At 64.2% G+C, this 56785-nt stretch carries 49 protein-coding genes, 2 pseudogenes and 2 riboswitches (1 of these 53 only partly in view); of the genes and pseudogenes, 33 read left to right on the top strand and 18 right to left on the bottom strand.

Going from position 1 to position 56785, the window contains the following annotated elements; translation table 11 throughout:
• The 5 genes and pseudogenes from QZ294_RS00145 to QZ294_RS00165 form a co-directional block, all read left to right on the top strand.
• The coding region (locus QZ294_RS00145) for an NAD(P)(+) transhydrogenase (Re/Si-specific) subunit beta (RefSeq protein WP_297044913.1) at positions 1 to 472 on the top strand (472 nt) is incomplete at its 5' end.
• A 321-nt stretch (positions 473 to 793) separates the two neighbouring features.
• Positions 794 to 1735, top strand: a pseudogene (locus QZ294_RS00150) (TRAP transporter substrate-binding protein).
• A gap of 122 nt (positions 1736 to 1857) precedes the next feature.
• The gene (locus QZ294_RS00155; RefSeq protein WP_297044916.1) at positions 1858 to 2415 is read left to right on the top strand and encodes a TRAP transporter small permease; all 558 of its coding nucleotides are present in this window, start codon (positions 1858 to 1860) and stop codon (positions 2413 to 2415) included.
• Entirely contained in the window at positions 2415 to 3719 is a 1305-nt protein-coding gene (locus QZ294_RS00160) for a TRAP transporter large permease (protein ID WP_297044919.1), read from the top strand. Before QZ294_RS00155 ends, QZ294_RS00160 begins: the two co-directional genes overlap by 1 nt.
• 81 nt (positions 3720 to 3800) lie before the next feature.
• A complete protein-coding gene (locus QZ294_RS00165; RefSeq protein ID WP_297044922.1) occupies positions 3801 to 4871 on the top strand; it encodes a TRAP transporter substrate-binding protein in 1071 nt (356 codons plus the stop codon).
• A gap of 110 nt (positions 4872 to 4981) precedes the next feature.
• On the opposite strand, the gene QZ294_RS00170 is transcribed toward QZ294_RS00165, so the two are convergent.
• From QZ294_RS00170 to QZ294_RS00180, 3 genes are read right to left on the bottom strand one after another with little or no spacing between them, the layout of a single operon-like run.
• Positions 4982 to 6220 (bottom strand): glycosyltransferase family 2 protein, encoded by a 1239-nt coding sequence (locus tag QZ294_RS00170; RefSeq protein ID WP_297044925.1) that lies wholly within the window; start codon positions 6218 to 6220, stop codon positions 4982 to 4984.
• Between the two features lie 12 nt (positions 6221 to 6232).
• Positions 6233 to 7924 carry a cobyrinate a,c-diamide synthase gene (locus QZ294_RS00175; RefSeq protein WP_297044928.1) on the bottom strand — a complete coding sequence of 564 codons (1692 nt, stop codon included), beginning with the start codon at positions 7922 to 7924 and terminating at the stop codon, positions 6233 to 6235.
• Positions 7925 to 7934: 10 nt separating this feature from the next.
• The gene (locus QZ294_RS00180; protein ID WP_297044931.1) at positions 7935 to 9221 is read right to left on the bottom strand and encodes an IMP cyclohydrolase; all 1287 of its coding nucleotides are present in this window, start codon (positions 9219 to 9221) and stop codon (positions 7935 to 7937) included.
• 164 nt (positions 9222 to 9385) lie between these two features.
• Between QZ294_RS00180 and QZ294_RS00185 the strand changes: the two genes are divergently transcribed.
• From QZ294_RS00185 to QZ294_RS00210, 6 genes are all read left to right on the top strand, one after another.
• Positions 9386 to 9760, top strand: a complete 375-nt coding sequence (locus QZ294_RS00185; protein ID WP_297044934.1) for a hypothetical protein — start codon at positions 9386 to 9388, stop codon at positions 9758 to 9760.
• 151 nt (positions 9761 to 9911) lie between these two features.
• Complete coding sequence (locus tag QZ294_RS00190; RefSeq protein WP_297044937.1) at positions 9912 to 11039, top strand: HD domain-containing phosphohydrolase; 1128 nt, start codon at positions 9912 to 9914, stop codon at positions 11037 to 11039.
• Between the two features lie 6 nt (positions 11040 to 11045).
• Positions 11046 to 11396, top strand: coding sequence for an Hpt domain-containing protein (locus tag QZ294_RS00195; protein WP_297044940.1), 351 nt, complete (start codon positions 11046 to 11048; stop codon positions 11394 to 11396).
• A 33-nt stretch (positions 11397 to 11429) separates the two neighbouring features.
• The gene (locus tag QZ294_RS00200; protein ID WP_297044942.1) at positions 11430 to 14213 is read left to right on the top strand and encodes a response regulator; all 2784 of its coding nucleotides are present in this window, start codon (positions 11430 to 11432) and stop codon (positions 14211 to 14213) included.
• Positions 14210 to 14608, top strand: a complete 399-nt coding sequence (gene cutA, locus QZ294_RS00205; RefSeq protein ID WP_297044944.1) for a divalent-cation tolerance protein CutA — start codon at positions 14210 to 14212, stop codon at positions 14606 to 14608. Before QZ294_RS00200 ends, cutA begins: the two co-directional genes overlap by 4 nt.
• Positions 14609 to 14655: 47 nt before the next feature.
• Positions 14656 to 15615 (top strand): carbohydrate kinase family protein, encoded by a 960-nt coding sequence (locus tag QZ294_RS00210; RefSeq protein ID WP_297044947.1) that lies wholly within the window; start codon positions 14656 to 14658, stop codon positions 15613 to 15615.
• A 79-nt stretch (positions 15616 to 15694) separates the two neighbouring features.
• On the opposite strand, the gene QZ294_RS00215 is transcribed toward QZ294_RS00210, so the two are convergent.
• Positions 15695 to 17338: an NFACT RNA binding domain-containing protein gene (locus QZ294_RS00215; protein ID WP_297044950.1), complete on the bottom strand. Its 1644-nt coding sequence runs from the start codon at positions 17336 to 17338 to the stop codon at positions 15695 to 15697.
• A 101-nt stretch (positions 17339 to 17439) separates the two neighbouring features.
• Here QZ294_RS00215 and QZ294_RS00220 point away from each other — a divergent pair, with 101 nt between their 5' ends.
• Positions 17440 to 18405 (top strand): DUF362 domain-containing protein, encoded by a 966-nt coding sequence (locus tag QZ294_RS00220; RefSeq protein ID WP_297044952.1) that lies wholly within the window; start codon positions 17440 to 17442, stop codon positions 18403 to 18405.
• 154 nt (positions 18406 to 18559) lie between these two features.
• On the opposite strand, the gene QZ294_RS00225 is transcribed toward QZ294_RS00220, so the two are convergent.
• Both QZ294_RS00225 and QZ294_RS00230 read right to left on the bottom strand, forming a co-directional pair.
• Positions 18560 to 18784 (bottom strand): hypothetical protein, encoded by a 225-nt coding sequence (locus QZ294_RS00225; RefSeq protein WP_297044955.1) that lies wholly within the window; start codon positions 18782 to 18784, stop codon positions 18560 to 18562.
• Between the two features lie 53 nt (positions 18785 to 18837).
• Positions 18838 to 19785 carry a sirohydrochlorin cobaltochelatase gene (locus QZ294_RS00230; RefSeq protein WP_297044958.1) on the bottom strand — a complete coding sequence of 316 codons (948 nt, stop codon included), beginning with the start codon at positions 19783 to 19785 and terminating at the stop codon, positions 18838 to 18840.
• Positions 19786 to 19828: 43 nt separating this feature from the next.
• A riboswitch (cobalamin riboswitch) is annotated at positions 19829 to 20074 on the bottom strand.
• A gap of 111 nt (positions 20075 to 20185) precedes the next feature.
• Here QZ294_RS00230 and QZ294_RS00235 point away from each other — a divergent pair.
• On the top strand, positions 20186 to 21904 hold the full coding sequence (locus QZ294_RS00235) for a 30S ribosomal protein S1 (RefSeq protein WP_297044961.1): 1719 nt from the start codon (positions 20186 to 20188) through the stop codon (positions 21902 to 21904).
• Positions 21905 to 22024: 120 nt separating this feature from the next.
• Here QZ294_RS00235 and QZ294_RS00240 read toward each other — a convergent pair whose 3' ends face one another.
• Positions 22025 to 22702, bottom strand: a complete 678-nt coding sequence (locus QZ294_RS00240; RefSeq protein WP_366140542.1) for a flavodoxin family protein — start codon at positions 22700 to 22702, stop codon at positions 22025 to 22027.
• Between the two features lie 320 nt (positions 22703 to 23022).
• On the opposite strand from QZ294_RS00240, the gene QZ294_RS00245 reads away from it, so the two are divergent.
• Positions 23023 to 23487, top strand: a complete 465-nt coding sequence (locus QZ294_RS00245) for a helix-turn-helix domain-containing protein (RefSeq protein ID WP_297044964.1) — start codon at positions 23023 to 23025, stop codon at positions 23485 to 23487.
• Here the strand turns inward: QZ294_RS00245 and purN are convergent.
• From purN to QZ294_RS00260, 3 genes are read right to left on the bottom strand one after another with little or no spacing between them, the layout of a single operon-like run.
• A complete protein-coding gene (purN, locus tag QZ294_RS00250; RefSeq protein WP_297044966.1) occupies positions 23435 to 24109 on the bottom strand; it encodes a phosphoribosylglycinamide formyltransferase in 675 nt (224 codons plus the stop codon). The two genes, QZ294_RS00245 and purN, sit on opposite strands and share 53 nt — an antisense overlap.
• A gap of 7 nt (positions 24110 to 24116) precedes the next feature.
• Positions 24117 to 25649, bottom strand: coding sequence for a uroporphyrinogen-III C-methyltransferase (gene cobA, locus QZ294_RS00255; RefSeq protein ID WP_297044969.1), 1533 nt, complete (start codon positions 25647 to 25649; stop codon positions 24117 to 24119).
• Positions 25646 to 27151, bottom strand: a complete 1506-nt coding sequence (locus QZ294_RS00260) for a leucyl aminopeptidase (RefSeq protein WP_297044973.1) — start codon at positions 27149 to 27151, stop codon at positions 25646 to 25648. Before QZ294_RS00260 ends, cobA begins: the two co-directional genes overlap by 4 nt.
• Positions 27152 to 27344: 193 nt before the next feature.
• Here QZ294_RS00260 and QZ294_RS00265 point away from each other — a divergent pair, with 193 nt between their 5' ends.
• Positions 27345 to 28187, top strand: coding sequence for a neutral zinc metallopeptidase (locus tag QZ294_RS00265; protein WP_297044974.1), 843 nt, complete (start codon positions 27345 to 27347; stop codon positions 28185 to 28187).
• A 100-nt stretch (positions 28188 to 28287) separates the two neighbouring features.
• Here the strand turns inward: QZ294_RS00265 and rbr are convergent, their stop codons facing one another.
• Together rbr and QZ294_RS00275 are read right to left on the bottom strand one after the other, a co-directional pair.
• Positions 28288 to 28863, bottom strand: a complete 576-nt coding sequence (gene rbr, locus QZ294_RS00270; RefSeq protein ID WP_297044977.1) for a rubrerythrin — start codon at positions 28861 to 28863, stop codon at positions 28288 to 28290.
• Positions 28864 to 29039: 176 nt separating this feature from the next.
• Positions 29040 to 29519 (bottom strand): FlxA-like family protein, encoded by a 480-nt coding sequence (locus tag QZ294_RS00275; RefSeq protein WP_297044982.1) that lies wholly within the window; start codon positions 29517 to 29519, stop codon positions 29040 to 29042.
• A gap of 141 nt (positions 29520 to 29660) precedes the next feature.
• On the opposite strand from QZ294_RS00275, the gene QZ294_RS00280 reads away from it, so the two are divergent.
• Together QZ294_RS00280 and thiC are read left to right on the top strand one after the other, a co-directional pair.
• Positions 29661 to 30509 carry a M48 family metallopeptidase gene (locus tag QZ294_RS00280; protein ID WP_297044984.1) on the top strand — a complete coding sequence of 283 codons (849 nt, stop codon included), beginning with the start codon at positions 29661 to 29663 and terminating at the stop codon, positions 30507 to 30509.
• A 69-nt stretch (positions 30510 to 30578) separates the two neighbouring features.
• Positions 30579 to 30709: riboswitch (TPP riboswitch) on the top strand.
• A gap of 51 nt (positions 30710 to 30760) precedes the next feature.
• Positions 30761 to 32056 (top strand): phosphomethylpyrimidine synthase ThiC, encoded by a 1296-nt coding sequence (thiC, locus tag QZ294_RS00285; protein ID WP_297044987.1) that lies wholly within the window; start codon positions 30761 to 30763, stop codon positions 32054 to 32056.
• Between the two features lie 593 nt (positions 32057 to 32649).
• Here the strand turns inward: thiC and QZ294_RS00290 are convergent.
• Positions 32650 to 33195, bottom strand: a complete 546-nt coding sequence (locus QZ294_RS00290; protein WP_297044990.1) for a protoporphyrinogen oxidase — start codon at positions 33193 to 33195, stop codon at positions 32650 to 32652.
• A gap of 17 nt (positions 33196 to 33212) precedes the next feature.
• The gene (locus QZ294_RS00295) at positions 33213 to 34172 is read right to left on the bottom strand and encodes a spidroin-2 (RefSeq protein ID WP_297044993.1); all 960 of its coding nucleotides are present in this window, start codon (positions 34170 to 34172) and stop codon (positions 33213 to 33215) included.
• 385 nt (positions 34173 to 34557) lie between these two features.
• On the opposite strand from QZ294_RS00295, the gene QZ294_RS00300 reads away from it, so the two are divergent.
• Positions 34558 to 34824: an RNA-binding protein gene (locus QZ294_RS00300; RefSeq protein WP_297044997.1), complete on the top strand. Its 267-nt coding sequence runs from the start codon at positions 34558 to 34560 to the stop codon at positions 34822 to 34824.
• Between the two features lie 236 nt (positions 34825 to 35060).
• On the opposite strand, the gene eno is transcribed toward QZ294_RS00300, so the two are convergent.
• The 3 genes from eno to QZ294_RS00315 form a co-directional block, all read right to left on the bottom strand.
• Positions 35061 to 36362: a phosphopyruvate hydratase gene (gene eno / locus QZ294_RS00305; protein WP_297045000.1), complete on the bottom strand. Its 1302-nt coding sequence runs from the start codon at positions 36360 to 36362 to the stop codon at positions 35061 to 35063.
• Complete coding sequence (locus tag QZ294_RS00310) at positions 36359 to 37189, bottom strand: type III pantothenate kinase (RefSeq protein WP_297045002.1); 831 nt, start codon at positions 37187 to 37189, stop codon at positions 36359 to 36361. Before QZ294_RS00310 ends, eno begins: the two co-directional genes overlap by 4 nt.
• A 108-nt stretch (positions 37190 to 37297) precedes the next feature.
• Positions 37298 to 38602 carry an RsmB/NOP family class I SAM-dependent RNA methyltransferase gene (locus QZ294_RS00315; RefSeq protein WP_297045005.1) on the bottom strand — a complete coding sequence of 435 codons (1305 nt, stop codon included), beginning with the start codon at positions 38600 to 38602 and terminating at the stop codon, positions 37298 to 37300.
• A 461-nt stretch (positions 38603 to 39063) separates the two neighbouring features.
• On the opposite strand from QZ294_RS00315, the gene QZ294_RS00320 reads away from it, so the two are divergent.
• From QZ294_RS00320 to QZ294_RS00330, 3 genes are all read left to right on the top strand, one after another.
• Positions 39064 to 40194, top strand: a complete 1131-nt coding sequence (locus QZ294_RS00320; protein WP_366140541.1) for a tRNA(5-methylaminomethyl-2-thiouridylate) methyltransferase — start codon at positions 39064 to 39066, stop codon at positions 40192 to 40194.
• A gap of 97 nt (positions 40195 to 40291) precedes the next feature.
• Positions 40292 to 40654 carry an RNA polymerase-binding protein DksA gene (gene dksA / locus QZ294_RS00325; protein ID WP_165078588.1) on the top strand — a complete coding sequence of 121 codons (363 nt, stop codon included), beginning with the start codon at positions 40292 to 40294 and terminating at the stop codon, positions 40652 to 40654.
• Between the two features lie 8 nt (positions 40655 to 40662).
• Entirely contained in the window at positions 40663 to 43404 is a 2742-nt protein-coding gene (locus QZ294_RS00330) for a mechanosensitive ion channel domain-containing protein (RefSeq protein WP_297045011.1), read from the top strand.
• 152 nt (positions 43405 to 43556) lie between these two features.
• Here QZ294_RS00330 and mutL read toward each other — a convergent pair whose 3' ends face one another.
• Positions 43557 to 45500: a DNA mismatch repair endonuclease MutL gene (mutL, locus tag QZ294_RS00335; protein ID WP_297045014.1), complete on the bottom strand. Its 1944-nt coding sequence runs from the start codon at positions 45498 to 45500 to the stop codon at positions 43557 to 43559.
• Here mutL and QZ294_RS00340 point away from each other — a divergent pair.
• The 12 genes and pseudogenes from QZ294_RS00340 to QZ294_RS00390 all read left to right on the top strand — a co-directional run.
• Complete coding sequence (locus QZ294_RS00340) at positions 45480 to 45983, top strand: hypothetical protein (protein WP_297045017.1); 504 nt, start codon at positions 45480 to 45482, stop codon at positions 45981 to 45983. The genes mutL and QZ294_RS00340 overlap by 21 nt on opposite strands.
• Positions 45984 to 46142: 159 nt before the next feature.
• Positions 46143 to 47165 carry an NAD-dependent epimerase/dehydratase family protein gene (locus QZ294_RS00345; RefSeq protein ID WP_297045020.1) on the top strand — a complete coding sequence of 341 codons (1023 nt, stop codon included), beginning with the start codon at positions 46143 to 46145 and terminating at the stop codon, positions 47163 to 47165.
• Positions 47166 to 47316: 151 nt separating this feature from the next.
• Positions 47317 to 48444: a nucleotidyltransferase family protein gene (locus tag QZ294_RS00350; RefSeq protein WP_297045023.1), complete on the top strand. Its 1128-nt coding sequence runs from the start codon at positions 47317 to 47319 to the stop codon at positions 48442 to 48444.
• Complete coding sequence (locus tag QZ294_RS00355) at positions 48434 to 49561, top strand: hypothetical protein (RefSeq protein ID WP_297045026.1); 1128 nt, start codon at positions 48434 to 48436, stop codon at positions 49559 to 49561. Before QZ294_RS00350 ends, QZ294_RS00355 begins: the two co-directional genes overlap by 11 nt.
• Before the next feature lie 176 nt (positions 49562 to 49737).
• Entirely contained in the window at positions 49738 to 50571 is an 834-nt protein-coding gene (locus QZ294_RS00360) for a class I SAM-dependent methyltransferase (RefSeq protein ID WP_297045028.1), read from the top strand.
• A gap of 228 nt (positions 50572 to 50799) precedes the next feature.
• Complete coding sequence (locus QZ294_RS00365) at positions 50800 to 51273, top strand: PqqD family protein (RefSeq protein WP_297045031.1); 474 nt, start codon at positions 50800 to 50802, stop codon at positions 51271 to 51273.
• Positions 51274 to 51293: 20 nt separating this feature from the next.
• Positions 51294 to 52364, top strand: coding sequence for a glycosyltransferase family 2 protein (locus tag QZ294_RS00370; protein WP_297045034.1), 1071 nt, complete (start codon positions 51294 to 51296; stop codon positions 52362 to 52364).
• A 1-nt stretch (position 52365) separates the two neighbouring features.
• On the top strand, positions 52366 to 54171 hold the full coding sequence (locus QZ294_RS00375) for a rhamnan synthesis F family protein (RefSeq protein WP_297045037.1): 1806 nt from the start codon (positions 52366 to 52368) through the stop codon (positions 54169 to 54171).
• Positions 54172 to 54408: 237 nt separating this feature from the next.
• Positions 54409 to 54717: pseudogene (locus QZ294_RS10980) on the top strand (methyltransferase domain-containing protein); the annotation flags it as partial.
• A 30-nt stretch (positions 54718 to 54747) separates the two neighbouring features.
• On the top strand, positions 54748 to 55281 hold the full coding sequence (locus QZ294_RS00380; RefSeq protein ID WP_297045041.1) for a hypothetical protein: 534 nt from the start codon (positions 54748 to 54750) through the stop codon (positions 55279 to 55281).
• 300 nt (positions 55282 to 55581) lie between these two features.
• The gene (locus QZ294_RS00385; RefSeq protein WP_297045046.1) at positions 55582 to 56553 is read left to right on the top strand and encodes a radical SAM protein; all 972 of its coding nucleotides are present in this window, start codon (positions 55582 to 55584) and stop codon (positions 56551 to 56553) included.
• Between the two features lie 56 nt (positions 56554 to 56609).
• Positions 56610 to 56785, top strand: the 5' end (the start) of a protein-coding gene (locus QZ294_RS00390) for a glycosyltransferase family A protein (protein ID WP_297045049.1). 502 nt of this gene lie beyond the right edge of the window; only the first 176 of its 678 coding nucleotides appear in the window; its start codon is at positions 56610 to 56612; its stop codon lies beyond the right edge, outside the window.

A 56785-nucleotide genomic window follows, 5' to 3' on the forward strand; every position in this document is an offset into this window, starting at 1 on the left:
ACGGGTGATCATCGTGCCGGGCTACGGCATGGCGCTGGCGCAGGCGCAGCACAAGGTCAAGCAGCTTGCCGACGCGCTGGAGTCCAACGGCGCCACGGTGGACTACGCCATCCATCCGGTGGCGGGGCGCATGCCCGGGCACATGAACGTGCTCCTGGCCGAGGCCAATGTGGAGTACGAGCATCTGCTCGAGATGGATGTGGTGAATCCGCTCTTTCCCGAGGCCGACCTTGTGCTCATCGTGGGCGCCAACGACGTGGTGAACCCGGCGGCCAACACGGCGGAGGGCACGCCCATCTATGGCATGCCCATTCTGGACGTGGACAAGGCCAGGGGCGTCATCATCTGCAACTATGACGAAAAGCCGGGCTACGCGGGCGTGGAGAATCCGCTCTACCGCAAGCCGGGCGTGGTGATGCTGCTCGGCGACGCCGCCGCGAGCCTGGACAGGCTTCTCGGTATGCTGCGCTGAAGGGGGGAGCGCGCGAAGGGGAGATGCCTTTTCACGGATGCGCGCTTGTAAGTTGTGAAAAAAAATGCTAGTGGGGAGCTAAAGAAATAGAAGGCTTCCACACATTGATCGAGTGTCTGCCTGCAAGCGCGGACACTGCAAAACCCGGAGGGGTCTTGCGGCGGCGGCGCCGTGAATGAGCGAAAAACCACGTTTTTTCGCGAATGATCCCGCAAGGATCCTTTGCAGGATCTTTGCAATCAGAAACCAGGAGGGTTTATGAGCCTCAAAAAGCTGTGTGTCCTGACGCTGGCGTTCCTGTTCATGCTCAACGTGTCCGCCATGGCGGCGGTAAACTACAAGGTCGCCGTGGGCGATCCCGAGGATTCCGAGCAGGGTGTGGCCGCGCTGGCCTTCAAGAAGTATGTGGAGGAAAAAACCAACGGCGAAGTGAAGATCGACCTTTTCTTTGCCGGCGCCCTCGGTGACGAGAGCGAAGCCTTCCGCAACGTGCAGAAAGGCACGCTGCCCTTTGCCGTGGGCGGCATCGCCAACCTCGTTCCCTTTGAGAAGAAGCTGGGCCTTCTGACCCTGCCCTACCTCTTCGAGAACCTCGACGAGGTCGTGGCCGGCACCAACGGCAAGCCCGCCGAGCTGCTCAACGGCTATGCCGTCAAGGCCGGGTTCCGCATCCTCTGCTGGACCTACACGGACTTCCGCTACATTTCCAACTCCAAGCATCCCATCAAGAAGCTCGCGGACATCAAGGACCTCAAGTTCCGCGTGCCGCAGAGCGCCGTGCTCATCGCCGCCTACAAGGCCTTCGGCGGCAGCCCGACCCCCATCTCCTGGGCGGAGACCTTCACCGCCCTCCAGTAGGGCGTTGTGGACGGCCAGTGCTACGGCTACATCGGCTTCAAGGCCATGAAGTTCAACGAGGCCAACCAGAAGTACCTCACCGAGGTGCATTACACCTATCAGCTCCAGCCGCTGGTCATGAGCGAGCGCGTGTACAAGAAGACCAAGCCCGAGCTGCAGAAGATCTTTGTGGACGGCGGCCACTACGCGCAGGAAGCCGTGCTCAAGTACCAGAAGGAATACGCCCAGGCCGCCAAGGACGCGCTCATCGCGGCCGGCCTTGTGGTGGACGTGCTTGAGGACGAGGACCAGTGGAAGAAGGCCGCCCTTGAAAAGGTCTGGCCGGAAATGGCCGACTTTGTGGGCGGCAAGGACGCCATCAACGCATACCTCAAGGCCATGGGCAAGCAGCCCTGGAACAACTAGGCTCCCGATCTGCGGCGGCCGGGACCCTGGCGGGACCTGGCCGCCTTGCGGCTTTGCCGCCGTTCACGCGCACATTGGCAACCATGCCGGGGCCGCCCGGCTGACAGCCTGGGGGGTTCGGCGTGAAGAAGTTCGTCCTGGCTTTCATGGATCACTTTGAAAGCTATCTTTGTCAATTCCTGCTGGTCTTTTTTGTCGTCGTCGTCTTCATCCAGATCATCCTCCGCTTTCTGGACGCCTCCCTGCCCTGGACGGAGGAGATCGCGCGCTTCGCCTTCATCTGGTTCATCCTTTTCGGCGCCTGCTACGCCACCCGGCTCTGCGCGCTCAACCGCGTCACGCTCCAGTTCGCCAGGGCGCCCAAATGGGTCGCCAACCTGCTGCTCTTCATCAGCGACATGATCTGGCTGGCCTTCAGCCTCATCATGGCCTGGGAGGGCTGGCTCGCCGTCCTCGACCTGCGCGAATTTCCCTACGCCACCCCGGCGCTCGACTGGGACATGGGCTACATTTACCTGGTCTTTCCGCTGAGCTTCACGCTCATGGCTATCCGCATCCTTCAGGTGAATTACATCAAGTTCGTGCTCAAGCAGGAGATCGCCGACCCGGATCAGGAGGCCGTCAAGCAGAGCCAGAGCGCCCTGCTTGAGGAAGGCGGCAAGGAAGGAGGGGCTGCCTGATGGAAGCGCTTACCCCCATGGGCATCGGCGGCCTGCTCTTTGCGGTCTTCTTTGTCCTTTTGCTGATCGGCTGTCCCATCATGGTTGCCCTGGGCGTGGGCACCATGGTCTGTTTCCTCATTCTCGACATCGACCTTTCCATGATGATCGAGCGCGCCTTCGCCTCGCTCACGGCCTTTCCGCTCATGGCGCTCCCGGCATTCGTGCTGGCCGGGGCGCTCATGGAGGCGTCGGGCATATCGCGAAGGCTCGTGGCCGTGGCCGAGGCCTTCGTCGGGCCGATCCCCGGCGGCCTCGCCATCTCCACGGTGCTCTCCTGCGTCTTTTTCGGCGCCATTTCCGGCTCCGGCCCGGCCACCACGGCCGCCGTGGGCATGCTCATGATCCCGGCCATGACCAAGCGCGGCTACAACACGGCCTACGCGGCGGCCACCACGGCCACGGCGGGCGGCATCGGCATCATCATCCCGCCGAGCATCCCCATGGTCATCTACGGCGTCACCGGTCAGGTGAGCATCTCCAAGATGTTCATGGCCGGCTTCATCCCCGGCTTCCTCATCGCGCTTGCGCTCTGCATCCTGCACTTTCTCAAGTGCCGCAGACTCAATCTGGGCGGCGATTCCTGGTCGCTCAGGCATCTGCTCCATTCCCTCAGGGACGGCTTCTGGTCCATCCTCGCGCCGCTCATCATCCTCGGCGGCATCTACGCGGGCCTGTTCACCCCCACGGAAGCCGCCATCGTGGCTATTTTCTACACGCTCTTTGTGGGCATCTTCATCCATCGCGAACTCAAGTTCAGGGCCTTCATGGCCTCGCTGAACACCACCTCGTGGCTCACGGGCCGCGTGCTCGTCCTGGTGTTCACGGCAACGGCCTTCGGCTACCTGCTCACCTCGTACCGCATCCCGGTGGAACTCGCCAACTGGGTGCTCGGCTTCACCACCAACGTGTACATGGTCTGGCTCTTCGTGGTCGTCCTGCTCATCTTCCTGGGCATGTTCATGGAGACGCTCGCCATCATCATGCTGGTCACGCCGGTGCTTCTGCCCATCATGACGGCCTACGGGGTGGACCCCATCCACTTCGGACTCATCCTCATCTGCTGCTGCGGCATCGGCTTCTCCACGCCGCCGCTGGGCGAGAACATGTTCATCGCCTCGGGCATCTCCAACCAGTCGCTGGAGAGCATCTCCTTCATGGCGCTGCCCATGGTCTTCGCCAACCTGCTGGCTATCGTCGTTCTGGTGGCCTTCCCCGGGCTTGTCATGTTCCTGCCGAACATGATGAGCGTGGCCGCGCCCTAGCACGCTTTCCGCGGGCGGCGGGACCGTTCCCGCCGCCCGGGATCGCCTGAACTCACCCGCAAGAGGTCCCACGAGGTTTCCATGCGTACGAAAGTCCTTCTGCTGGCCCTGTTCCTCCTGGCCGCGCCCGCCCTCCTTCACGCAGCCGCTCCGGCGGGCAAGTCCGCCGGCGCCTCCACGCAGCCGGTGAAGCTCTCCTTCGCCATCGGCGACCCGGAAGATTCGGAAATGGGCATGCTGGCCCTTGCCTTCAAGAACTATGTGACCTCGGCCGCCAAGGGCAGGCTGGACATCACTCTGTCGTACAGCGGCGGCCTGGATGCGGACGAGACCTTCCAGTTCCATCGCGTCCAGACGGGCAAGCTGGGCATGATGCTGGGCGGCGTGGGCAATCTCGTGCCCATGGTGCGCGGCCTGGGCGTGGTGACGCTGCCCTATCTCTTCCCCGATGAAGCGGCCGTGGTTCGCGGCACCACGGGCAAGGCCGCGGAGCTGCTCGACAGCTACGCGGAAAAGGCGGGCCTGCGTATCCTTGCCTGGACGTACTACGGCTACCGCTTCCCGTCCAACAGCAGGCATCCCGTGGCGAACCTCGAGGACATCCAGGGCCTGCGCTTCCGCGTGCCGCAGAGCCTGGTCATGATCAAGACCTACCGCGCGTTCGGCGCCATCCCCATGCCGCTGGCCTGGCCCATGACGCGCAACGCGCTCAAGAACGGCCTGGTGGACGGCCAGTGCTACGACTACAGCGGCTTCCGGGCCATGAAATTTCCTGATGCCGGCCAGAAGTACATCACCGAACTCCACTATCTCTACAATCTCCAGCCGCTGGTCATCAGCACGCGCATCTTCAACGCGCTGAGCGAGGCGGACAGGAAGATCCTGGTGGAAGCCGGGCGGCATGTGCAGGAGCTTTCGCTCCAGTATCAGAAGGAAATGAACGCCATTGCCAGAAAGGCGCTCCTGGCCGAAGGCGTGAAGATCACCACGGTGGAGGACGAAAGCCCGTGGCGTGACGTGGCCCTGCGCGAAGTCTGGCCGGAAACGGCCGAGAGCGTGGGCGGCAGGGAGGCCATCAACGCCTATCTGCGGGCCTGCGGACTGCCGCTCTGGGAGCCGGAGGCCGAAACGGCGGCCAGGCCCGGCAAATAGAGCGGTTTTTGGTACGGGAAGTATCCAACCGGATCCGTTTCAGGGAGCTGCCGTGCGGGCGCGCTCATGGCTTGCAAAAGGCCGGGGCGCGCCCGCGGCATTGTTGCGCTTCAGGCGCGCTCCCGGGTGTCCGTTGCGGTCAGCGCGTCCGCAAGCAGTTCCGCAAGGGCGGCGTCGCCGCGCGTGGCGGCGGCCCGGCGCGCGGCCTCGAGCCGGGCACGGTTGGCCGCGTGTGTGGCCGCATCGGCGGGCGCCGTCACGTCGGCGGCTATGGCCGTTGCGGTGGGCGCAAGCTCCGCAAGGACGGCATGGCGGCTCACCAGCCGCTGCATGCGGGCCGCCAGTTCCGGCGCCGGGAAAAAGCGCAGGCCCCGCATGCCCGCCGCGAGCGCTTCGCGCGGGTGTCCCTCCGCCTCCCGCAGGGTCATGAGCCGCAGCCAGCCCGCGCGCCAGAGGGGTTCGCGCTCCAGGGCTTCCGCCACGCCGTCGGACCCGCTCCCCTCCGTTGCCGCCGCCAGGTTTCGGGCGGCTTCTTCCGGCAGCTCCAGCCAGCAGGAAAGATCGGCGCCCACGCGCATTCCATAGCCGTCAAGGCGCCCAAGCATGTGCAGGTCTGGCCGCAGGCGGCCGCCCTGCCGTCGCATGAGCAGCCGCCCGTTGGCGGTGTCGTGGACGAAGCGGCCCGGCGTGGCGCTGGTGTGGTGGATGATGCGGCTCGCGGGCGCCAGCGCGAGCCTGTGGCCGGCGGCGGTGAGGGCGAGGCAGAGGTCCATGTCCTCATAGCCGTTGAGGTAGCCCTCGTGGAAGCCGCCAGCCTCCTGAAACAGGCGGGCGGGCAGCATGAGGGCGGCGCCGGTGATGGCCTGGAGCGGCCGGTGGCGCGCGACTGCCGGATGGTCGCCGGGAAAGAACTCATAGAGATGCCCGACGTCGAAAAACGGAGAAAACGCAATGCCGCAATGCTGGAGCCTGCCGTCGGGATAGAGCAGGCGCGGCCCCGCGGCGCCCACGCGGCTGTCCGCGAAGGCCTCCAGCAGGGGTGGCAGCCAGCCGGGCGTGCACAGGGTATCGTTGTTGAGGAAAAAGAGCAGGTCGCCGCGGGCAGCGGCCGCCCCCGCATTGCAGGCGCGGGCGAAACCCAGGTTGTCCGGCAGGCGGAGCTGCTGAAAGCGCGGGCCGAACAGGCGGCGCCCCAGGGGGGGGAGGACTTCCGGCGTCGTGTCTGTGGAACCGTTGTCCACCACGAGGACGTCAAGGTCCGCGTCCGCGCTGTGCGCTGCCAGCGAGCGCAGGCAGGCGGCCGTGAGTTCCTGGAGGTTCCAGGCCGGGATGATGACGGACACGCGCATGGCGTCCTCCTGTCAGCGCAGGGCGCGGGCGGCGCGCCGGGCGCGCGCCGCGGCCACGAAATTGGGCGCCCAGCAGGGAACGGCCGGCGCGAAGATATGGCAGTAGGCGCCCCAGGTGCGTCCGCAGACGATGCCGTCTCCGGCGCGGGCGCGGCCGTCCCCTTCGGAAAACCGCCCCATGCCGGTGCCGCGCGTGAGCGCCAGTGCCGCCGGCGGGGCGCCCGCCTCCCGGATGCAGCGCGAATAGTGGAATTCATGGGCGCGCACGCGCAGCCCCACCGGCAGGAAGGGATTGGGGAGCATGACCTCCCCCTCCACATAGCCAAGGCCCTGGGGCCGCGCCGTCCAGACGGCGCGCAGCGGCAGGGCGCCGGCAAGCGGCCAGAAGACGCCGTCCCGTTCCATGCCGCGCGAAAGCGCGAGCAGGCCGCCGCACTCCGCATAGATGGGAAGCCCGGCGCGCGACAGGGCCGCCAGCCGCGCAAGCCCGGGCGAACCGGAGAGCCGGGGCAGAAAATCCTCGGGGAAGCCGCCGCCAAGGTAGAGTCCGTCCAGTGTCTCCCACACGTCATCCTCTGCCCCGGGCGCATCCACCAGCGCCAGCGGGACAGGCTCCGCGCCCGCGTCTTCCAGGGCGGCGAGATTTTCGGGATAATAGAACCAGAACGCGGCATCGCGGACATAGCCGATGCGCGGGCGGGGCGCGGCAGGGACGCCTCCCGCCGGGGCGCCGCCGGGCGCCGGGCAGACGCGTTGCTCCGGCCTGTCCGCAACAGACGGCGGGGCATGCGGTCCCGGGGCTGATGATGACGGCGGGGGGCGCAGTTCCTCCGCGAGAGTGCGGCGGGGTCCGTCGTCGCCAGAGCCGTCGCGCGGCGCTGTTTCCCCCCCCGGCAGGGGAGGGGCGTTTCCGGCCGCCTCCAGGACGCGCTCCACATCCACATGGTCACGCACGAGCTGCGCCAGCGCGTCCAGAAGTGCGTCGGCTTCCGCGCGAAGCCCGGCGCCGCTGCTGGCGATGCCCATGTGCCGTTCGGGGAGGGGATTGCGCGCCAGGCGCGGCAGGGCGCCGAGGACGGGCAGGGGCAGGCGCGCCTCCACGGCCCGCCGCAGGGCGGTCTCGTGCCGGGGCGAGCCGACGCGGTTGAAGACCACGCCGCATATGCGTACCCCCGGTTCAAAATCCATGAGTCCGGCCAGCAGGGCGGCCGCGGTGCGCGTCATCTTGGTGGCGTCGAGACTCAGCAGGACAGGGCAGGCCAGGGCGCGCGCCAGCCCGGCCGTGGAGCACGAGCCTTGGGCATCAAGCCCGTCATACAGCCCCCGGTTGCCCTCCACCAGGCCCAGGCGGCCCCTGCCCTGCGCTGCCCGGTCCGGGGCGGCCGCACCGGCCGCATCCCTCGTGACCGCCGCGTCCACTGCATCCACTGCGTTCAGGGCGCGGGCGAAGAGCGCGGCCAGGGCCGCCGGGGGAAGGAAGAACGGGTCGAGATTGGTGGCGGCCATGCCCGCCGCCCGCCCGAGCCACGCCGCGTCGATATAGTCCGGTCCCTTCTTGAAGGGCTTGACCGCAAGGCCCGCCTTCCGGGCGGCCCGCGCCAGCCCGAGGGCGAGCAGGGTCTTTCCGCCGCCGCCGGACGCGGCGCTCACGCACAGGCGCGGGTAGCGCGTGGGTCCGGGAGTCCTGTCCGGCGTGGTCCCCATGTGTGGCCGCCTAGTGCCGGAACGAGCGCTGGCCCGTGAAGACCATGGCTACCTGGGGCACGGCCTCGTTGCAGGCCATGATGACCTCGGCGTCGCGCAGGGAGCCGCCGGGCTGGGCGATGGCGGTCACCCCCTGGGCCACGGCCACGTCCACGCCGTCGCGGAAGGGGAAAAAGCCGTCCGACACCAGGCGCGACCCGGGCAGCCCCCCGCGCGCCTCGCGGGTGCGCGCGCGGATGTCCTCAAGCCTGGCGGCGAGGGCGGCGTCGCCTTCGGCCCGCTGCTCCAGTTCGTACAGCGAGAGACCGCATTCGCGGAAGGCCAGGCTGTCGGCATATTTGGTATAGGCCTTGTGGATGGTGAGTTCCGCGCAGCCCACGCGGTCCTGCTCGCCGGTGCCGATGGCAACCGTGGCGCCGTTGCGGACGAAAATGACCGAATTGGAGGTAACGCCCGCCTCCACGGCCCAGGCGAAGCGCAGGTCGGAAAGCTCGTCGCGGTCGGGAGCGCGGGCGACGACTTCCACGCCGTCCTTTGTCCTGGCCGTTGCCGGGAGAAAGTCCGCGTCCGCGAGGATGCGGTTCTGGAACGATTTCTGGACGATGATGCCGCCGTCCGCCAGGCTCTTGATGTCCAGCCAGGCCGAGCCGACCAGTTCCTCAAGCCGGCCGAGTCCGGGAAGCTCCATGATGCGGAGGTTCTTGCGGCCCTTGAGGATATCCACCACGCCCGGCTCAAAGGCGGGCGCGGCCACCACCTCGAAGTAGCTGGCGGCGATGGTCTCCGCCGCCGCGCGGCACAGGGTCCGGTTGACCACCACGGCGCCCCCGAAGGCCGCGATGCGGTCGCTCCAGAAGGCGCGGCTGAGCGCCTCGGCGATGCCGCCCTCCGCCTCGGGGACCCAGGCGGCGCCGCAGGGATTGTTGTGCTTGAGGATGACGGCGGCCGGCCGTTCGGTGAGGTACTGGAGGATATTGGCGCCGTTGTCCACATCCGTGAGGTTGGTCTTGCCGGGATGCTTGCCCGCCTGGATCATCTGCGCCTCGTCCAGGCGCGAGACGATGCCGTGCCCCGGTCCGCGCCAGGCCAGGCCGCCGAGGCTGAGCGAGCCTTCCTTCAGGGCATAGAGGGCGGCGGGCTGGTCGGGGTTTTCGCCGTAGCGCAGGCCCTTTTCCTCGCCGTCCAGCGTCCAGACGCGCTTTTCATAGACCAGCCGCTCGTCGCCGAGGAGGATGGTCATGGTCTCGGGGAAGGCATCCTTGCGAATGGTGGAATACATGGCTTTGAGATCCGGCATGATATGTCTCCGTGCGGTGGGGCGCGGCGCGGACAGGCGGCCGCGCCAGGAGGCGCCACCCTAGCATGAAAGTCCGGCCAACGCCAGCGCGGAACGGCACGCGTTGACGTGGCGGGCGCGAACCTCTACAAGAGGGCAACGCTACCCCGGAGGTTCCCCGGCGCATGGAAAAACTTCTGCTCAGGCTCGCGCGGCAGCTGGACGCCCTGGATGAGGCGTCGCTCATGGCGCTCTGGAGCAAGTACGCCACCCTGACGAGTCGCTTTGAGCCTACCCGCCGCTGGGAGGAGGGGGCGCTGGTCTTCTCCCTCATCCAGGCCAAGCACTGGAAAAACCAGCTTTTCAACTACTGCTGGCGCGAGCAGCGGCGGCCGCCCGACGCCCCCGCCGGGGCGCCCGTCGATGCTTCCCCCCGGGATGCCGCTCCCGCCCCGGATTTTGCCCTGGAGCGCGCGCCGGAACCCCCGGCGGTCCCCTGCCGGGTGCTGAGTTTCCGGCCTTCGCGGACGGATGCCGGGACCGGCCCGAAAGACGGGTAGCGCCGCCGGGCCGCATGCGGGTGTGGCCGGCCGGGGCGCGTGGTTGATGGCGGCGGGAAAATCCGGTAGTATCCTGCCCTGGTTCGCTGAAGGGGGTTCTCTCGCCGGAACCGACGGCGTCAGGCCGTCGCCAACCCCGCACGGGGCTGTCATGCAAACGTCCTTCAAGCGCCACAAAGGCGCTCCCAATACCATGCTCATCGTGGATGACGATGAGCTGAACCGCGATATTCTCGCCATGCTGTTCGAGGCGGATCACGCCATCCTCCAGGCGGCCAACGGCCTGGAGGGGCTGAAGGCCTTTTCCGAGCGAAGCGAGGATATCTGCGCCATCCTCCTGGATGTGATGATGCCGGTCATGGGCGGCATGGAAATGCTGGAGGCGCTCGCGCGCACGCATGTGCCCGAACGCGTGCCGGTGTTCCTCATCACGGGCGAGAGCGGCGGCGAGGTCATCAAGCAGGCGTACGACCTTGGCGTCATGGACGTCATTTCCAAGCCCATCACGCCGCATATCGTCCTGCGGCGGGTGAACTCGGTCATGGAACTCTTCGCGGCCCGCAACCACCTTGCGGACGTGGTGGCCGAGCAGACAGAGGAACTGCGCGAGCAGAACAAGCAGCTCCAGAGCTTCAACATGGGCATGATCGAGGCGCTCGCCACGGCCACGGAATTTCGCAGCGGCGAATCCGGCGAGCATGTGCGCCGCATCCATGACATCACGCGGCTGCTCCTGGTGAGTTCCCCGTTGCGCGAACAGTTTTCCGAGGAGGATATCCGCCAGATCTCGCTGGCGGCCATCCTGCATGACGTGGGCAAGATCTCCGTGCCGGACGCCATCCTCAACAAGCCGGGCAAGCTCACGCCCGAAGAGTTCGCCATCATGCAGCGGCACACCGTGAGCGGCGACGAGATGCTCACGAGGATCCCGCAGCTCAAGGGCCTGCCCTTTTACGACTATGCGCGGCTCATCGCCCGGCACCATCACGAGCGCTGGGACGGCAAGGGCTATCCCGACGGACTCGCCGGGGACGCCATCCCCCTCTGCGCCCAGATCGTGGGCGTGGCCGACGTGTACGACGCCCTGGTCAGCTTGCGCGTGTACAAGCCGCCGTTCGGCCACATGGACGCGGTGGACATGATCGTCAACGGCCGCTGCGGGGTGTTCAACCCCCTGCTCATGGAATATTTCCGCGATATTGCGCCGTCCATCCGCGAACTGTACGCGCGCAGCGCGCAGACGGAAATGCAGACGGAAACACAGACGGAAACAAGGTGAACTGTCATGGACGCGACACGCAAGGCGCGGCTGGAGGCCGCGGGCATCAATGTGGACGGCGCGCTGGAACGCTTCATGGGCAATGCGTCCATGCTGGAGCGCTACCTTGGCCGCTTTCTTGAAGAAAAAAGCTATGCGGCCCTGAGCGACGCCGTGGCGGCCGACGATGCCGCGGCCGCGGCGGCCGCCGTGCATACGCTCAAGAGCGTCTGCGGCACCATCGGCTGCGAACGCATGCGCGAGCTGGCCCTTGCCCAGGAGGCGAAAATGCGCGCCGGCGACTGGCCGGGCGCCAAGGCCATGATGCCCGAACTGGCGGCGGAGTACGCCGGCATCTGCGCGGCGCTGCGGGGTTGAGGACCCCGCGCGCAAACGATCCCAGAGGTTCGCATGGCCCTGAAAAAGTACCTCCTGTTCTTTCTGTACATCGTCACCGTGGCCTATGTGGCCTTTATCGCCTTTTCCCTGCACAGGCTGGGCGATACCACGGACCTGCTCTACCAGTATCCGTTCATCGTCTCGCGCGAGGCCACGGAGATGCGCACGCGCCTTGGCGAGATCAGCCGGACGCTGCCGCTTTATGTGGGCCGCCCCGGTGTCCGGCATGAGGAGGTCTATGCCTTTCTCCGCGAGCAGGAGCAGTACCAGGACGCCGCCCTTGCCCGCCTGCGCGGCAAGTTCCGCGGCCGCGAGAGCGAGATCAACGCCCTGACCGACAAGCTTGCGGAACTGCGCAAGATGCGCCGCGACTTCATTGCCGACAACGTCGCCAACGATGACCTCTCCGAGGTGGAAAAGAGCTACAGCAAACAGGTGCTGCCCGAGTTCCGCGATGTGGACGCCCTGCTCGAGGAGATCAGCGCGGGCGCGGACGCGCGCGCCCTCGATCTTGTGGAGGAGATGAACGGCATCCGCAGGACGTCTGTCGTGCTCACCCTTCTGGTGGGCGTCATCATCCTCCTGCTCATCATGTACACCCACAGGCTCGAACGCTCGCGCATCGCCGAGGTGGTCTACAGGGAGCGACTGTTCCGCCTGCTCGGCGAGAATATCGACGAGGTGTTCCTCATCGCCGGGGCGGACGGCTCCCTTGAGTATGTGAGCTTCAACAGCGGGCGCATCCTCGGGATCGATGCCGGGAAGCTGCACGAGGACCCCCGCCGCTTCACCGCCCTGTTCGACGCGCCCGTGGCCGAATGGCTCAGGGAGCTTGTGCTGCGCCAGCACGGGCGGCACCCCTCGGAACGTGATGTCACGCTCTATCCCGGCGACGGCAGCGCGCCGCCGGAAACGCGCCTGCCGTCGGGCGGCCGGTTTTTCAAGGTGCGCGTCTATCCCATCTGGGTGGGGGGCGTTTTCCAGCGGACCATCATGGTGCTCAACGACCAGACCGACGCCATCCGCAGCCAGCAGGCCCTCAACGACGCCCTGCAGAACGCGCGCACGGCCAATTCCGCCAAGAGCAACTTCCTCTCGCACATGAGCCACGAGATCCGCACGCCCATGAACGCCATCATCGGCATGACCACCATCGCGCTCAGCCATATGAGCAATCCCGGCCGCGTGGAGGACTGCCTGGGCAAGATCGCGCTCTCGTCACGCCACCTGCTCGGCCTGATCAACGACATCCTCGACATGGCAAAGATCGAGGAGGGCAAGCTGAACATCAACCGCGAGCCGTTCGACCTCAAGGATTCCCTCCAGTCGCTTGCCACGCTCGTCATGCCGCAGATCGAGGAGCGCGGCCTGAATTTCGATATCCTCGTGCACAGCGAGGGGATCGAGAACCTGGAGGGGGACGCGCTCAGGCTCAACCAGATTTTGCTCAACCTGCTCTCCAACTCCATCAAGTTCACGCCCCGGGGCGGCTCCGTGGTGCTCGAGGTGCGCCAGGTCATGGCGCGGCACAACAATGTGCGCCTGGAGTTCCGCATCCGCGACACGGGCATCGGCATGAGCCGCGAGGCGCTGGAGCGCCTCTACCGTCCCTTTGAACAGGCCTCGGCCAGCACCGCGGCCAAGTTCGGCGGCACGGGCCTGGGCATGGCTATCACCCAGAACCTCATCACCCTGCTTGGCGGCACCATCCAGGTGGAGAGCGAAGAGGGCAAGGGCACGACCTTTACCGTGGAACTGCCCTTCAAGCTGGAGGAAAACGGCGAACCGCTCGAGTGCGACGGAGAACTCGGCCCGCTCAGGATCCTGGTGGTCGATGACGATCAGGGCACCTGCGAGCATGCGGACCTGCTCCTGGACAAGATGGGCATGAGCGTGCGCTGGACCCTCAACGGCCGAGACGCCCTGCAGCTGCTCCATGAGGCCCATGACGGCGGTCAGGACTTCGATATCTGCGTCATTGACTGGAAAATGCCGGACATGGACGGCAAGGAGCTTGCCCGGCGCATCCGGCTGGAGATCGGCGCCTCGAACATCATCCTCATCCTTGCCAGCGCCTATGACTACAGCGTCATCGAGGAGGAGGCCCGCGCCGTGGGCGTGGACGCCTTCATCCCCAAGCCGTTCTTTGCATCCAGCCTCTACAACACGCTGTGCACGGTGACGCGCCGCGCGGCCAGGGCCAATCAGGCGCGCGCGGCGGCCGCCGTCGCGGCGGAAGTGGCCGGGAACACGGAGGAAACGGCGGCGCACGCCGGACCCGACGCCCTCGATGCGCCCGCCGCGCCTGTCGCGGACGCTCCCGCCGGAAAAACCAAAGGCGATCTGGGTCGCTTTGACTTCAGCGGCTGCCGGGTGCTTCTGGCCGAGGACAACGAGTTCAATCAGGAGATCGCCTGCGAGTTTCTGGACATGGTGGGCGCCACGGTGGATGTGGCGGCCAACGGCCGCGAGGCGCTGGAGAAATTCACCGCCTCGGCGCCGGGGACCTATGCCTGCGTCCTCATGGACGTGCAGATGCCGGAAATGGACGGCCACGCCGCCACCCGCGCCATCCGCGCCCTGGAACGGGAGGACGCGCGCGCCGTGCCCATCATCGCCATGACGGCCAATGCCTTTGACGAGGACGTCACCGCCGCCCTGGCCGCGGGCATGGACGGGCACCTCGCCAAGCCCCTGGATGTCCAGACCATGTACCGGCTCATGGACGAGAAGATCCATGGCGGCAGGGACGAACAGGCGCATGCGGCGGAGACCGGCGCGGGTCCGGAAGCGTGAAGGCCCCTGGCGCGGCGCCCCCCGGGGGGGACGAAGCCGGAAGCCCGGAAGTCCTGCTCGTCTATGTGACCATGCCGGATGAGGCGGGGGACGGCGTTGCGGCGCGCACGTTGGCGCGCGCTCTTGTGGAGCAGGGGCTGGCCGCGGGGGTCAATGTGCTTTGCGGCGCGCGCTCCGTGTACCGCTGGCGCGGCGAGATCCGCGAGGCGGGGGAGTGCCTGCTTCTGGCGCAGGTGGCCGCGCCCGCGTTCGCGGCGTTCCGCGCCGCCGTGGTGGCGCGGCATCCGCATGTGACGCCCTGCATCCTGGGGCTTGCCGTGGCGGCGGGCCATGCGCCCTTTGTGCGCTGGATCAGGGAAAACAGCGCGGCGGAAAACAGCGCGGAGAACTCCTGAGGCGTTCCGCGTCCGCGCCGGTGGATCACAACAGCAGCGAGGCGTCCATGTCCATCTATGTTTCCGGTTCCCTTGCCTTTGACCGCATCATGACCTTCCCCGGCAATTTTCAGGACCACATCCTCATGGACAAGCTCCACATGCTCAATGTGAGCTTCATGGTGGACCGCATGGAGGAACGCAACGGCGGCTGCGCCGGGAACATCGCCTATTCCCTGGCTCTGCTCGGGGAAAAGCCCGTCATCGTTTCCTCGGCCGGGCGCGACTTTGATGGCTACGCCGCCCGCCTGCAGGCCCTGGGCCTGCCCCTGGACGGCATCCGCCGCGACGCCTCGGTGTTCACGGCGCTCTGCTACATCACCACGGACATGAACAGCAACCAGATCACGGGCTTTTATCCCGGCGCCATGAACGTGCCGGCGGACTACGCGTTCCCCGCGCTGGACGCGGACACGGACCTCGCCATCGTCTCGCCGGGCAATGTGGAGGACATGCGCCGCCTGCCCGCGCTCTTCCGCAGCCAGGGCGTGCCGTATATCTTTGACCCCGGCCAGCAGCTCCCCGTGCTCTCCGGCGAGGACCTGCGCCGGGCCATTGAAGGCGCGTTCGCCTGCATCACCAACGATTATGAGCTGAATATGATCTGCAAGGCCACGGGCATGAGCGAGGACGAACTCTTGGGCCGCGCGCTCTGGCTCGTGACCACCCTCGGCGCCGAGGGTTGCCATGTGCGCGGCGCGGACGGCACGGACGTGCGCGTGCCCGCCGTTCCGGTGGAGCGCGTCGCCGATCCCACAGGCGCGGGCGACGCCCAGCGCGCGGGCCTTATCAAGGGGCTGGCGGCGGGGCTTTCCATGCCCGAGGCGGCCCGCCTCGGTTCGGTGAGCGCCAGCTTTGCCATCGAGCGCATGGGCACGCAGGAACACAGCTATACGCCCCGCCAGTTCCGCGCCCGGTATGAGGCGGCCTTCGGCCCCTGGCCGGCGGAACTCGTCGCCTGGAAATAGCGCGGTCCGGCCTTGAGGCGCGCGGCGGCGACCGCGCGGACGCGGAACAGTCGCGTTGCCGGTCAGGCCACGGGTCCGTTCAGGAGAGCGCCAGACGCGCCTCCAGCGCCGGGTCCACCGGAACCTCCCGCGTGGTCAGCACCCTGTCCACGCGCACCGTGCCCGTGGCGGCGCCGCGCAGGGGCCGCACATGCCGCGCCTCGGCATAGAGGATGCGCGCACTGGCGGCGTCACGCCGCCAGCTCTTGCAGGCCGCGAGGCATCCGGCCTGCTCCAGCGTGCGCTCAGGGACCTCCTGGCCGGCATGGGCGCGGCGGATGAGCACATGCGCGCCCGGGCCGCCCTCGGCATGCAGCCAGATGTCCCCGGGCGCGGCCTTGCGCAGCAGGGCCGCATTGCCTCTGGCGTCGCGGCCGCGCAGGAGCTGAAAACCGTCATCGCTGAGAAACGCCTGGACATGCGGCGGGATGTCGCGCGGCAGGGCGGCGCCTGAAGCGGGCCTGCGCGTCGGCCGCGCCCCGCCGGCAGGCGCGGCGGGCAGCGGCGCGTTCCCGGCAAGCGCCCGCCGCAGCAGCGCCGCCTCCTCCAGAAGCGCGGCGCGCCGCGGCTCCAGCAGCTCTAGCCCGCGTCTGCCCCGTTTGGCGGCATGGAACATGCGCTCCATATTGGTCCGCAGGCTGTGACGCGGGTCAAGGCGGACGCGGCGTCCGTCCCCCCCGTCGCCATGCGGCGGGGCATCGCCCTCTCCGTCCGGGGGGAGCGTCACGAAGGGCGCCCGGACATCCGCGTCCCAGCGCCAGAGATGGGCGCGCAGGGCCAGGGCGTCCGCCTGTCTGGCCGTCATGGCCCGGAGCCGGTCCTCTTCCTCGTCCAGCTTTTTCAGCAGGCGTTCCGTCTGGCGCAGGCGCCGCTGCGCGGGTCTCGCGCGTTGCGCCGTTTCCGCCTCGGCCTGCCGCGCGAGGACCAGGCTTCGGGCCGCCTGTTCCACAAGCGCCACCGCATCGCTGCCGGAGTGTTCGCAAAGGTCGCCCCGCAGGGCCGGGGGCAGGGGCCAGGCCGAAATGACGCGCACGGGCGGCGCCGCGCCGTCCTCCCGGGCCGCCTCCGCAGAATACAGGAAAAGATCACCGCCGCCCGCGCGCAGGTCCTCCAGCAATGCCCACTGTTCGGGCGCTTCCAGATGGGCCAGGCTGCGCCGCAGGGCCGGGGTGAGCACCGGCCAGTCGCGCCAGTGCGCCAGCGCGTCGGGCAGGGCCTCGGGCAGGGGCCAGTGCGGTATGTCCGGCTCGGGCGGCGGGCATGCCTGTTCCGTCCCCGGCGTCTGGAAATGCAGGCTCGCGCCCTCGCGCAGGTCCAGCAGGAGCCAGAGGGCGACGCCCGCGGGCAGGGCGCCCCCTTCCCGTTCCGCGTTCCCGCTCAGGAGGAGCCAGAGCCTGCGCTGCCAGAATTGCGGCACGCAGGCGGCGATGCGCCGCCCCACCGCGTATTTCCGCAGACGCATGACGGCGGCGTCGGGCGGCGCCGCAGCCGTGAGGCGCGTGCGGGAGAGAAAGCAGAAGGGCTCCTTGCGGTCGTGGCGCAGGCAGAACTGGCGCTTTTCGCCCTTGCCGTAGAGGGTGACGGCCAGCAGGGCCGGGCCTGCCTCCTGGAGTTTCTCGATGCGGCTGCCTTCGATCAGCGGGAGCGCAGCCTCGCAAAAGCGGCGGAAAAGATGGGCATCCATGCCGGGAGTTTAGCCTCCGGGGGCGCAGGGAACAAGTGCGCCCTCCCGGGCCTGCGTGATGCTGCTTTACAGCCTGCGGCGGCTCGGCATAGTCTGTGGTCATGGATGCCGCATCCGTCCCTTCCGGCGCCGTTGCCGCGCCTGTTCCGGTGGCCCTGCTCCGTTGCGGGTGCTATGAGGCGCCGCTGGTGCGCGAGGCCGTGGCGCGGGCGCTGGAGGCGTCGGGGCTTGCGGTGGGCCGCGGCCTGCGTGTGCTCGTCAAGCCCAATCTGCTCATGCCCAAACTTCTGGCCTGCACGCATCCGCAGGTGGTGGCCGCCGCCTGCGCCTGGCTGCTGGAGCGCGGGGCGCGGGTGGAAGTGGCGGATTCGCCGGGTTTTGGCCGCGCCGCCGCCGTGGCGCGGGCCATCGGACTCGAGGACGCCCTGCGCCCGCTGGGCCTGGCCGTGGCGTCTTCGGACAGGCCGGAGCGCGTGGAGCTTGCCCTGCCCGGCGGCGGCAGGCCGCGCCTTCTGGTCTCGCGCCGCGCCCTGGAGTGCGATCTTGTGCTTTCGGCGGCCAGGGTCAAGGCGCACAGCCAGATGGCGCTCACCCTGACGGTCAAGAACTGTTTCGGCTGTGTGCAGGGCCTGCGCAAGGCACTGGTGCATGCGCGGGAGGGACGGGAACCGGAGCTTTTTGCGGACTGCCTGGCCGCGCTCTGGGCCGTCCTGCCCCCTGTGGCTGCCCTGGCCGACGGCATCACGGCCATGCATGTCACCGGGCCGGGCCGGGGCGAACCCTTCGCCCTGGGCCTTGTGGGCGCGAGCTGTTCGGCCCCGGCGCTGGATACGGCCCTGCGCGAGCTTCTGGGCGCGCCGCCAACGCCGCTGGAAGCCGCCCTGGCCCGCAGGGCGGCCGCCGGCGACGCCCGGGCGCGGCCGGAAGCCGTCTATCCGCTGCTCAGGCTCGAACAATGCCGGGCGCAGGGCTTTGTGGTTCCGGCGGAACTCATGCACACCTCGTTCCGGCCCGGACGGCTCGTGCGGAGCCTGCTGCGGCGGGTATGGGCCGCCGTGCGAGGCTAGAGCGTTTTCGCAAGGAAATTGCGGAAACGCTCTGGTGGATGCGGGAGCAGACATCCGCGCCGTAATATGACGGAAAACCACGCTTTTCCGCCGCTTGTTCCGCGCTGCGGAGAAATGCAGGCAGCGAAACCCGAGGAAAATGCTCTCTGTTTTTTCATGTGCCGAAGGAAAAGAGACGTTTTCCGCTCGCCGCCCGGAGCGGAGCGAAGGGCGGGGGCTGTCGCCGCAAGAATCCTAAAAAATAAGAATTTTCCGGGCTGGCAAGGAAGAGAAAAATTTTCGCGGGGAGTGTACTTAAGTCCTCGACCAAGAAAATTTTTTTCTGACGCAGCCAGCCCGGAAAAAGCTGTTTTTGACGGATAATTGTGGCAGTATACATCCTGCCATCCCAAACCATCCTCGGAATCTGCCTGCCCGGAGCTTTTTCCCCCGCTATTCCTTGCGCGGCTCGGCGGTGAGGTCGTCCCGGCTCGCGCGGGCGTGCTCCACAAAGCGCGCGGCAATGCCCGGCACCTGCCCCAGGCCCGTGAGATTGGTCTCCACCGTAAAGCCGGCCGCCCGCAGCCGTGAGGCCCAGGAATCCTCCTCTTCGCCCGCGAGGTCGTTACGGGCGTGATCCCCGGCCACCAGCATGAGCGGCTGGAGCCACACGCGGCGCACCTTGCGCGCCCGCAGCTCGGCCAGAAGTTCCTCAAAACCGCGCGCGCCCTCAACGGTGGCGATGAAGGCAAGGGGATCGGCGCTCTGGAAGGCCGCGCGGGTGCCCTCCAGCACGAGGTCGGCGCGGCCGTGTTCCTGGCCGTGGCCCATGAGCACCAGCGCGTCGCCGGGGCTGCGGCGTCCGTCGAGCGCGCGGAGGACGGACCCGGCCACGGCCTGCGCGTCCGCGCGGGATTCAAGCAGCGGGCGCCCGAGATAGACGGCCCGGAACCTGCCCGGATGCTTCTGAATGTCGATGAGCACCGCGCGCGCCAGAGCCGCGAACTCTTCCCCGGCCATGATGTGCAGCGACTGGACGCGCACCACCTGGACGCCGTCCTTTGCCAGCCGGGCCAGACCGGCGGCGATGCCGCCCACGGGGCGGCCCTCTCTGGCGAGTTTTTTGCGGATGATCTGCGAGGTATAGGCCCAGACCACCGGGCTGTGCGGCCATGCGGCCCTGAAGGCCGCGTCCATGGCCGTGAAGGAGGCCTCGGCCTCGGGCACGCTGGTGCCGAAGGCCACGAGCAGGATGCCCTCGCGGGGCGGCGTTGGCGCGGCGTCGGCGGCCGGAGCGGCCGCGGCGCAGACAAGGAGCAGGACAAGGAACGTGAGCGCGGCCAGGGGCGCGGCCGGGAAACGGGGAACAGCGGGGGCGCGGAAAGCGCGGGCACGGGTCATGACGGCCTCCAATCGTGCGTTGCAAGGACGTGAAGGCGCGCCGGAAATCTCCGGCGGCCGGGGCGGGTTTCGGACTTGAGGGATGTGGGGCGTGGCCCCGCCATTGCTTCGCCTTCACCGGCATCCGGCGGGCGCGTGCCCGCATGTCCGCCGACTGGCTGTCGCGCCGTCCGGAACCTTCCGGACGGCGAAGAAGCGCCGTGCCCTCTTACCGCAGCGCGACTGTTTCCGAGTTTCACGGAATTCCCCGCAATCTGGCACGCTTATCGCTTCGGAGGGGAAAAGTCAATGGCTTTTGCCGATTTTCGCGGAATTTCCTTGCGCTTCCCGGCGCTTTCATCTATGCTCCCACTCCCTCGCATGCGAGGAAATACACTGGTCGTTTGGAGGCAAGGCAACTATGGCTGACAAGGAAACCGGGCACGACGAAATCGATTTCGGAAGCGCCCTTGAGGACTACCTCAACCCCGATTTTGGCGATCTTGAAGAAGGCTCCATCACCAAGGGCGAAATCGTCCGCGTCAATGACGACAATGTGCTCGTTGACGTGGGCTTCAAGTCCGAAGGCCAGATCCCCACGGCCGAATTCCGCGACGCGGCGGGCAATGTGGGCGTCAAGGTGGGCGACAGGGTGGATGTCTATGTGGTCCGCAAGAACGAGCAGGACGGTACCATCACGCTCTCCTTTGAAAAGGCCAAGCGCATGCAGGTCTTCGACCAGCTCGAGGACGTGCAGGAGAACAACAAGGTCATCAAGGGGCATATCGTGCGCCGCATCAAGGGCGGCTACACGGTGAACATCGGGGGTGTGGAGGCATTTCTGCCCGGTTCCCATGTGGACCTGCGCCCTGTGCCGGACATGGACGCCCTGGTCAATCAGGAGTTCGAGTTCCGTGTGCTCAAGATCAACCGCCGGCGCAGCAACGTCATCGTGTCGCGCCGCGTCCTGCTTGAGGAGGAGCGCGACGCCAAGCGCGCCGAGCTGCTCAAGACCCTTGAGGAGGGCCAGATCGTCCAGGGCAAGGCCAAGAACATCACCGAATACGGCGTCTTCGTCGACCTCGGCGGTCTGGACGGCCTGCTCCACATCACGGACATGAGCTGGAAGCGCATCCGCCATCCCAAGGAAATGATCACCATGGGCCAGGACCTCACGCTCAAGGTGCTCTCCTTTGACCGCGAGACCAACAAGGTCTCCCTCGGACTCAAGCAGCTTGTGCCCGACCCGTGGCAGGACATTTCCGCCCGCCTCCCGCAGGGCGCCCGCATCACCGGCAAGGTCACCAATCTGGTGGACTACGGCGCCTTTGTGGAGCTGGAGCCGGGCGTCGAGGGCCTGGTGCACATTTCGGAAATGTCCTGGACGCGCAAGCTCCGGCATCCTTCCCAGATGGTGCACACCGGCGACGAGGTGGAAGTGGTCATCCTCGGCGTGGACGGCGAGAAGAAGCGCATCAGCCTCGGCATGAAGCAGGTGCGGCCCAATCCCTGGGAACTGGTGGCCGAGCGCTACCCCGAAGGCACGGTGCTTGAGGGCGTCATCAAGAACATCACCGAATTCGGCATGTTCATCGGCATTGAGGACGGCATCGACGGACTCATCCATGTGTCGGACATCTCGTGGACCAAGAAGGTGCGCCACCCCAACGAGCTGTACAAGGTGGGCGACGTGGTCCAGGCCAAGGTGCTCGTGGTGGATCAGGCCAACGAGAAGTTCACCCTGGGCATCAAGCAGCTGGCCGACGACCCGTGGGCCCATGTGCCGGAAACCTATCCCGTGGGCTGCACCGTCAAGGGCACGGTGACCAATATCACGGACTTCGGCCTCTTTGTGGAGGTTGAGGAGGGCATCGAGGGCCTCGTGCATGTGTCCGAGCTTTCGGGCAAGAAGCTCAAGACCCCGGCAGAAGCCTTCCAGGAAGGCCAGGAGATCCAGGCCAAGGTCATCCATGTGAGCGCGGAGGAGCGGCGCCTTGGCCTCTCCATCAAGCAGATCAAGGATGACGAGGAGCGCCGCAAGCCCAAGGAATTCCACGCCGGCCCGCAGGAGAGCGGCCAGAGCCTGGGCGACCTGCTCAAGGCCGCCGCTGAAAACAGCGAGAACAGCGGCGAGGAATAGCCGCTGCCACGCCATCCGGTTTTCAAGGGAGAAACGGCCAACCCCGCGGGGCTGGCCGTTTCTCTGTTTCAGGGGTACGGAAACCGGCGCTTGAGGGAAAACCCCGGCCCGGGGCGGCCGTCACTTCCCCGGGTGCGCTATGGCGGCGGCGACTTGGGACCCAAGCTCCCGCGCATGGGCGCAGTCCTGGGGAAACTGGGTTTCGCGCCGGGCGGTTTTTTCCGCTCCCGAGAAGAGTTCCATTTTGTACTTGCTGTAGTCGCTGAACTGACAGGTGTCAGTGACATACTGCACCAGTGTCGTTGCGCCGAAAATGTGGCCCAGGAATGCCTCCATGGCATGCAGGCGTTCCGGGTACCGATTGGCAAGCATTTGTTCGTGGGAAACGTTCATGGTATAGAGAAATGCTGTCGGCAGTTTTTTGGGCGCCAGTGATGAATAGTCCTTGTCATAGACGAAACAGGGAAAGAGCAGCCGCTCCAGAAAGCATTTGAGCATGCCGGTAATGTCCGAGAAATAGATGGGGGAGCCGAAAATCAGGGCATCCGCGTGGAGCGCTTCTTCCAGAAGGGGTGTGATGCCGTCGTGGATGGCGCATGCGCCGTAGGAGGAACCGCCCAGTTTTTTGCACTGGAAGCAGCTTGTGCAGCCCTTATAGGTATGCTCATAGAGGTTGACAAGTTCCGTGGAAGCGTCGGGAAGGCAGCCTCTTACCCCTTCAAGGGCATGTTGCAGCAATGTTGCGGTATTCCAGTTTTTGCGCGGGCTGCCGTTGATGGCATAGATTTTCATGGTCATGGCCTCTTCGGTTTTCGGTCGGCATGTCGCCGGTTCGTGGGCGGTTTGCGGCAGAAAGACATAGATGCCGCGGCTTTTTCAGGCTTGGCGCACGGCGTTTCCCTCATGGACTTGAGGGGTTGGGCCGCGGATCGTTGAAGCCACGGACAGGGCGCCCTTTCGCTTTCGTGTCCTGCATGATGCTGTTCTCCTCTGTGAGATGCGTATATAACAACTATCTATGCAAAAAATTCTTTTTTGCAAGAACTGTAATTTTTTCTACATAGTTCTTTTTTTGCCACCTGGGCGGCGTTGAGCGCGGGACGGCGGGGAGGAGCAGAATGGCTGAAAACAAGTTCAGTTCTGAAGAGGCACTGGCAAGATGCTTGCCAATGAGCAGATTGCAATCTGTTTTGAGCGGAAAGTGGAAAATCCTTATCCTGTGGTATATTGCGTTTTATAAGGTACAGAGATTCAACGAGCTTCAGCGGCGTCTGGAAGGCATCACGCAATCAACGTTGGCAAAACAGTTGAAAGAACTTGAAAGTGATATGTTCATTCACAAGGAAATCTTCAAGGAAGTTCCCTTGCGTGTCGAATATACGCTGACAGAAGTCGGGATGAGCTTTGTGCCCGTAATGATGCATATGGTGCGCTGGAGCACGGAACATCTCTGCCCGAAAGGCTATGAGGTTCCGTTTCTGAAGGAACTGTCGGCAACTATCCCGGAGAGCGTTCAGGCGCCGAAATGCGCTAAAATCCCCGTTCCAGAGGCGGCCAGACGAACCAGTCGCCGTCGGGCCTGACGGTCTCGCAGGCGGCCGGGGCGAGGTGGACCTGGCGCCCTTCCACCCGGAGGCGTCCCTGGGCCAGCCATTGCAGGGCCTGCGGGTAGATGCGGTGCTCCATGGCGTGGATGCGCGGCATGAGCGCTTCCAGCGGTTCCCCGGCAGTGACCGGCACCGCGGCCTGGATGATGAGCGGGCCGCCGTCCATTTCTTCTTCCACAAAGTGGACGCTGCACCCCGAGAGTTTGACGCCGTAGGCCAGAGCGTCGGCGCCGCCGTGCGTTCCCGGAAAGCTCGGCAGGAGCGCGGGGTGGATATTGAGCACCCTGCCCGGAAACGCGCCCAGAAAGAGCGGCGTCAGAAGGCGCATATAGCCCGCCAGCACGATGAACTCGGCGTCGCTTTCGCGGATGCGCTCCACCATGGCCGCTTCATGGGCCGCGCGGTCGGCAAAGGCCGCGTGGTCCAGCACGGCGCGGGGCACGCCGGCCTTGCGGGCGCGTTCAAGGACGCCCGCGCCGGGACGGTTGCTGAGCACGAGCCGGATGTCCACGTCCAGGACCCCGGCGGCGGCCTTGTCCATCATGGCCTGGGCATTGGTGCCGCTGCCGGAGGCGAGGATGGCGATCTTCAGGGGCATGCGGACCTCACTGGTGAGAGGGCGAAAAGTGCGCGGCAATGGCGTCCGCCAGCGCGGGGATGGTATAGTCCCGCGGGGTGACGGCCGCTTCCAGCCCGTGCTCGCGCAGGGTGGCGGCGGTGACGGGTCCGATGGCCGCCAGCGCGGTTTCGGGGTGTCGCCGCAGCAGTTCCGCGGGGACGAGGGCCAGAAAGTTCTCCACCGTGGAGGAGGAACCGAAGCTGACGCAATCCAGCTCCCCGTTTTCCAGCAGGCGCAGGACTTCGTCCTTGCGGGCCGCCGCGGGCACGGTCACATAGGCGGGCACGACATCCACGCGGGCGCCCGCCGCGCGCAGCGTTTCCGGGAGCACGTCCCTGGCCTTGAGCGCGCGCGGCAGCAGAAAGCGCATGCCGGAAAGCGCCGCGCCCGTCAGGGCCTTGAGACCTTCGGCCACGTCCTCGGCCTGGTATCTGGGCGGCAGGAAGTCCGCCGTGATGCCGCGTTGCGCCAGCGCTTCCGCCGTGGCCGGGCCGATGGCAGCCACGCGCGCGCCGGCCAGCGCCCGGCTGTCCTTTCCGGCCACGGCCAGCCTGCGCCAGAAATGGCGCACGCCGTTGACCGAGGTGAAGATGAGCCAGTCATAGGCGTCCAGCCCGGCAATGGCCGCGTCCAGCGGCGCGTGGTCTTCCATTTCGCAGATCTCGATGGTCGGGAACTGGATGACCTCCGCGCCCAGCCGCGCGAGCCTGTCCGCCAGGCCGCTGGCCTGTTCCCGCGCACGCGTGACCACCACGCGTCGCCCGAGGAGCGGTTTTTTGCCGAACCAGTCCAGACTGGCATGCAGGCGCGTTACCTCGCCCACCACGATAATCGAGGGATTGCTGAACCCCTGGGCCACGGCCGCCGCGGGCAGTTCTTCCAGCGGGGCCACCAGGCAGCGCTGGCGCGGCGTGGTGCCGCGATAAACGAGCGCCGCCGGGGTGGCCGGGTCCATTCCCGCGCTGATGAGCCTGGACGCGATGTCGGGCAGGTTTTTCATGCCCATGACAAAGACCAGGGTGGAGGCGCTGGCCGCAAGCGCGGGCCAGTTGTGGACCGAGCCTGGCTTGTCCGGGCTTTCGTGGCCCGTGATGATGGTCACCGAGGAGGCGAAGTCGCGGTGCGTGAGCGGGATGCCCGCATAGGCCGGGGCCGCGATGGCGCTGCTCACGCCGGGCACTTCCTCAAAGGGCACGCCCGCCGCCACGAGGGCTTCGGCCTCTTCGCCGCCGCGTCCGAAAATATAGGGGTCGCCGCCCTTGAGGCGCGCCACCACCTTGCCCCCGTCCTCCCGCGCCTTGCGGACGAGGAGGGCATTGATCTCGTCCTGGGGCAGGGCGTGCCTGTCCGCGATCTTGCCCACATAGATGCGTTCGGCGTCCGGACGCGCATGGTCCAGCAGGGAGGGATTGGCGAGCGCGTCATAGACGACCGCGTCCGCGGCGGCCAGGACGTCGCGGGCCTTGAGCGTGAGAAGGCCGGGGTCGCCTGGCCCGGCGCCGAGCAGATAGACCTTCACTGGATGCCCCCCCGCGCCAGTTCAAGCAGGGTGCGCGCGCCGAAGCCCGAGGCCCCTTCAGGACAGAGGGGCGTCGCCTTGGCGTTCCAGTCCACGCCGGCGATGTCGAGATGCGCCCAAAGCTCGCCCTCGCGCACGAAATGGCGCAGGAAGAGCGCCGCCGTGATGGCGCCGCCCTCGCGGCCGGCCGTGTGCCTGATGTCCGCCACTTCGCTCTTGAGCTGGTCGGCATAGGGCCGCCAGAGCGGCAGGCGCCAGAAATGTTCCCCCCCGGTGGCGCCCGCGGCGGCGAGGCGCTCCGCAAGGCCGTCATCGTCGCAGAACAGGCCCGCAAGCCCGGTGCCCAGGGCCACGGCGCACGCGCCGGTGAGCGTGGCGATGTCCACGATGGCGGCGGGCGTCCAGCGTTTTTGCGCCCAGGCCAGGGCGTCGCACAGGGCGAGACGGCCCTCGGCGTCGGTATTGATGACTTCCACGCTGTCGCCGTTGGCGGCGGTCAGCACATCGCCGGGGCGGTACGCGCCGCCGTCGGGCATGTTTTCAGCGCAGGCGAGCAGGCCGACGACGCGGCGCGGCGCGCCTTCGCGGGCAAGCGCAGTCAGAGCCGCCAGCACCGCCGCCGCCCCGCTCATGTCGCATTTCATCTGGTGCATGTTGGCCGCGGGCTTGAGGCAGATGCCGCCGGAATCGAAGGTGATGCCCTTGCCCACGAGGATGAGCGGCTTTTCCTGTTCATGCCCTGTGGGCGCGTATTCGAGGACCACCAGGCGCGGCGGCCGGGCGGAACCCTGGCCCACGGCGCGCAGGCAGTCCAGGCCCTCGCGGGCCAGGGCGTCCTCGTCGAGGATCTCGCAGGCGAGTCCGGAGTCTTCCGCCAGCGCTGCGGCGCGTTCGGCCAGAAGCGCCGGGGAAAGGAGATTGCCCGGCATGTTGGCGAGGTCGCGCGCAAGGCTCACGGCCCAGGCCGCGCTTTCGCCCCGGCGGGCGGCGGCATGGCCGCCGTCGGGCACGCTTTCGCCGTCAAAGCCGAGGGCCAGCCATTCCGGGGCGGGAGGCTCCTCCGCTGAGGGTTTTTTCAGCGCGTCGAAGCGGTAGAGCGCCAGCTGGGCCGCGTACACGCATTCCTCCACCAGGCGCTCGCGGCCGCCCGGCAGGCGCGAGAGCTGCGGCTCGGGCAGGAGGAGGGAGCGCACGCCCAGGGCGCGGCAGCGCTGGACGCCGGCGGCCACGGCCGCGCGCACGCGGTCGGGCGTGACCTCGTCGCGCGCGCCTAGGCCGATGGCGAGCACGCGCGGGATGTCCAGCTCCGGGTGCCCGTGCAGCAGGGCGAGCGAACCCTCGCGGGGCCTGAAGTCCCGCAGGGCCGGCGCCACGGCGAGCCAGGGGGCGGCCTTGTCCAGCTCCGGATTCTGGAGCAGAAGGTCCTCGCCATCGCAGGCGAAGGCCAGCATGACGTCGCCCTTCCAGTGCTCGGGGCCGAGATTCTGAAAACGCACTTCCATGGCATGCTCTCCTTGGGCGCGGTTTGCCGCGCCGGCAGATGACTCTACACAAAACAGGGGGGGGTGCCAAGCAAGAGGCGCGGCGCCGCCTTGCGCTTTTTCCGGCCGCTGGCTAGGATTTTTCCGCCGGAACGGGACCGTCCGGCGCGGAACTTCGCCGGGAGTCCGGCGTGATGCTTCGGGAGGAACGCGCATGCGCTGGCAGGATCAGCAGCAAAGCTCACATGTGGAAGACCGGCGCGGAAGGTCGCCCATGGCCTTCCGGGGGCTGCCCATCGGCGGCAAGGCGGGGGCCATCCTTCTGCTCGTCGTTCTTGTGGCCGGATATTACGGCTATGACCTCACGCCGCTCCTGGGGGGCGGTTCGGCGCCCGTCACCTCGTCGCGTCCGGCCGGGGAGGACACGCTGGCCCGTTTCGCCTCCGTGGCGCTCAAGACCACGGAGGACACTTGGGACGAGATCTTCCGCGCTTCAGGCCGCGCCTATGCGCCCCCGACCCTGGTGCTCTTCAGCGGCAGCACGGACACGGCCTGCGGCTACGGCCAGAGCGCCATGGGACCGTTCTACTGCCCGGCGGACGGCAACGTCTATATCGACCTCGCCTTTTACGGCGACATGGAGCGCAAACTCGGCGGGGGCGGCGATTTCGCCCTGGGCTATGTGCTGGCGCATGAGGTGGGCCACCATGTCCAGAACCAGATGGGCATCGCCCAGGAAGTGCGGCGCCGCCAGTCCGCGGCCTCGCGGGCCGAGGCCAACCGCCTTTCCGTCATGCTGGAGCTTCAGGCGGACTGTTTCGCGGGCGTCTGGGGGCAGCGCATGGCCGCGCGGGGCATCCTGGAGGCCGGGGACCTTGAGGAGGCCCTGAACACGGCCAGCGCCATCGGCGATGACCGGCTCCAGCGCCGGAGCACGGGCCGCGTGGTGCCGGACAGCTTTACCCACGGCACCTCGGCGCAGCGCCTGCGCTGGTTCCGGCGCGGTTTTGACAGCGGCGACCCCGGCCAGTGCAACACCTTCAAGGGCGTTGACTGAGCGGGCGCCCGGCGGCGCGCCCGCGCGGGCGCGGCCCGGCACGAAAAGCCCCCGCAGCTCCGGAGAGCGGCGGGGGCTTTCGGTCAAAAAACGCTGACGATCAGAACTTGATGTCCAGACGCACGAAGTAGGCCTGGGGATGGAGGCAGGCCGGGCAGACGTCCGGCGCCTCGGGACCGTCCACCAGACAGCCGCAGTTGAGGCAGCGCCACACCGTGGGCTTGGGGTCCTTGAACATGGTGTTGTTCTTGATCTTCTCGGCAAGGTCGAGGAAGCGCCGTTCGTGATAGTTTTCCGCGATGAGGATATTGCGCATGGCCGTGGCGACCTCGTAGAAGCCCTCCTTCTCAGCGGTTTCCGCAAAGGCGGGATACATGTGCGTGTATTCCTCATGCTCGCCGGCGGCGGCTTCCAGCAGGTTGGAGCGCGTGTCGGCGATGACGCCGGCCGGGAAGGTGCCGCTGATTTCCAGCGGGCCGCCTTCAAGGAACTTGAAGAGGCGCTTGGCGTGCTCTTTTTCCTGGTCGGCCGTCTCCTCGAAGATCTTGCTCACAAAGACGAAGCCGTCCTTCTTGGCCTGGCCGGCGTAATAGGTGTAGCGGTTGCGGGCCTGGGACTCGCCGGAAAAGGCGATGAGAATATTTTTTTCGGTCTGGGAACCCTTGAGGGATTTCATGGCAGCAAACCTCCGGCCGGACGGGACCGGCCCTGTTGGGGGGGCTTTGAAGGCGGCGGAACGTTTCCGCGCCAGGAAAAATCTAGCCCAGCCCCAGCCCCCTGTCAAGCAGGTCCCATCCCCGACGGGCAGCCGCGTCCGGGGGCGCCCCTTGCAACGCCCTCTTGCGCGCCTGGCTATGCCTGCTCCATTTCGTTGAGCTGGGCCTCAAGGGCCGCGATCTGCGACTGGAGCGCGTCCATCTTGCCGGTCACGGCCGCGTCCGCCGCGCCGCCCGTAAGCTGGGAAGCCATGCTCATGAGCTGGCTTTTCAGGGACTGGATCTGCTTGCGGATGCTCTCGGCGTCATTGCCGGAAGAGGAAGAAGAGGAAGACGCGCCGCCCGCGCCGCCGCCCGAGGGCGCGCCTTGGCCGGACGCCCCGCCGTCGGACCCGGCGTCTTCATTGCCGCTGTCCCGCGTGGTGCCGCCGGAGGAGGGCCGGTCATATTTGTGGATCATTTCGGAGTAGAGGCGCCGCGCCTCGTCGGAGATCTCCGCCGTGTCGCCGGAGCCGGAGCCGGACTGCGCGCTGGTGGACGTTTTTTCCCCGTTGATGGCGCTTGCGGGATCGAGATCCCAGAGGCCGTTTGCGCTGTATGCTCCGCTGATTTCCATGTTTTCGCTCCCGCGTTGAAAGGACGGCAGAATTTTCCCGTCGTTCATGTGCGGAACGGAATGAAGCAGGATCCGTGCCGGACCGTATCCGGGAACTTTCTGCCGCTTTACCGGCGCCCCGGGCTGTGGCAGCATGCCGCCATGTCCTCTCCCGCTCCGACGCCGGAAGAAACCGTGCCCTTTCCGCTTTCCGGGGGCGAAACGCTTGTCGCCGCCGTCCGCCGGTCCGCCCGCTGCCGGCGCCCCCGGCTCCGCGTGTCGCCCAGGGGCGCCCTTGTCCTTGTCATTCCCCGGGACTGGCCGCCGGCCCGCGCGCGCCGGGCGGCGCCGTTCTTCCTCCCCTGGCTGGAGCGCATGTGGCCGCGCTTTGCGGCCGCCCGCCCGGCGCCGTCCCTGCCGGAACAGGTCGCGCTGCCGCTGGCCGGGCGTGTGCTGGCCGTGGAGACCGCCGGGGATCTCGCCGCCGGACGCCGGCAAAGCCGGGGGGCGGCCGCCGTTGTCCGTCTGGGCGCGGGCAGTCGCCGGCTCGTGCTTCTGGAGGGGCGGGAGACGTTGCGCCTGTTCGGCGCTGTCGGGGATCTCGCCCTCTGCGCCGGAGCGCTGGGGCGCTGGTGCCGGGGGGAAGCGGCGCGGCTTCTACCGCCGCATGTGCGGGAACTGGCGCTGGCGCATGGCTTTTTGCCGCCGCGCGTCAGCGTGCGCGACCAGCGCTCCCGCTGGGGCAGTTGTTCGCGGCCGTCGGCCGCCGTGACCGCCGCGCAGCCGGGGCATATCCACCTGAACTGGCGGGCGCTGCTCCTTGAACGTCCGCTTCTGGATCATCTGTGCCGGCACGAGCTGTGCCACCTGCGCCGGATGGACCATTCCGCCGCTTACCGCGCCGAGCTGGCGCGGCTCTCGCCGGACTGGGCCATGCTGGAGCGGGGCCTTTCCCGCGCGTGGCGGGAGCTTCCGTGGTGGGCCTTGCCGCCGGACAGCCCCGGCGCATGAGGCGGTGCCCGGGTCCGTCCCGCATCCGCGGCGGTATGCCTTTACAGCGCAGGGCGGAATCGCTATAACCACGACAGCTAGGGGAGCCGGACAGGCCCGGGCCAGAGGCGCGGGCAAGGCGGCTGAGAGTGGGGATGCGCCCCAGACCCTGTGAACCTGACGCAGTTCGCACTGCCGGAGGGAAGCGTTGACCGGATCCCCCCAGGTTCCGGTTTTTTTTGTGCCCTGCGTCGTACCTGCCGGAGGCATTCATGGCTCATTCGCTCTGTTCCAAAAACGCGGCGCTGACCGGGCTGTGCGAGCGGCATCTCGCGGAGCTTGCCCGCCAGGAGGCGCTGGACGAGGCTGTCATTCTGGAAGCGCTGGACGCGGGCACCATGGCGCTGTTGGGCAATCCCGCCCATCCGGGGCTGCGGCCGCTGCTGGTGGGGCAGCCCTCGCGCGTCAAGGTCAACGCCAACCTGGGCACGTCGCCCCTCAGCTCCTGCATGGAGACCGAGCGCCGCAAGATCGCGGCCGCCGCCAGGGCCGGGGCCGACACCATCATGGATCTTTCCATCGCGGGCGATCTGGACGCCATCCGCCGCGAAATGCTCGCCGCCTGGCAGCTCCCCCTGGGCACGGTGCCCATGTACGCCGTGGGCCAGCGCCTGCTGGACGCCGGGGAGGACATCGCCTCCATGCGGCCCGACGACCTTTTCGCGGAGATCGAGAAGCAGGCCCGGCAGGGCGTGGATTTCGTCACCGTGCATTGCGGTCTCTCACGGCGCGGGGCCGAGCTGGCCGTGAGCGGCGGCCGCCAGATGGGCATCGTCTCGCGCGGCGGCTCCATGCTTGCGCGCTGGATGCTGGAAAATGACCGTGAAAATCCGCTGCTTGAGGAATTTGACCGCCTGCTGGACATCAGCCTCGGGCACAATCTCGTTCTCTCCCTGGGCGACGGCCTGCGCCCCGGCGCGGGAGCGGACGCGGGCGACGCGGCCCAGTGGGAGGAGGTCATCAATCTTGGCGTGCTGGCGCGGCGCGCGCTGGAGCGCGGCGTGCAGTGCATGATCGAGGGTCCGGGCCATGTGCCGCTCAATGAGGTGCGCGCGCAGATCCAGGGCATCAAGCGCCTGACGCACGGGGCGCCGCTCTATGTGCTCGGCCCGCTCTGCTGCGACAGCGCGCCCGGCTATGACCACATTGCCGGGGCCATTGGCGGCGCGCTCGGCGTGGAGGCCGGGGTGGACTTTCTCTGCTATCTCACGCCGGCCGAGCACCTCACCCTGCCCGATGCCGAGGATGTGGCCGCCGGGGTCATGGCCTCGCGCGTGGCCGCCCAGGTGGGCGAGGTGGCGCTGGGGCGCCCCGGCGCCCTGGCGCGCGAGGCGGCCATGAACGCGGCGCGCAAGGCGCTGGACTGGGACGGCATGGAACGGGCGGCGCTTGACCCCGACCAGCTCGCCAAACGGCGCGAGCCGCACAAGGGCGAAGAGGTCTGCGCCATGTGCGGCAAGTTCTGCGCGGTCAAGATGCTGCGCGAGACCAGGGCCGCCGCGAAGTGAACCGCTGCCGACGCGGCGGCGGAAAGCCCGGGCACGAAACTCCCGGGAACCCGGATCTCAGCGGGCGTTTCGTCCTCCCCCCCGGGGAGCGGACGGAGCGCCCGCCGCGCTTTGTCTAGGGTCTGGACCTATTAATAATTGCTGGCTTGGGATGTAGCAGCTTGTGCAATGCCACAATCATCCGTCAAAAACAGCCTTTTTTGCGCTGACGGCGTCACTGGGCGATTTTTGTCGGTCATGTACTTGAGTACACTCCCTCCAAAAATCACCCACTTCCTTGCCAGCGCAAAAAAATCTTATTTTTTAGGATTCTTGCGGCGACAGCCCCCGCCCTTCGCTCCGCTTCGGGCGGCCAGCGGAAAAACCTTTTTCCCTCGCTGAAAAAATCATAACGGAGTTTAATGAGATCTGAGTCCAGAGCATTTTGCTGAGGAAAATATCTGTCCTACAGATATTTTCCTCAGGTTTCGCTGCCTTCATTTCCCCGCAGAGCGGGACAAGCGGCGAAAAAGCGTGGTTTTTCGCCTTATTACGGCGCGGGCGTCTGCTCTCGCAGCCGCCAGAGCGTTTCCGCAATTTCATTGCGAAAACGTTCAGCGGCCCAGAAGTTCGCGCGTTTCGGGCGTCAGCCCACGCAGGCCGGCCGCCACCTCCGCGCCCCCCAGCGCTTCCGGGTCCTGGACGATGATGATGAGCAGGCGTTCGGGCGTGGCGCTGACCATGGTGGTGGCCCGGCCGCGCAGGGCCTGGGTGCGCGGCTCGCCCGAAAAGACCTGGAAATTCCCCTCCCCGCGCGGCGCCGTGGCGTCCCCCTGAAGTTCGGCCATCTGCCGCGCGAAGTCCTCAGCCGTGCTTCCCTTGCTGTTGGGCAGCACGAAAACGCTCACCTGGGCGAGAAAACGTTCGCCCGCGGCGTCCTGGACGCCGAGGACGAGCATGTATTCCTCGTCGGCGCCGGTGCTGAAGCCGGTGCGTTCCTCGCCGTCCCAGCCGGGGGGCAGGGTGGCGGCAAAGCGGCTGAACTCCCGTTCGTGGGTCTGGGGCGTTTCAGGGGCGGCCGCGGCGAACGTGTCCGCGGACGTTGGGCCGGAGCAGAGCAGGGCGGCAAGCAGGACGATGACGCGGGAAATTCCGGGCATGACCTCTCCGTGGGTTGTCAGCGGAACACAAGGGCAAACGCCCAGGGGGCGCTTGCGGCAAGAAACAGGAGCGCGGCGCCCGCCCAGGCAAGCGGGAGGCGCCGCAACGGGTCGCGCGCAAAGAGCAGGAGCATCCACGCGGCCATAGCCAGGGTGAGCAGGGCAAGCGTCGTGAACTGGAGGAGGATGAGCGGCCAGTGACCGCCATGGAGCAGTGGCCCGGCGTCCCCGCGCAGGAGGAGGCCCAGGGCCAGGCCCCAGTGCTCCAGGCAGGAAGGCAGATAGCCCACGGCCGCCCAGAGCGCGCACCAGCGCACCGCGCCTGCGGACTCCGCAACGCTCGGGGGCGCGGGACGGCGCCGCGCGGCGCGGGCCGCCAGCAGAAGGCCGAGGGCGCCCCCCGAAGCGAAGGCCATGAAATAGCTGCGGCAGGCATGCTTGCCCACAGCCGCCGCCGCCCGCCAGAGGTCCATGCCGGGGGGCAGGCCCGCGAACGGCCAGTCGCGGAGGGCAAATGCCGCCAGCGCGCAAAAGGACCCCGCCAGCAGGGCGGCCAGAGGCATGCCGACGGCCGGAACGCGGTAGCTGTCCGCGCCGGGGGGGAGCGCCGCCCGCGCCGCGGCGCAGGCCCGGCGGCCGGACCAGACGAGGGCCGTACCGGCGAGCCACGCCGCCACGCTTGCGCTGATGCCAAGCCCCGCCGGCTCGAGAAGCGCCATGAGGCGCGTCATCAGCGGCGCATCACCCGTCAGGGAGAGCCGGACCAGGGCATCGCCGAGCACAAGGACCGGCCACGCGGCCGCAAGCCACAGGGCCAGCCCGGCCAGCGCCCCTGCGCCGCGCAGGCAGAAGGCCGCATGGCCGCGCCGCCCGAGAATGAGGGTCAGGGCCGCCATGAACGGCAGGGTGGCGGCCGCGTTGGCCGCAGTGCCGAGCAGGGCGGCGCACCAGTACCAGAGTGTCAGCTCGGGAGCCATGGCGTCTTGTAGCCTGCGTCACCGGCGCGCGCAAGGGGAAGCGCGCTTTCGGCGCGCGGACGGAAACGCCCGCCGCTCCCCCTGCGGCGCGCGGCATGCGGATCCGGCGTTGAAAGCGCAAGATTTTTTCCCTTTTGCGGCGTGGTTGCCGTTTGCGCGTTCTTATCAAGAAGCTATATCAATAACTTATTGAATTTCCTCTGCTTATAACCTGACTCTTTTCGTAGGGAAACAAAACTGAAAAGGCATAAAATATCAACTTGTTGGCGGCATAGCGTTGACAATCCCCGCAAAGCGTGGTCTTGTCGGGGCACGGGCCGCGTTCCGGTGAAATGTTTTGCCGGGGGGTAACGCGGGGAAATTTTGGTTTTTGAGAGGGTGTTTCATGTCCAAGTCTATTTATGTGGGGAATCTTCCCTGGTCGGCAACTGAGGAACAGGTTCAGGATCTTTTTGCCGAATACGGCAACGTCCTGAGCGTGAAGCTCGTCAGCGACAGGGAAACCGGTCGCGCCCGCGGCTTTGGTTTTGTGGAAATGGAAGACAGTGATGCCGATGCCGCCATCGAAGCGCTGGACAACGTCAGCTTCGGCGGGCGTACCCTGCGCGTCAACGAAGCGAAACCCCGGGCCCCCCGCCCGCCCCGCTACTAGAGCTGTCGGCGGCGCATGCGCCGCGCCTCTGGCGCTGCGGAGTCTCGCAGGAGTTTTTGCCCCGGATGCTGATGCGCCGGGGCTTTTTGCGCGCGCGGGCGGAAGAGGCTCCGCCAAAAAATGCTCTGCTGCCCCCTGACCCGGAAATGCGGGATGCTCTCCACACGCCCGCGCGGCGGAACGGCATGCGTCGTTCCGCCGCGCGGCGTTGTGTCAGGGTATGTGCGGCGTGCGGATCAGTTGTCGCCGTCGCCCAGGGCGTAGTATTCGGCGAGCATGGGTCCGAAGAACTCGGCATCGTCGCCCAGTTCCTCCTCGATACGCAGGAGCTGGTTGTACTTGCTCATGCGGTCGGAGCGGGAGAGCGAGCCTGTCTTGATCTGGCCGGCGTTGACGCCCACGGCGAGGTCCGCGATGAAGCTGTCCTCGGTTTCGCCGGACCGGTGGGAGACAACGGTGGTGTACGCCGCTTCCTTCGCCATCTCGATGGTGTCCAGGGTCTCGGTGACGGTGCCGATCTGGTTGAGCTTGATGAGGATGGAGTTCGCCACGCCCGCGGAGATGCCCTCGGCCAGGATGGAGGGATTGGTGACGAACAGGTCGTCGCCCACGAGCTGGACGTTCTCGCCCAGGCTGGCGGTGAGCATGCTCCAGCCGTCCCAGTCGTTTTCGGCCATGCCGTCCTCGATGGAAATGAGCGGATACTTGCGCGTGAATTCGGCGAGCCATTCGGTCATCTCGGCGCTGGTGAAGCTTTTGCCCTCGCTGGCGAGCACGTACTTGCCGTCCTTGTAGAATTCGGACGATGCCGCATCGATAGCCAGAGCCACCTCGCCGCCGGGATTGTAGCCCGCCTCCTCGATGGCGCGGATGATGTAGGCAAAGGCCTCGTCGTGGTTCTTGAGGTTGGGGGCGAAGCCGCCCTCGTCGCCCACGCTGGTCACATGGCCGTCGGCCTTGAGGATGGCCGCCAGGGTATGGAAGATCTCCGCGCCCATACGCAGCGAGTCGCGGAAGGTCATGGCGCCCAGCGGCATGATCATGAATTCCTGGATGTCCAGATTGTTGGGGGCGTGCGCGCCGCCGTTGATGATGTTCATCATGGGCGCGGGCAGCACCTTGGCGTTGATGCCGCCGATATACTTGTACAGCGGCAGCCCGAGGAAGGTGGCCGAGGCGCGCGCGCAGGCCATGGAGGCGCCCAGCATGGCGTTGGCGCCCAGGCGGGACTTGTTGTCCGTGCCGTCCAGGTCGATGAGCGTGTTGTCGATCTGCACCTGGCGCAGGGCGTCCATGCCCTTGAGGGCCTGGGCGATCTCGGTGTTCACATGCTCCACGGCGCGGGTGACGCCCTTGCCGCCGTAGCGTTTCTTGTCGCCGTCGCGCATTTCCAGGGCCTCGCGGCTGCCGGTGGACGCGCCCGAGGGCACGGCCGCGCGGGCGCTGATGCCCGATTCAAGGGTGACTTCCACCTCCACGGTGGGGTTGCCGCGCGAGTCCAGAATCTCGCGGCCGTAAACGGAGGCAATGCTGCTCATGTCCGCTCCTTTTTCCCGGTGGCGCCGGGTTTGCTGGCGTCAGTCGCCGGATCTTCAAAATAGAGCCGCCTCAGCCCCTCAAGGAGGAGCGCGGGCATAACCGCATCAAAAACCGCGCTCACGCGCGAGATGGACGCCGCGAAGCCGCCGGTGGCGAGCGTTTTGACCGGCCCGGCCAGCTGCCGGCGCAAACGCCCGCACAGGCCCTCGCTGAGGCTCACATAGCCGAAGAAAAGGCCATGCTGGATGCTCGTCACGGTGTCGCGTCCGGGCGTCGGCTCCTGGGCGCGGACTTCCATGTTCACATGCGGCAGCTTGGCGGCATGCGACGACAGGGCGGCCAGGGCCGTGCCCGGGCCGGGAAAGATGAGTCCGCCCAGATAGGCATCGCCGCTCACGCAGTCCAGGGTGAGGGCCGTGCCGAAATCCGCCACCACGAGCGAGGCCGCATCGGGAAACTGGCGCCTGGCCGCATAGGCGGCCACCAGCCGGTCGGCCCCCACTTCGGCGGGGCGCTCGTAGCGGTTCTCCAGCGGCACGGGCAGGTCATCCACGGCGCGCAGGAGCGGGCAGCCCACAAAACGGGCCACGGCCTCGCGCAGGAGCGGATCGATGCCCGGCACCACGGACGAGGCCACGCAGGCGGAAAGCGCCCCCGCCTCCACGCCCGCATGGCCGAGGATGGAGAGCAGGATAAGCCCGAGGCTGTCCGCGGTCTGGGCCACATTGGCGGGGAGGGTGTAGGAGGTGAGGACATGGTTTTTGTCGGCCATGCCCACCTTGATGGACGTATTGCCCACGTCGAAGAGGAGAAGTTCCGGCTGCATGGATGCCTCCGCCATTTGCCGCCCCGCCGTTCCAGTATGCCGGATTCTCCCGGCGCAGGCAAGCGGGGCGCGGCGCGGGCATCGGCCGCGCAACGCGCCAGGCCGGCGCTACCGGAAGGCGGCCAGCGCCCGCCCCCGCCGCAGGCCGAGACAGCCGAGCGGCAGGTCCCGCCACCAGAGCGCCGCCTCGCGTCCCGCAAGGCCGGTATCGCGCGAGCGGCCTTCCAGAAGGGCCGTCACGTCGGCCACGTCCTCCAGCACCAGGGCGGGAGCCTCCGGGCCGCCGTCCCTGTTCCGCGGCGCAAGGCAGCGCAGGCGCGGGGCCGGAACAAAGGCGCCCGCGCCGTCCGTGCGGCCCAGAAGGGCGGCCTGCCAGCCGAAGCCGGGGGGAAGACACGCCGACGCCGCTTCCGGCACAAAGCGCACCTTGTCGCCAAAGCGCAGGACCGTGCCCGGGGGCAGGCGCTCCGGGTCGCAGCAGGGTCCGGCAAGGGCATCGGGGGCAAGCGGCGAGCCTGGTGCCGCCCGGGCCGGCCGCCGGGTCCTGGCGGGGTGTTCGCCGGCGTCGGGGGGCGCACTGGCCGCGGGCGCGCGCAGGAGGGCCAGATAAAAGCCCTGGGCCTGGGAACGGGCGCCGTCCACCCGCAGGGTGCCCCGGCCGCCGGCGCGTTCCTCCCAGGCAAAACCGGGAAAGGGCGCGAGCGGCACGCGCGCGAGGCCCAGCTCCTCTTCGGCGAAGCGCACCTGGGCCTCGTTTTCCGCCTCGTTGGTGGTGCAGGTGGAATAGAGCAGGTGCCCGCCCGGCGCCAGCAGCAGGGCCGCATGGCGCAGCAGCCGCTGCTGGAGGCCGACCAGCGGCGCCACCTTGTCCTCGCGCCAGAGCGTGAGCGTGCGCGGGTGCTTGGCCGCCGTGCCCCAGCCCGAGCAGGGCGGATCGAGCAGGATGCGGCGCCACGAGGCGGGGCGCAAAGGCAGGCGTTCGCCCGGGCAGGCGCAGGTGGCGGCCTGAAGGAGATTGCAGGCATGCAGATTGGCGCGCAGGGTGGCGAGCCGCGCGGGATTTGGCTCATTGGCGAGAACGAAGCCCCCCGTTCCCACGAGCTGCGCGAGGAAGCCGCTCTTGCTGCCCGGACTCGCGCAGATGTCGAGCACCGCGCCGCCCGGTTCCGGGGCAAGGGCCAGGGGCGGCAGCATGGAGGAACGGTCCTGGATGTAGATATAGCCGAAGAACGCGGCCAGGGAACGGCCCAGCGGGACCGGCTCGGCCACGAGGCGACGGCAGAAAGGGGAAAACGGCTCAGGCTCGAATTCGTAGCCCTGGGCGCGCAGGAGCGCCTCCACCCGCGGGATGCTCCCCGGCTCGCAGACAAGGCGGAAGGAACGGAACGCGGCCTCTGGATGCGGAGCGGTCATGGCCGCAGCATAGCCCGGAAGCGGCGGAAAGTCAGCAGCGGCGCTCCGCGCGGGCGCGGCTGGGAAATGGCGGATTTCCCGACGCGGGGGGCCGCCCCGCGCCCCGTTGGGGGCCGATGGCCCCCAAACCCCCGTTCGCGTTGCTCTCAATGCAACGCATTGAGAGCAACGGATGGTGAGAAACGGGACAATTGTCTCTTCTTGAAAATTCCCGAAACCGCGAGAGACGACTCTTCCACTGTCCGCCCGGAGCGAAGCGCAGGGCGGGGCTGTCGTCGGAGGGATCCGAAAAAAGACTGTTTTTGACGGATGACTTCGACATGGCGGAAAGCTGTCATTCCTCACGCCGGAGATACCCGCCAACCGAAGGGCATGTGTTCGCGGCGTCCCGCATCCCGAAAGCGGCTCTTTCCAATGGCATCCCGCCGCGCGGGGTTCCGGCCTTGCCTTGGCGGCCGTCCTTGCGTACACCATCCGCCATGATGGCGACTCCTGATGTGGTTCTGCTTTTTTCCGGCGGTCTGGACAGCATCCTCGCGGCCAGGGTGCTGGCGGCCCAGGGGCTTACGGTGCGCTGCCTGCACTGCGCCTCGCCCTTTTTCGGCGAGCCTGGCGCCGTGCCGCGCTGGCGGCGGCTCCACGGGCTTGACATCGACGTGGCCGACGTGGGCGAGGCGTTCGCCGCCCTGCTCCGCGAGCGGCCGGAACACGGTTTCGGCAAGGCGCTCAACCCCTGCGTGGACTGCAAGATCCTGCTCCTGCGCGCGGCGCGCCGCCACATGGAATCCGTCGGCGCGAAATTTCTCGCCAGCGGCGAGGTGCTGGGGCAGCGGCCCATGTCGCAGCGGCTGGATACCCTCCATCTCATCCCGCGCGAGGCCGGGGTGCGCGGGCTGCTCCTGCGGCCGCTCTGCGCCAGGCATCTGCCGCCCACAGAGGCCGAGGAGTCCGGCCTGGTGGACCGGGAACGCCTGCTCGGCATCTCCGGGCGCGGCCGGGGCGACCAGCTGGCGCTTGCCCGGGAATTCGGCCTTGCGGAGATCCCCACCCCCGGTGGCGGCTGCCGCCTCACCGAGCGGGAGAATGCCCGCCGGTACTGGTGCGTGCTGACGCGGCCGCCGGCGGGAGCGCCCGCGGGCGGCCCCGCGGCCCGGGACTTCCGGCTGGCCGGGACCGGACGCCAGTACTGGCGCGAAGCCGGGGGACGCTGGCACTGGCTGTGCGTGGGGCGCAACAACCGGGACAACGAACGCCTTGCCCAAGCCGCCGGGCCGGAGGACGCGCTGCTGCGCCTGGTGGGACTGCCGGGACCGCTGGCCCTGGCGCGGGGGGGACTCGGCTGGGAGCGCCCGGTGCTCCGGGAGGCGGCGGCCCTCATGGCGGCCTGCGCGCCCAGGGCCAGAGACGCGGCGCGCCACGGCGCCCGCGTGAGCGTGGCCGTGGGGGCGCTGCGTCTGGACGTGACGCCCGGCGAAGCGCCGGGCTGGGGGCTTCCCGCCTGGGAAGACGCGCGCGGGGAGATCCGGGCGGAGATGCGGGACAGGGCGGCCACCCCCGCGCTCCCTTTACAAGCACAGAGGGAACAGCTATAGGCTTCTCTCCTGACCGGGCACGGACCGTGCCGCGGCGGGACATGGCCTTTCCGCCATCTTCACCAATCCCCCCCGCGCCATGTGACCGGAGGTTCGTATGGATCACAATGATATCGAATATTTCCGCAAGCTGCTTTCCGGGATGCTGGAAGAAGCCCAGCAGAACGGCGACAGCACCATCGAGGAACTGACGGACAGCAACGAGGTCTTCGCCGATCCGGCGGACAGGGCCACGGCCGAGTCCGACCGCGCGTTCACCCTGCGCCTCCGCGACAGGGAGCGGCGCCTCATCCGCAAGATCCAGGCGGCCCTCCAGCGTATCGAGGACGGCACCTACGGCATCTGCGAGGAATGCGGCGAGGAGATCAGCATCCCCCGCCTCAAGGCCCGGCCTGTCACGCGCCTGTGCATCAACTGCAAGGCCCGGCAGGAAGAAGACGAGCATCTGCGCGGAGACTAGCGGCGCCCATGTCCCGATCTTCCCTGTTCCACGTCCGGCGGCCGGGGCGCGCGTTGTCCTGCCTGTCCCCGTTGTTTCGCGCCCTGTTGTCGGCCGCCCTTGTCCTGGGCGGCCTTTTGCTGCCCTGCGCTCCGGCGTCCGTTCCGGCCGCCACCGGCGGGATGGCCGCTGCCGCTGCCCGGGAAACGCCGGGCGGCAAGACGGCGGCGGAAAGCGCGGCTGCCCCCGGCGCCGCGCATACTGCCGGAGAGGCAGGCGGCGCCGCGGAGGACACGGCGCCGTCCGGACCCGCCGAGCCAGCGGGAAACGCCGCCTGGGAGGCCGTGTGGACCGGACAGCGCGCCATGCTCGACGAGGTGCGCCAGACCGCGCTCAAGCTCAGCGACAGTTTCGGCGCCCAGACGGAGAATCTTTCGCGCCAGCTCCAGCCGTTTGAGGAAGAGGGGCGCCGCCTGCTCGTCTTTGCCAATACCTTCAAGGGCCACCCCAATGCCATGGAGGCCGTGAGCCGCCGCATCGCCGCCACCATCGGCGATCTCCACCTGGTGCTGGAACCCGTGACCGTGGCCCGCTCCGAAGCCGAGAGCCTGCTCGAGCGCGTCAACTACATGGCCGCGAGCCTGCCGGATGAAGTCCAGCAGGGGCATATCAGTCCCGAAATGCAGGCCTATGTGGAGGGAGTCACCCGCGCGCGTCTGCGGCTCACCGCGGTGCTCGCCCAGTATGGCTCCCTGGCGCCGTCCCTGCGGCTGCTCACGCGCCTGGAGGAGACGCGCGCCGCCATCACGGCGCAGCTGCCGGGCCTCTGGAAGGAGTATTATCTCCGGGGTCCGCTGCCCTGGCTCAGCCCCGACGCCTGGGCCGACTTTTCGCAGAAGATGTTCTATTCCTGGCAGGCCATGCTCCTGCGCCTGCCCGTGGAAATGCCCACCACGCCGCCGCAGTGGGGCATAGCGGCCCTGCGTTTTTTCATCTGCCTGCTCTTTACCGGCGCGCTCGCCGCTCTGCTCCAGCGGCGCTGGCTTTCGCCCGGCGCCCCGCCCGCGGCGCGGCATCTCTTCCGCCGGAGCCTGCCCTGGCTCTGTCTGGGCCTGGCCCTGCTGGGAAGCGCCCTTACCGCCTACGGCGACTTTTTCCGCCTCTTCCTTGCCGTGGGCAATCTCTGCCTCATCCTGGGGCAGGTCTTCCTCGCCTGGGATCTGCGCCGTCTCCAGTATCCCGATGCGCCGGCGGCCGCCTCGCCCCTGCTCCGGCTCCTGCCGCTCACGCTCGGCGCCTACGCCCTGCTCTACCTGCCGCTCATCCAGCCGCTGGTGCTTGTCATCTGGGCGGGCTTCGTCACCTTTTCGCTCTGGCGCCGCAGAAAGACGCCCCTGCCCGACCTGGGTCCGTTCAAGCTGGAGCGGGGCGTTCTGGAATCCGAGCCGGCCATCCTCTGGATCTGCCTCTTCCTTGCGCTCACCGGGCTGCATATCTACAGCATGGCCCTCTACCTGCTCTTTGTCTCCCTGTCGCTGGCGCTGGAACTGTGCCGGGGCGGCATGGCGCTGGTGAGCAGCTTCAACGAGCATCTCCCGCGCGAGGGCGCGGGCGCCGCCCTGGCCCGGCTGGCCGTGGCCCTGGCCGCGCCGGTGGTCCTTGTGGTGGCGGTGGTGGGCGTGCTCCTCTGGGTGGGGACCCTGCCGGGCGGCACCTATCTGCTGAGCGAGTACGCCCTCAAGGGCGTGAGCGTGGGCCAGACCCAGTTCAACATCATCCAGGCCCTGCTCATCATCAGCGTGTTCTTTCTCACGCGCACGGTGGTCTCCATGGGCACGCGCTTTCTCGCGCGTCTGCCCGCCAAGGGGCTGCGCTTCGACGCCACGCTCATCCCGCCGCTCCAGACCGCGCTGACCTATGCCGCATGGGCCGTTTTCGGCCTCTTCGTGCTGCGGGCGCTGGGCCTTGAACTGAGCAGCCTCGCCATGGTGGCCGGCGGCCTTTCGGTGGGCATCGGCTTTGGCATGCAGACCATCGTCAACAACTTCCTTTCCGGCCTGATCCTCATTTTCAGCCGCACCCTCCAGGCCGGGGACGTGGTGGAGGTGGGGGGCGTCACCGGCAAGGTCCGCAAGATCAGCGTGCGCGCCACCATGGTGGAGACCTATGACAACGCCCTCATCTATGTGCCCAACAGCGAGTTCATGTCCAACCGTCTGATCAACTGGACGCGCTTCAGCCGCAGCGCGCGCCGGGAAGTCCGGGTGGGGGTGGCCTACGGCTCGGATACCGCCGAAGTGGGCCGGTTGCTCATCTCCGTAGCCAAGGCGCATGAGAATGTGCTCAAATATCCCGTGCCCAGTGTCGTCTTCATGGATTTCGGGGCCAGTTCGCTGGATTTCGCGCTGCGCTTCTGGGTCAAGGATTTCGAGCTGGGCGCGGGCACGGCCTCGGACATCCGCCTGGGGATCGAAAAGCTCTTCCGCGAGGCGCATATCGAGATCGCCTTCCCGCAGCTCGATGTCCACGTCAAGGATCTGCCGCCCCGCGCCGGCGGCCGGGCACCGTCCGGCGCCGTCCCGCGGGCGCCGCGGGCGGGGATGGACCGGGAGAGCGCCGGAACGTCCGCGCGGCCTGGCGGACGCCGCGCCCGGCCGAGACCTGTGCGGCGCCGGACGCCCGAACCCGCGCCCGCGCGGGAGGGCCGGGATGCCGGTGGCACGGACACGCCGGCGCCGGACCACGCGGATGACAAGTCCCAGACAGCGTAGGGCATCAAAAAAGCGCTTTTCCACGATGCGGTTGCGGGAGAGCAGAGCGGCCCGGTGAGGAAATTCTCCAGCCCGCTCTGGCGGAGTCCGCGCCTCTCCGCGCCCGGGCGTTGCGCGTGGGCGGTCGAAGCGGGCAGCCCGCTTCGGCAGACTCAGCGGCGCTTGAAGAGCCGCTCCAGGTCCGCCGCGTCCCAGCGCAGGACGCAGGGGCGGCCGTGCGGGCAGGTGGGCGCGCCCGGCGTTGCCAGCCACTGGGCGAGCAGCCCGGCGGCCTCGTCGTCCGTGAGGCGCTGGCCCGCCTTGATGGCGGCCTTGCAGGCCATGGAAACGAAGATGTCGTCCAGGTCGTCGCGCATGCCCGCAAGGGCCTCGCGGAGAAACGCCCCGGCTTCGCGCCGGGAAAGTCCCGGCGGCATGGCCCGCGCCAGAAGCACATCGCCCGCGCATTCCAGCGCAAAGCCCAGTTGCTCCAGCGCCGGGCGCGCCTCCTGAAGGCGCTCGCGTTCGGCGGCATCCAGGCGCAGTTCCAGCGGCAGGGCCAGCAACTGGCCGGTGCCGGAAAAGCCGCCCGCCGCGATGCGGGCGTGGAGGACGCGCTCATGGGCCGCGTGCTGGTCCACCAGGACGAGCGCGCCCTGCGCGTCACGAAGCACCAGATAGGTATCGGCCACCTGGCCCAGGTAGCTGAAACCGCCGACGGCCAGCGGCTCGCGGGGCGCGGCGGAAGGGACGGCCTGACCGGAAGCCGCCGGTGCGGGGCGCCGGGCGGCCATGGCGGCGGGCGCCGGGTCGGCAGGCATTGGGTCGGCGCCCCCGAAGGGCGCCGCGACCTCGCGCAGGGGGGCCGCCGCGCGCGGCAGCGACGCCCGCGATGTGACGGGCCGGGGCGTGTCCCCCGGGTTTTCGGGGGCTTCCGTCCGGCGGACTTCCCAGCTTCCCGGGGTTTCGCTTTCGTCGGGGCGCAGAAGACGGGGCGCGTCCAGACTGCCCCAGAAGCCCGGACGGCGCGGCTCCCTGTCCGGGAGACCGGCGGCGGGGCCGTCCTGTTCCGCCGCTGCCGGCGCCTCCGGCGCCTCCGGGAACGCCCCGGCGAAAACGGCGTTGTCCAGCGCGCCGCGCAGGGCGTGGAGCACCGCCGAGAACACCGCGGATTCGTCCCGGAAGCGCACCTCCGACTTGGCCGGATGGACGTTGACATCCACCTCTTCCGGCGGAATTTCCAGAAAGAGCGCGGCCAGCGGGTATTCGCGGCTGATGAGCCGCCCCTTGTAGGCTTCGCGCACGGCCGCGAAAAGGCGCTTGTCGGTTACGGCGCGCCCGTTGACGTAGAGCAGGACGCGGTCCGCCCGCTGCTGGCGCATGCCTGCGGGCGCGGCAAGGCCGTGGCAGCGGATGCCGTGGCGTTCCGCATCAAAGGGCAGGAGTTCCCGCACGATGCTGCCGGGCCAGATGACGCCGAGGCGCCCGCGCAGGTCCTGGCCGGGGAGAAAGCGGAGCACCTCCCGCTCGCCCGCGCTCAGGGTAAAGGCGGACTTTGTCCGGGCCAGGGCCAGACGCGAGAGCCAGTCCTGGGCGCGGCGGAACTCGGTGGCGGGACTTTTGAGAAATTTGAGCCGCGCCGGGACGTTGGCGAAGAGGTCCCGCACCTCCACCAGGGTGCCCCGGGGGAGCGCGGCCGGGCTTGACGCCGTAACGCGGCCATGTTCCACTTCCAGCGCGTGCGCCACCTCCGCCCCGGCGGCCGCCGACACCAGGCGCAGCCGCGAGACGGAGGCAATGCTCGGCAGCGCCTCGCCCCGGAAGCCGTAGGAGCGGACATGCTCCAGGTCTTCCAGCGCCGTGATCTTGCTGGTGGCGTGGCGCGTGATGGCAAGCTCCAGCTCCGCCGCGGGGATGCCGCAGCCGTCATCCCGGACGCGGATGAGGCTTTGCCCGCCATTGTCCAGGCGCACATCCACGGCGCTGGACCCGGCGTCAAGGCTGTTCTCCACCAGCTCCTTGAGCACGCTGGCCGGGCGCTCCACGACTTCTCCGGCGGCGATCTGATTCCGCAATGCGGAGGGCAAGAGACGAATATGACGCGATATTTCCGGCATGGAAGGAACATAGCGGTCTGGACGGCCCAAGGCAAGGCGGCGCTCCTCGGGCGTCGCGCCCGGCGCGCCGCGCTGGCGCGCGGGCGTCTGCTGCGCCTGGAGGTCAGGGCCGGGGGCCGCTTCCGGCGCGCGGCCCCTCCGCTTGCCGTTGCCCTGGCCGGAGCCGGGCGGGGCTACGACCCGGAACTGCTCTATGTGGAATGCGGCCGCTGCGGCGCGCCGGTCCTCTGGGAGCCGGGCCGCGCCACGCGGCTGCTGGACGAGGCCGGCATTGATCCGCTGGAGCTGGACGCCTCGTGCCTGCTCGTCACCAATGCCTGCCCCATGTGCGGCGGCACCACCGCCCCCGGCGGCCCTGAAGGCACAGGGGAGCCGGACGCGGTGGCCGCGGACGCCGACGGGGAAGCGGGCTATGTGGTGCGCGTCTTCCGCATGAGCGCCGAGGGCGGGAGCTTTGGCGCGCCGCGCCAGGGGCACGCCTGAGGCATGCCGCGTCCGGGCGCCCGGGCGCGCGTTTTTGCGGGCCAGCCGGCCGGCGGCGGCCTTTACAGCGGGAAGTTAAGCGGCTAAGAGAGAGCGGGATCAGGATATGTCCGGGGCGGCCCGCGCCGCGCCGGCGCCTTGCAGACGACAGGACGCACCATGAACGCATACGCACAACTGCGCGACCGCCTTTCCGCCGCTCCGTCGCGCTGGCTTGTCACCGGCGTTGCCGGCTTTATCGGTTCCAACCTGCTGGAGCATCTGCTCGGCCTTGGGCAGACCGTGGTGGGGCTGGACAACTTTCTCACCGGCTACCGGAAAAATCTCGACATGGTGCGCGCGGCCGTGGGCGACGAGTCCTGGTCCCGCTTCACCTTCATCGAGGGGGATATCCGCGATCTCGATACCTGCCGCCGCGCCTGCGCGGGCGTGGAGCATGTGCTCCATGAGGCCGCGCTTGGCTCGGTGCCCCGCTCCATCGACGATCCGCTTCTTTCCAACGGCTGCAATATCGACGGCTTCCTGAACATGCTCGTGGCCGCCCGCGATGCCGGGACCAGAAGCTTCGTCTATGCCGCCTCGTCCTCGACCTATGGCGATTCGCCGGAACTGCCCAAGGTGGAGGACAAGATCGGGCGGCCGCTCTCGCCCTATGCCGTCACCAAGTATGTGGACGAGCTGTATGCCGATGTGTTCGCGCGCTGCTACGGGTTCGTGAGCATCGGGCTGCGCTATTTCAACGTCTTCGGGCAGCGGCAGGACCCCTACGGCGCCTATGCCGCCGTCATCCCGCAGTGGTTCGCGAGCCTGCTCAAGGGCGAGACCGTCTATATCAACGGCGATGGCGAGACCAGCCGCGATTTCTGCTATATCGACAACGTGGTGCAGGCCAACCTGCTCGCCAGCCTGGCGGAAGGCGACGCGCAGAACCGCATCTATAACGTGGCCTTCGGCCAGCGGACCACGCTCAACGAACTCTTTGTCCTCATCCGCGACGAGGTGAGCCGCCACAGGGCCGCCGCGGCCACGGCCGAACCCGTGCACCGCGACTTCCGCGCCGGGGACGTGCGTCATTCCCTGGCGGACATCAGCCGCGCCCGCGACCTGCTCGGCTACGCGCCGCGCTATGACGTGCGCGAGGGCCTGCGCCTGGCCGGGGACTGGTACGCCGCCAACCTGTAGGAAATCAGGGCTTTCACCGCGCCGCTGCATGGGGATGCCGGCGCGGTATTTTTTGTTGCCGTATTCATTGACATACCATATGTTGATGAAATAAAGACCCATCCATATCGGACAGGTCTGCTTCGAGGATGTGACCGGAGTTTGCACAGGTATGGACCGCTTGCCGGAAAATCCCGCATTGCGGCGTGTGGTAGCCAGACTCTACCAGACGCATCTGGACGCGCGGGATCAGTGCCTGCTGGACTTCCGCTTTGCCGCGGCGCCCACCCAGGCCATGCTCGACGCCTGCCTTGAGCACTGCGACATCGAGGTCATGGGCGCGCACAAGAGCCTGCTCCTGGCCTATGTCCGGCGCGAACATCCCGAACTTGTCTTTTCCGAGTACGCGGGGCCGCGCATCGACGGACTCATCCGCTTTTTCCATTTTGCCAATACGAAAACGCTGGCCCATTTCTCCAGGATCGGCAAGGCGCTCGTCGCGGCGGGCATCCCCATCCTGCTCTTCAAGGGCGCGGCCATGCGCGTGCTGCGCCCGGAGCTGCCCAGACCCATGGGCGACGCGGACATCCTCATCCCGGCGGAACGCATCGGCGAAGCCACGCGCATCGGCGAGGAACTCGGCTACCTGCATTGCCGCGAGGAATCGAAGCATGCGGTGGACTTCCACACCGAGAAGGAAAGCGCCGTGGATGTCCACCACTCCATTTTTGACCCGGACAGGGACTATGCGGCCTTTCATGAGGGCCTGTTCGCCCGCGCCACGCCCGTCAGGGCGTTCGGCGTGGATGTGTTGCTGCCCTGCCGCGAGGATCTCTGCTTTCTGGTCATGGCAAACCTGACCAAGAACCTGCGCGAGCATACCTCGCTGCACAGCGTCTTTTTCTCTCTTGAAGACTGCGCCTGGCTCCAGCGCGGCGCGCCGCTGGACTGGGACATCGTGCGTGCGGACGCGGACGCCAGCGGCCATGAGGTGGAGACATGCCTGGCGGCCGCCTTCATGAACGCGGTGGTGCCGGGCCTTTTCCCCCGGCCGGAGGTTCTGTTCCCGGAGCCTGGCGGCATCGAGGATTTCTGCAACCAGGTCATTTTTGACGAGGACTATTTTTTGCCGCGCCAACGCCACTGCCAGGCCATCCGCGTGGTGGAGCTGAAGAATCGCCCCTGGCACCACGGCAGCCGCATCCTGAAATTTCTGCTGTTGAAACGCTTGCGCGGGATTCCGGCCTTCGTGCGCTGGTATCTCGCGCACAAGAGGGGGATCGTCACCCATGCGTTTTGACGGGATTTCTCCCGCCGCGCGGGAGCAGGCCTGCGCGGCGCTGGCACGGCGCGCGCAGATGGCCGGCCCTGCGCCGGTGGTCCGCTTTCTTGACTGCGGCACGCGCATGGTGCGGCTCATCTGTCATTCGGCGGCCTTCCTGCGCCATGTGGAACGGCAGATGACCTGTGCCCTGCGTGAAGATGCGCCCGGGTTTGATGCCACGCTCGTCATCTGGCAGGAGCGCAGCGTGGCCGAGGCCGCGCTGGCCGTGGTCCGCGTGCTCGATGGCACGTCGTACCGCAGGCTGCGCGTTGGCCGCCTGACGGGAATGGCCGGCGCCGAAGCCGTCCAGGTTTTCGACGAGGAGCTGCTGCGCCATTGGCCGCTGCTGGACATCCAGCCCGGCGACGGCAGTCTTTCGGCCTTCGCTCCGGAGCGCGATACCTATTATTATGCCGTTGAGGACCTCGACCCCGAGGAGTTCATCAAGCGCGGACATATTTTCGTGCAGTTGCTGTTCCGCATCTGCAACGTGCCGGGCAGCAGCCTGGCCCATGGCGCGGTGGTGGGGCTGAACGGCGCGGGCGTGCTCCTCTGCGCCTTTGGCTACCGGGGCAAGTCCACTCTGTCGGTGCATGCGCTGCTGGACGGGTTTGAATATGTCTCGGACGACTACCTCATCCTCGGCAGGAAAGAGGACGGAACGGAACGGGACATCCTGCGCGCGTGGCCCGTCTATTCCGTCATCGCCCTGTCGCCGCACGCCTACCAGGCCATGTATGACGGCTTCAGGGGAAAATTTCTTTCGAACAACGCCCGCAAGGACAAATATATGTTCAATATCGCGTGCTATCATGAGCAGTTCCGGCGCGGGTATCCCGTGCGCCTGTGCATGTTCCCGAATATCTGCGACTGCGTGGAACCCTCCATCGAGCCTGGCAGCAGGGAACGTGCGCTGGAAGAGCTGGCCTTTTCCACGCTCAACAATACGGGAAACCCGAGGGACGCCGTGACTATCGGCAAGCTGTACGAGTTCGTGCGCGACCTGCCGTTCTACCGCTTCGACCTTTCGCGCAATATCGCGCGCAACACGCGCTGCCTGCGGGAATTCATGGAACAGCTTTCAGCTATTTGAGTGTGACTCTCGAGGAGAATATGTTTTTATACGTCAAGGATAGAATATTTACGTTTAAATTCAGAGATTTCAGCATGGATAGTGTCATGAGATTTTGTGTGTTGTAGAAATAGTATAAAAATGAACAAGAAAATAAATATTATGCATAAGAATTATAATAGAATAAGGGGGTGGAAATGTACGACTATAAAAATAGGGTAGTTGAAATTATAAAGAAATCAATCCCTAATAGAGGAGTTCATACGTCAGAGGAAGTTGTGCTATCTAAGGAATTCCCAACAGATATAAACTCTTTTACAATTTTTCATAACTCATGGATCACTTCTGTCCCGGGTGCAGCAAGCATCACAGGGGACATTCCTCTTTGTCAAGATCCAAGAGTCCAATGGCTCATAGACAACAAGGCACTTCAGGGGATGAACGTATTGGAATTGGGTCCTCTCGAAGGTGGGCATACGTATATGCTTGAAAAGATAGGGGGTGCGATTGTTACTGCGATTGAGGCAAATCCGCAGAGTTTTTTAAAGTCTCTGATTCTCAAAAACTACTTTGGATTAAAAGCAAAAATTTTGTATGGGGATTTTACGAAATATTTATCTGAATCTATATATGGGAACTTTGATTTATGTGTTGCCATAGGAGTTCTATATCATATGGCGGATCCCCTGAATTTTTTAACAAATGTCAGCAAAAATTTTAACCGTGTATTTTTATGGACACATTATTTTGATGCGAAAAAAATAAAATCTTTAGGGTCATTTGATAGAGATAATTATATAGTAATTGATTCTGGAAAGAAGATTTTTATGCATAAAAATAATTATTATATCAAGAATAGTAGATTTTTAGGTGGAGTGGATACATACTCATTCTGGCTAGAACGCGAATCATTGATTTCATATTTAAATAATCTTGGGTTCACGAATATGACAATTATATCGGAAAATACCCATCCAAACTATCCTGATATCTGTATTTATGCTGAAAAAGATTTGCAGGAAAACAAATAGGATGCAGATGCAATTATTATATTACAAATTGTATTGCGTATCCATGTAGATATTTAGTGCTATTCGTCATCAGACGCAGCATGAATTATGGAAAAAATGTTTAAGTTTTTCTAATGCAATAGGTGTTATTCTTAGCAGTTGATTATGTATATTTTGTTTATGAGGCTTGACGTTAAGCGGCGTAGTCCGCACTCCACCTGATAACCATTTTGCGAAGGGAGAGAGCAAATGCCAACCTATGTCTTGAACGAAGCCAAGATGTTCAGCGATATCGCCGACGGCATCGCCATCGTCATCAACTCCGAGACCGGCATCTATTACGGCATGAACGGCATCGGTACGGTGGTTTTTGAAAATCTCATGTCAGGCGCCTCCACGGAAGCTGTGCTGGCAGCGCTCAGGGCACTCCCCGGCGCTCCCGAAGACATGGAAACGCGTTTCAACGCCTTTATTGATGCTCTCAAGCATTTTGAGATTGTCCTTGAAGGTGGTGATGGTACTGCGGAGATCAGTATCGATGCCGCCGTCGCCCAGGAAGATGGGTTCGTGCTTATGGTGGAGGAGTTCAATGATGCCCAGGAACTCCTGCTGGCCGACCCTATCCACGAAGTAAAGAACGACAGTGGCTGGCAGCCGGATAAGCATGCCCTTGAGACAGATGTAGAAATGGTGAAGGGCAAGGAAGCCAAAATACAGAAGTAGGATCCTGTCGGATAGCCTCTATGCCTTGCGTTTCCATCATCATTCCGGTCTATAATTCCAGTCGTTACCTGCAGCAGTGTCTGGACTCCATATGCAGACAGACGCTGCGGGATCTGGAAATCATTTGTGTTGATGACGGCAGTACAGATGAGTGTCCTGCCATTCTTCACGCTTGCGCGGCAAAAGATTCCCGCATAACTGTCCTTTCTCATCAACGCAATAGGGGGTGCGCCGCCGCACGCAATACAGGCATGGATGTGGCGCGAGGCGTCTATATTCACTTCATGGACAGCGATGACTGGATAGACGAGGGATATCTGGAGGAACTTGTTCAGATTGCCGAGAGAGATAAGCTCTCTCTGGTCATGAACAGCAATATCATTTTGGAAAATGAGGATGGCTCAAGTGTTCAATTTGAACCAGGGTGCTATGGCGAAACAATAGGCTTTTCAACGACTGGATATGTCGATTGCCATGTAAATATCGGAAATTTTACCTATTCCAATTGCTGTTGCCTTTATCGTCGTGACTACATCGAAAGACTTGCGGTACGCTTCCCAGAAGGCTTGGATTATACCGACAACTTTTTTCATATCGCCACATTTTTACCTCAGGAAAAAATCTATATAACGAATACAAATGCTTATCATTATGTGCAACATGCGAATTCGATATGCGGCAAGGATTCTCAAATAACAGATAAATATGATATAATTGATGTCTATAAACTCATATATGAATACTACAAAAAAAATAGCTTTATTGACATCTGCAAGCTCAATTTTTTTGAACTTAGCAAACATTTCCATCGATTTGCTGATAAAGAAGTCGCTTTTAAAAAGCTATTGAATATTGTTGGGATGGCAAAAGATGATATAAAGAATCACTATTATTTATACTCAGAGACAGAGATTCATTTCTTCAATGATGTGATTCGCGCACCAAACTATTTGTTTTATGAATATATAGTATATGGAAATTTCTCGCGACTGCACACATATCTTATTGAATTCAGAAAAAGAATAAAAAAATTCTGCATGTTGGCAGCGCTCAGACGGAATGCGACAACCAGAATGCTGCGCGGGAAATAGCATGGACAAAACAGCCGGGATTTCACCTCCTCCACATCCGCGGGTTCGCCGCCCGCGTCGCCTGCTGCTCTTTGTTCACTATAACAAGTGGGGAGAGCTTGCGGAGTATGTGGTCTATCTTCTCAAGCATGTGCGTAACGTTTTTTCCAGAGTGGTTCTTATCTCCAACAGTCCCCTTTCCGAAACGACGCGCATGCCTCTCGAAGGTCTGTACGACGACTTTTTTCAGCGGGAAAATACAGGTTTTGACTTTCTTGCCTGGAAGGAGGCACTGGCACGCGAAGGACGTGAGCGCCTGGCGGCATATGACAGCGTCACCCTGATGAACGACACCTGTTTTGGCCCCTTGTTCGATCTGGAAGGTGTCTATCGCCGCATGGAGGCGCAAGGGGCAGATTTTTGGGGATTGAGCAATCATAGAGGAACCCGCTGCGATGATTTTAATCTGCTGGCAAAAGATAATTATATAGCAGAGCATATTCAATCATATTTTTTATGTTTTAGTAGGAAGGCCTTTTTATCCAGTGCGTTTCATTCTTTTTGGAAAAGTGTCGAAAATGAAAAAAGCGTTACTAAAGTTATAAGAAACTATGAGATTCCTTTAACAAAATTGTTGAATGAAGAGGGGTTATCGTCTTCTGTTGTATGCGATACAACGAATATGCGATCTGTTCCCAATATTGCTTTATATGAACCTCTTTTATTGTTGGAGCATATCCCTTTCATTAAAATCAAGGCTTTTTTTGCACACTGCGCTACTGAAAACGCGTACTTGTTTTCTGTGATCCAACAAAAATATCATCGACCTGTTGGAGCCATCCGTAAACATTTAGAACGCCATTTTTCTCCTGAAATATCTCTCAAGGTTATGGATCACTCTCTTGAAAATATGGGATCAAAAAAAGGTTATGCCGCCACACAGAGAATCGGATTACATATACATGCTTTTTATACGGATATTTTGCATAAGATTTTAATCCGGCTTATACGTTATGTCAAAGAGCCTATTGATATTTTTTTCACAACTGATTGTGAAAAAAAAGCGACCGAGATTCAGTGCATGCTTGATAAGGATTTCCGCAATCTTACTGTAAAAGGACTTCAAATTATCGAGAACCGCGGAAGAGATATATGGCCGTGGCTAAAAATATCTACATTGTTAAGAGACTATGATTTTGCAGGACATTTGCATACAAAAAAGTCTCCTTTATGCACTTTATTGTTTAGTAATCTATGGTTTGAAGAATTGCTTGACTGTCTTCTTGGGCGTTTTTCGCAGGTAAAACGAGCATTTTCCTGTGACTCGCGCTTGGGAATAGTCATCCCCGATATTCCTTCCGCATTTAGGTTTCCTCCTTTTCCCTATGATTATGATTCCGACATCGAAATGAAAAAATTGTTGCCACAAGTGTGGAAACGTCTCGGTTGCCGCAGGGAGATAGATTTCTCACACATGCGGGCACTGGTTTTTCCGTACGGCAACATGTTCTGGTATCGGCCTGCGGCATTGGAACCCATGTGGCGTGTAAACTGGAATAGTGACGACATGCCAGACGAGCCACTCCCCAGGCACGGGACAATCTGTCATGCATTGGAAAGGCTTCCTGTTTATGTTTCCTGGGACCAAGGATATGATTTTCGCATTGCACGGCAGAAACACATAACTCATCTTGGATTTCAGGAAATTCTTTCTTTTAGTTCACTTTCTGGGTTTATATATAGTAATAGAGTTAATAGTAGCTCAAAAACAGGTATTTTGCATGCGATACGAGCAAAGTTACGCCATCGCTTTGATGCGTCGTCATGAGGAACTTTTATCTTTGTTTGTTGCTGGTTTAAATATTGTGTAGATATATTTATAATATTATATCGTATTATATTTTTTATTGATGTGCAAATAATTAAGTATATATGTTGAGATCGCTGATATGGTTGGAGGACTACAAATATATATGAATTAAAAAATGATTTAAGAGAATATGTTAAATCGCTGATTCAGCCGTATGATTTTGGTATTGAAATTGGAGGAGGATATAATCCTTTAATTTTAAAAAATGAATATTCTGTTTATACTATTGACCATCTTACAAAAGAAGATTTAATAGAAAAATATAAATATGATAAGAATGTAAACCATCTAATATGCAGAATTCAACATGTTGATGCTGTTGACGATGGAAGAGAATTTAAAGATTTACTTGGTAAAGATTTGAATTTTAACTACATTGTGAGTATTCATAATTTTGAGCATATTCCAAATCCTATACGCTTTTTACAACGTTGTGAAAATGCCATAAGTGAAAATGGAAAAGTATATCTAATTATTCCTGACCGTAGGGGAACATTTGACTACTTCAGGCCGTATACTTCAATAGGACAGTGGATGGATGCGTATAGAGAAAATAGGACAGTACACTCGTACTCTTCTTTTTATGATCAATTTGCATATTGTGTTGATGGTAATTATGACTATGGTGCTGTTAATTTTCAATATTCCCCACAATTGGCACAAATGCATATATCCAAAAGTTATAGAAGTAGCTGCTATGTTGATGTGCATGGATTTGTATATACCCCTGCAACATTTTTATTTCTAATTACGTATATTCAGAAACTAGGTCTAACATCCTTGGGCGTTTATAAAATTGTGACTTGCCCCAACAGTAATTTTGAATTTTTGGCGATTTTGGGCAAAGGGGAGGGGCCAGAGGTGTCTCTCAAAGAGGCTGCAATCTCCATGGTAGGTGAAAATATCAACCATCGACGCTCTTTTCACGAGCCGCCTGCATCTCCTCAAATCCCTCTTCGCCATCAGATTTATGCTCGCATCAAGAAACAGCATCCGTTCTTTACAAAACTTATATATCCATTTGCTTTAGCGATTTGGCGTATCTATAAGTTTTTTACATCCAAATGACCGCATTTTTTGATTATGTTTCATGGGTGATGAAAACTTGTTATGTAGTATGTTTTTTGAACTTTTCTGACCTGGTAATGGGCTTGCGAATTATGATATGAATCCTTCGCGACTTGTTCAGAAAGCAAGAGATACTGTTAATGCAAAAAATTTTTTGAATCTTTGTGATGTATCACATGATGCGTTGGACGGTATTGCCTCTCTTTTTTTAATTTTGGGGGGAAGAGATTTAATTTGGATACTGTACGCAAGATATTAGCCAGGTTTGGAATAGCCCAGCTTCATTTCCGGAGGAATTGTATGGAAGAAAATAGTATATTACATCTATCCATATCTCAGGAATTTATGCGCCGTTTTTTCTATGAAAATGCAGAGCGGCGCATGGCTGTTGAATTGTATGAATTTCTTTTTTGGCGAAGGGGAAAATTTTTACGCCCCACAGAAAAAACAAAAATTATAAACAGATATGTAGAAGAGGAAATAGATAATTTTTCAATTCAAAAATTGCTTAATATTCCGCGATTGCAGTTTTTTCTAACAAACGCGTGTACGCTTCGGTGCCGGGAATGCAATGCGCTTATCCCGGATATGTTGTCTGGATCTTCCTCCGTGAAACAGTATTTTCTTTCAGAAGATGATTTTCGCCGTGACTTGGATTTCCTGAAAACTGCTGTGTCCTCAATCCGTCACTTTATTTTTTTAGGAGGCGAGCCATTATTACACAGGAATATTCATAATTTGATTTCAATAGCATTGCAGAGTGGAATCATTTCAACCATTGAAATCGTAACGAATGGCACTGTTGTTCCCCAAAAGGATACCATTGAAGGAATCAGGAAGTATAAGGAACATGTGTTTTTTAGGATCAGCGATTACTCCGCAAATCCGGAGCTTGCCGCTATCTTGCGTCATGCAGAGTTGGAGTTTCTTTTAAAAAAGTACGGAATCAGATACCAAAAAACTTTTATGCCCTGGTTCAGGATGCACCCCGCGCAAGTCCCTCAAAATGACAATGTGGTCCGCAGCGTGTTCAGGGATTGCTATATGGCAAGATGTGTGCAGGTTTTTGACGGGAAGCTCGCCATTTGTCCAAAAGCCTCTGCAATGGCTGCCATGGGGCATTGTTCCCCAGAGAAGTGTGGAATCATCGACCTGCGACATGAGCAGAGCTTGCGAGATGCGCTCATACATTTTTATGAACAGGATTTCTTTGAGGTGTGCAGGATGTGTAAGGGATATGGTGAGGAAGTTCTTCCCGGAGAACAGGTATAGCCCTGATGGAAAAATTTTTCATCGTTGACAAGAAAGATGCATCTTGATTTTGGGCAATGAAGATGAAGAGACCTGTATCCGTCATTATCCCCTGTCGCAACGGAACGAACTATCTGTCCGAGGCCGTCGCCAGCGTTCGTGGGCAGGGTATCGAGACTGAGATCATCGTGGTGGATGACGGCTCCACCGACGCAACAGCGGAACTTGCGCGCTCACTGGGTTGCAGGGTTTT

The organism is uncultured Desulfovibrio sp., assembly GCF_910584445.1.
Classification (GTDB): Bacteria; Desulfobacterota; Desulfovibrionia; order Desulfovibrionales; family Desulfovibrionaceae; genus Desulfovibrio.

Coding starts and splice junctions, on each gene's coding strand:
- QZ294_RS00385 (WP_297045046.1), top strand. CDS start 55,582: ATGGAAGAAAATAGTATATTACATCTATCCATATCTCAGGAATTTATG.
- QZ294_RS00380 (WP_297045041.1), top strand. CDS start 54,748: ATGGATGCGTATAGAGAAAATAGGACAGTACACTCGTACTCTTCTTTT.
- QZ294_RS00310 (WP_297045002.1), bottom strand. CDS start 37,189: ATGCAGCCGGAACTTCTCCTCTTCGACGTGGGCAATACGTCCATCAAG.
- QZ294_RS00370 (WP_297045034.1), top strand. CDS start 51,294: ATGCCTTGCGTTTCCATCATCATTCCGGTCTATAATTCCAGTCGTTAC.
- QZ294_RS00265 (WP_297044974.1), top strand. CDS start 27,345: ATGCGCTGGCAGGATCAGCAGCAAAGCTCACATGTGGAAGACCGGCGC.
- QZ294_RS00275 (WP_297044982.1), bottom strand. CDS start 29,519: ATGGAAATCAGCGGAGCATACAGCGCAAACGGCCTCTGGGATCTCGAT.
- QZ294_RS00200 (WP_297044942.1), top strand. CDS start 11,430: ATGGCCCTGAAAAAGTACCTCCTGTTCTTTCTGTACATCGTCACCGTG.
- QZ294_RS00170 (WP_297044925.1), bottom strand. CDS start 6,220: ATGCGCGTGTCCGTCATCATCCCGGCCTGGAACCTCCAGGAACTCACG.
- purN (WP_297044966.1), bottom strand. CDS start 24,109: ATGCCCCTGAAGATCGCCATCCTCGCCTCCGGCAGCGGCACCAATGCC.
- rbr (WP_297044977.1), bottom strand. CDS start 28,863: ATGAAATCCCTCAAGGGTTCCCAGACCGAAAAAAATATTCTCATCGCC.
- QZ294_RS00375 (WP_297045037.1), top strand. CDS start 52,366: ATGGACAAAACAGCCGGGATTTCACCTCCTCCACATCCGCGGGTTCGC.
- QZ294_RS00225 (WP_297044955.1), bottom strand. CDS start 18,784: ATGTATACTGCCACAATTATCCGTCAAAAACAGCTTTTTCCGGGCTGG.
- QZ294_RS00360 (WP_297045028.1), top strand. CDS start 49,738: ATGTACGACTATAAAAATAGGGTAGTTGAAATTATAAAGAAATCAATC.
- QZ294_RS00235 (WP_297044961.1), top strand. CDS start 20,186: ATGGCTGACAAGGAAACCGGGCACGACGAAATCGATTTCGGAAGCGCC.
- QZ294_RS00165 (WP_297044922.1), top strand. CDS start 3,801: ATGCGTACGAAAGTCCTTCTGCTGGCCCTGTTCCTCCTGGCCGCGCCC.
- QZ294_RS00365 (WP_297045031.1), top strand. CDS start 50,800: ATGCCAACCTATGTCTTGAACGAAGCCAAGATGTTCAGCGATATCGCC.
- QZ294_RS00280 (WP_297044984.1), top strand. CDS start 29,661: ATGTCCTCTCCCGCTCCGACGCCGGAAGAAACCGTGCCCTTTCCGCTT.
- QZ294_RS00355 (WP_297045026.1), top strand. CDS start 48,434: ATGCGTTTTGACGGGATTTCTCCCGCCGCGCGGGAGCAGGCCTGCGCG.
- QZ294_RS00245 (WP_297044964.1), top strand. CDS start 23,023: ATGGCTGAAAACAAGTTCAGTTCTGAAGAGGCACTGGCAAGATGCTTG.
- QZ294_RS00290 (WP_297044990.1), bottom strand. CDS start 33,195: ATGCCCGGAATTTCCCGCGTCATCGTCCTGCTTGCCGCCCTGCTCTGC.
- QZ294_RS00215 (WP_297044950.1), bottom strand. CDS start 17,338: ATGGATGCCCATCTTTTCCGCCGCTTTTGCGAGGCTGCGCTCCCGCTG.
- QZ294_RS00180 (WP_297044931.1), bottom strand. CDS start 9,221: ATGCCGGATCTCAAAGCCATGTATTCCACCATTCGCAAGGATGCCTTC.
- QZ294_RS00220 (WP_297044952.1), top strand. CDS start 17,440: ATGGATGCCGCATCCGTCCCTTCCGGCGCCGTTGCCGCGCCTGTTCCG.
- QZ294_RS00190 (WP_297044937.1), top strand. CDS start 9,912: ATGCAAACGTCCTTCAAGCGCCACAAAGGCGCTCCCAATACCATGCTC.
- QZ294_RS00315 (WP_297045005.1), bottom strand. CDS start 38,602: ATGACCGCTCCGCATCCAGAGGCCGCGTTCCGTTCCTTCCGCCTTGTC.
- QZ294_RS00195 (WP_297044940.1), top strand. CDS start 11,046: ATGGACGCGACACGCAAGGCGCGGCTGGAGGCCGCGGGCATCAATGTG.
- QZ294_RS00300 (WP_297044997.1), top strand. CDS start 34,558: ATGTCCAAGTCTATTTATGTGGGGAATCTTCCCTGGTCGGCAACTGAG.
- QZ294_RS00340 (WP_297045017.1), top strand. CDS start 45,480: ATGACGCGATATTTCCGGCATGGAAGGAACATAGCGGTCTGGACGGCC.
- QZ294_RS00160 (WP_297044919.1), top strand. CDS start 2,415: ATGGAAGCGCTTACCCCCATGGGCATCGGCGGCCTGCTCTTTGCGGTC.
- mutL (WP_297045014.1), bottom strand. CDS start 45,500: ATGCCGGAAATATCGCGTCATATTCGTCTCTTGCCCTCCGCATTGCGG.
- QZ294_RS00230 (WP_297044958.1), bottom strand. CDS start 19,785: ATGACCCGTGCCCGCGCTTTCCGCGCCCCCGCTGTTCCCCGTTTCCCG.
- dksA (WP_165078588.1), top strand. CDS start 40,292: ATGGATCACAATGATATCGAATATTTCCGCAAGCTGCTTTCCGGGATG.
- thiC (WP_297044987.1), top strand. CDS start 30,761: ATGGCTCATTCGCTCTGTTCCAAAAACGCGGCGCTGACCGGGCTGTGC.
- QZ294_RS00240 (WP_366140542.1), bottom strand. CDS start 22,702: ATGACCATGAAAATCTATGCCATCAACGGCAGCCCGCGCAAAAACTGG.
- eno (WP_297045000.1), bottom strand. CDS start 36,362: ATGAGCAGCATTGCCTCCGTTTACGGCCGCGAGATTCTGGACTCGCGC.
- QZ294_RS00175 (WP_297044928.1), bottom strand. CDS start 7,924: ATGGGGACCACGCCGGACAGGACTCCCGGACCCACGCGCTACCCGCGC.
- QZ294_RS00345 (WP_297045020.1), top strand. CDS start 46,143: ATGAACGCATACGCACAACTGCGCGACCGCCTTTCCGCCGCTCCGTCG.
- QZ294_RS00350 (WP_297045023.1), top strand. CDS start 47,317: ATGGACCGCTTGCCGGAAAATCCCGCATTGCGGCGTGTGGTAGCCAGA.
- QZ294_RS00260 (WP_297044973.1), bottom strand. CDS start 27,151: ATGGAAGTGCGTTTTCAGAATCTCGGCCCCGAGCACTGGAAGGGCGAC.
- QZ294_RS00210 (WP_297044947.1), top strand. CDS start 14,656: ATGTCCATCTATGTTTCCGGTTCCCTTGCCTTTGACCGCATCATGACC.
- QZ294_RS00330 (WP_297045011.1), top strand. CDS start 40,663: ATGTCCCGATCTTCCCTGTTCCACGTCCGGCGGCCGGGGCGCGCGTTG.
- QZ294_RS00185 (WP_297044934.1), top strand. CDS start 9,386: ATGGAAAAACTTCTGCTCAGGCTCGCGCGGCAGCTGGACGCCCTGGAT.
- QZ294_RS00295 (WP_297044993.1), bottom strand. CDS start 34,172: ATGGCTCCCGAGCTGACACTCTGGTACTGGTGCGCCGCCCTGCTCGGC.